Origin of the sequence: Endozoicomonas arenosclerae (genome assembly GCF_001562015.1) — a bacterium.
GTDB lineage: Bacteria > Pseudomonadota > Gammaproteobacteria > Pseudomonadales > Endozoicomonadaceae > Endozoicomonas_A > Endozoicomonas_A arenosclerae.
On record NZ_LASA01000059.1, the window covers coordinates 1 to 57671 of the forward strand.

Sequence of the window (57671 nt, forward strand, 5' to 3'; positions counted from 1 at the left end):
GAGGATAAGGAGGTCTTCCGTTGCCACGCTTAGGGTAATAGGGCTCGATTACGGCCTCTAAGCGTTTCCATGGAATCAGAACCTCCATTCTTTCAAGAAAAATTTCCCTACGAGTTCTGCGTCGCTTCTGGCTGAATTCACTGTCGGAAAAAGAGAGTTGTTGGTCCATGACTACCTCTGATCAAGCTGCTGAGATTATTATCTCATGATCAGGGACTTATTCGCAGGTTCCCTAGTGTTCTGTAACTTTTCTATAGAGTTGATCAATGGCTAATAGAGTTGGTTGCATGAGCACACATTTCTTTTCAAAAGGGTATGGTTGATGTGGTGGCAATAGTAGATGGCTTAGTTTGTTAATATAGAGCGCTGTACTATATATCCACCGCAAGCATTAGGAGACAGAGGAATTATAGTTCAAGAGGTAGTTGTTGCGACTATCATATTGATATTTGTAAGGCTGTACTGTTCTGAGGATTTTTGAACAACTTAGAGGGAAATGAATTATTGCAAAGCAAAATATGAGCTGAAAGGGTAATTGCTGGGACGATGCCTGTATTAAAAGCTTCTTTTAATCCCTGAAATTAGAAGCGGTCTTGTATGAGATTATGATGAAACGAGAGTAAATGCCCAGGCAGTATTTGAATACGTTGAAGTTGATTATAACCGAACTCGTCTGCACAGCTCTTTGTGTTATCAAAGTTCTGAGAAATATGAGTTAGTAGAATTAGTTTAATCTGGTGTCCATTTTTACTGCCTCAGATCAGCAAAAATTAGCTTGAAAAGCTTCGTAAGTGCCCATGAATATTAGTGATTTATAATCATACCTTGTGACTCATGTATAATAATCCTATACCTAATACCTTCGAAGGGATAGGTTATAATCTTAAAAAAATCTATCAGGCCATAATTATATTTCTTGCTTCTATTGGGATCTAATTATTTCAATAATTTCTGTTGTGGAAATTGAAGGTGTCCTTTCGAGATAAACTACATCACATATATCATTCAGGTGGTCAAATTTTCCTTTCCAATCATCACCCATAACTAATGTATGTGCATTGTGCTGGATAATATACTCTCTTTTCATTTCAAGAGACTCTTCATAAAATGCCATGTCCACGGATTTTAAACTATTAATTATATGCAGTCTTTCATTTTGCTTATAAAGTGGGCGTCTTGATTTCTTTTTTAAATTTAGATTGTCTGTAGATACACCTACTATAAGTCGGTCTCCATGCTCTTTTGCCCGCTCTAAAATTCGGGCATGGCCAAAATGGAAGACATCAAAAGTTCCAAAGGTAATTACATTTTTCATATTGACTTCGAGACACCTTAAAGCGAGCTTAGATATATTTCTTTATCGTACTTATGTGATTTAATCGTTCTCTACATGGTCTGCTGGCAATATCCCAGTTGGGGTCAGGTGTATTGTATTTTTTACCATACAGTTCTTCCAAGTGTTGCTCAATGTTGTCAGGTATTAAGGTTTCTAACCATCCATAGTTATGTTGAATTAGGTAGTATTTGGAATTATTGTTGACATTTGTCGGTGCTTTGTCTTCTCCATAAAGAGCTCGAAACTGCCTTCTCTCTTCACCATTTTCTGCTCCAGCATCAAATGTTCTGAATAAGTTACTTTCTTCGAATACCAAAAAAATGTCTATATTAACTTTGTTTTTTGAGAATGTTAATTCTGTCGTTTTTTTATTAGAAATTATTTCTCTAACTAATTTAAATCCATTGGATTCTAAGTTATCTCTTATTGCATCGTTATAATCACTGTCAAACATACAAAAATCTATATCGAGGTCATGCTTGATCAGTGAACCGTTTCTATAAAGCCCTAATAGAGTCCCGAAAGCAGGCCAGATTCTGATGCCTTCAGGTATTGCTTTCTGAAAATTAATTATGGTTTTTTTGGCAAGAATACGAAAAAGAAAAGGTGCTACTCTTTTTTCGATAGACTTTTTTAACCTCATTTGATCAGACTCTTTAGGATGACTTTTTAATTAACTAGAATGCTCATTATCTCATATGGTAGTCGTGCTTTTGTATGTTGGCTTCTACGTATGGAGAAGACCCAAAGTAAATGCCTGAGGTGGTAAACTGCTAAATGTTTTGGTCTCCACCCCAGAGGTTTTGTTTTTTGACCAGTTTGATGACATCCAATGCGAGTGCCTTTTGTTCTTTTTTATTGAAGCGGCTGTAAGCAAGGTTGTAATGCTTGAAAAACAAAGTTCTGTCTTTAGCAGAGAAATCCTTGAAAGATATCCTCTTGATCAACTGAACCAGGTTCTTTTTAACCAGTGATAATGGGACCAATGTGTGATGGCTGTTTCTTTCAATATCAATCATCACGAAGCGAGGAGGCAGAATGGGTTCCATCAGAATGTTTCCTGCACGTAAGTCCCCGTGGACTATACCGGCTTTATGCATTGCTCCAATGTATTGCCCAAATGCTTTGATCCATTCCTGTCGTTTTGCCTTATTATTTTCTGGCTTTCTGACTAAATAGTCTGAAGCTGCCCCATTGGGGCCAGATGCTGTAATTAAGTAGTGATGCTTATTTTTGAGTACCCCGGTCGCTAAGATTTCAGGGACTTCAAAGCCTGCTTCCATGCCAATTTTTGCCTGCTTTACCCAGATTTCGCATCTTGTTCCTCGAAATTTGGATTTCAATACTTCGAGGCGACTTTTGGGAATGAACTCTTTGAAGTAGCAAGCCGGATCACCGTTATAGCGCGCCATTCTCGCCTGCTTGGAACAACTGATCCATTCCCAGTTTTCCGGGAGAGTATTGTTTTCAAGTTGGGAGATATCGTGCTCAAAGTTATGTTGCATATAACGGTTTTTGCTTCTAAAGCTGAATCTTAAGGTTGCTGTAGGCTGTGAGTTTTGTTTAATCAAGCCCTCTGCCCGAGGGAGATTTATCCAGTGTTCAGATCAAAATGCAAGAGCTTTTTGTCTGCGGGTATAAGGTACAACCGTACCGTGTAGCAACATAGTACAGAGATGTTTGTTACAATGGCGGGTCAGTATGAGTATTTACGGATTCCTGCATGAGCCAGCTGTTACATCAATTGCTGTTTGATCAGGCTGAAAGAGCCCCTTTGTCTCAGGCTTTGGGGGTGAAGTCTCAGTGGTATGATTATGATTCAGTCGCCCTGCATGTGAAAAATGTAGCAGCAGGCTTGCAAAGTATTGGTTTATCTCGGCATGAGCGAGTAGCGGTCTATTTGCCAAAAACAGCTGAAGCTGTCTTCAGCTATTTCGGTGCTACGGCTGCAGGTGGAGTCATGGTGCCAGTTAACCCAGTACTTAAAGCACCTCAGGTGTTGCATATCCTCAATGACTGTAATGCCCGAATACTGATTACTAATAAAGCTCGCTACAAGCAAATTGAAAGCAATCTGAAAGATTGTCATGACTTGCGGCACGTTATCCTGGTCGATGAGCATCCAGAACAAGTGAGTTCCAACCAGGTGCTGGCTTGGGAAGATTTTCTCAATACTGAAGAAGATTGGATACCTTTGCCGTCGATCGATATGGATATGGCAGCCATTCTGTATACCTCTGGTAGTACTGGTAGACCAAAAGGAGTCGTTCTTTCGCATCGGAACATGGTTGCAGGGGCATACAGCGTTGCTGAGTATCTCGAAAACACACCGGATGATCGGATTCTTTGTGTTCTACCTTTTAGTTTTGATTATGGCTTCAGCCAGCTAACCACCGCTTTTGTTTCGGGAGCAAGCTGCTATCTGCTGGAATATTTATTACCTGGCGATATTCTTAAGCAGGTAGTGCAGCAGAAAATAACAGGCTTGGCTCTCGTTCCACCTCTTTGGGTGCAGCTTTCAGAAATGAACTGGCCTGAGGAGGCTGGTCAGTATCTCCGTTATTTCACCAATTCCGGTGGGGCTATGCCAACATCAACGCTCACTGCCCTCCGAAGTAGAATGCCTGAAGCATCACCTTATTTAATGTACGGCCTTACGGAAGCTTTTAGGTCCAGTTATCTACCTCCTGGGGAGGTGGAAAATCGTCCTGCCTCAATGGGAAAAGCTATTCCAAATGCTGAGTTGCTAGTTATCAATGAAAGTGGTTTGCCTTGTCAGCCCCATGAACCTGGAGAATTGGTTCATAGAGGAAGTCTGGTGGCTTTGGGTTATTGGAATGATACTGAGCGAACGGCAGAACGTTTCAAACCAGCACCGTCAGCTATTCAGGGGATTCCGACGTCTGAGCTGGCGGTATGGTCAGGAGATATTGTGACTCAGGATGAAGACGGGTATCTCTATTTTGTAGGGCGCAAGGATGACATGATCAAGACTTCTGGATATAGGGTGAGCCCTTCCGAGCTTGAAGAGCTGTTATACGCTTCTGGAATGGTGTCAGAAGTTGCGGCAATAGGAGTACCTCATCATCGGCTTGGACAGGCCATTGTTTTGGTGGTGGTTTCAGTAAATGATCGATCAGTGGAAGAAAAGTTGGTCATCAAATATTTCCAAAAACATATGCCTTCTTACATGGTGCCCTTCAGAGTGATTACGCAAGATTCTCTGGTCAGGAACCCTAATGGAAAAATTGATCGAAAAGTATTGGCTGCAGAGTATCAAAATCTGTTTGTATCCGGAGAAAGTCAATGAGCAAGCAGCATGATCGTCTGCAAAGAGTGACAATCAAAGAGAATGTTCTCCAGGTAGGGGGGCGATCAGCTGCACAGTTGGTTGAAATAGCAGGTGGAACGCCCTGTTATGTATATGACAGAAATGCACTTACTGGGCGTGTGCAATCCCTTCGTGCAGCTATGCCTTCAGAGTTAAAGTTGCATTATGCAATCAAGGCAAATCCTATGCCTGCTGTTGTGCATCATATGGCTGGGCTTCTGGATGGACTGGACGTGGCTTCTCAAAAGGAGATGATGGTAGCTATTGGGTCTGGCGTTAATCCTGAGATGATCAGTTTTGCCGGGCCAGCCAAAAGGCTTGAAGAACTGCGGGCTGCTGTTGCGGCCAATATAGTGATTAATGTTGAATCCCGTTTGGAGCTGGAAAGGCTCTATCAACTGTCTTCGGAAATGGGGATCAAGCCCAGGGTGGCCTTTCGGGTTAATCCTGACTTTGAGCTTAAATCATCCGGTATGAAAATGGCCGGGGGTCCAAAGCAGTTTGGTATTGATGCAGAACAAATGCCTGAGGTGTTGTTTGCATTGGATACGGGTAAAGTGGATTTTTGCGGTTTTCATATCTTCTCTGGTTCCCAGAATCTTAATCCTGAGGCTTTGATAGAGGCTCACGATAAAACCTTTGAATTGGCCGCAAGGCTTTCCGAGTTGGCTCCTGCTCCAGTTAAGCACGTTAATATCGGAGGGGGTTTAGGGATCCCCTATTTCCCCGGTGAGACGCAGCTGGACATTGAACCCATTGCCGAAAATTTAAGAAAACGGATGGATGCTCGTACAGGCAGTTTTAAGGATTCAGAGATAGTCATGGAGCTCGGGCGATATCTAGTCGGCGAGGCCGGTTATTATTTTTGTAGGGTTACTGATAAAAAACAGTCCAGAGGCCAGACTTTCCTGATGACTGACGGTGGTTTGCATCATCATTTGTCAAACTCCGGGAACTTTGGTCAGGTGATACGAAAAAACTACCCGGTATTGATTGCTAATCGGGTAGATGGAGAGGACAAAGAAAGGGTCGAAATTGTTGGGCCATTATGTACTCCTCTGGATATTGTTGGAGCGAAACTTGAACTGCCTGTTGCAGATGTAGGCGATCTGGTAGTGGTATTCCAGTCAGGAGCTTATGGAGCAACGGCCAGCCCGCAAGACTTCCTGAGTCATCCCCATGTCAGGGAGCTGCTGGTGTAATGGACACTCACTTGCCTAAAGCAAAAGTACGAGCTGCTGTCGCGGAAGACTTTGAGCAAGTTTATCCCTTGTTAAGAAAGCTGAACGATACCCGTTTTACCCAAGCTATCTGGAAGAGACTCTTTTCCAACTTGTGGGATCAGGAAAGCTGGTCACCAGGTTATGTGCTTGATACAGGTGAAAAGATAGTCGGTTTTCTGGGAGGGCTTTATTCAGAAAGCTCTGATACCGATCAGGATCAGAAATTTTGTAACCTGACTGCGTGGATTGTTGATGAGGAGTACCGCAGCTCCTCGATGATGTTGCTGATGCCTTTTCTGCGTCAAAAGGATCTGGTTTTAAACAGCCTGACTTCATCGCCAGAAGCTTATGCTGTTTATAAAAGACTCGGCTTTAAAGATCTGGATACAGCGGCAAGAGTTATCTATCCGCTGCCTTCTTTTATGGGGACTGTGGAGTTGATATCAGAACCTGCTGAAATCAGAAAACTCTTAAGCAAAAACGAGCGTGAGTGCTTTGATGCTCATTCTGGCCTGGATGTTTGGCAGTGTGCTATCAAGAAACAAGACAGAGTGTGTTATTTACTGGGTACTCGTCGCTTAGGTCGTGGGCATATACACAGAGTAGGGAATTTAGAGCTTTTCAGAGAGACAATTAGCCAGATTCGCTGGCGGCTGTGTATGTCTATCGATGTTAAAGGGCTTCAGGTTGATGAGCGCTTTCTGGCTGGAAAAAAAATGGTGTTGTCTCGCTTAAAGTACTTTGCTCAGCCTAAACAGTACAGGGGAAAGATACCTGTTGAGAAGGTGAATGCCAGCTATTCTGAGCTGATTGTACTGGCAACACCCTAAGCGAATCAGTCTGAAGGCGAAGTCTCTGCTTGTTCAGGAAGCCTGATTGATGTAACCCAGCAAGCTCCCCACCGTTTCAAAAATAGTCGCATCAATATCGTCATCGGCCACACTAATACCAAAAGATTCTTCCATCGCTGTGATCACACCTACCACAGCCATAGAGTCAAACTCAGGAAGAGCCCCCAGCAACGGAGTCTCTTCATCAAAGGCACTTGTGTCTACTTCCAGCACTTCAGCCAGTATTGTTTTGAGTTCGTTGATCTTTGCCATTTATGTTTCCTGGTACTGTCGTTCCTAAGGCGTATTTGGGAACAGTGCGTACAAATAAGTCAGTGGCGCAACTTTATAGAGTTTCAGGGTTTGCATCAAGATGTGGTCTTCATACAGCCATTCTGGAGTGTAATGGCTACAGTATGGAGGTTTTGAATGATTGCGGAATAAAATTGAATAGACATATAGGAGAATAGAGCTTTCAGCTTTGGATGTAACCAAAGCTGAAAGCTCTATTAAAAGGGAGGAGTTAGTCTAGTAGTGACAACAGGTATCGTCCGTAGCCGCTCTTTAAAAGGCCATTAGCAAGCACCTGAAACTGAGAGTCATTAATCCAGCCATTACGCCAGGCAATTTCCTCTATGGCAGCGATCTTTAACCCTTGCCGCTTTTCAATGGTTTGTACGAAGTGACTGGCCTCAAGAAGAGCATCGTGAGTACCTGTATCCAGCCAAGCCATGCCTCTGCCCATAACTTCAACTTTGAGACGTTGCTGCTCGAGATAAATTTGGTTAACTGAGGTTATCTCCAGTTCACCTCGCTCTGAAGGCCTAATTTCTCTTGCGATATCAATGACCTGATTGTCATAGAAGTAAAGTCCGGTTACCGCATGACGAGACTTGGGGGAGGAAGGCTTTTCCTCGATGGAAATAGCTGTACCATTCTCATCAAACTCAACTACACCATAACGCTCAGGATCCTGAACTGGATAAGCGAAAACGGTAGCGCAGTCATTACTGCGACTGACAGCCTGTTGCATCATACCGGCCAGGCGGTCACCAAAAAACAGGTTATCTCCCAAAACCAGAGCACAGGAATCATTACTCAGAAACTCTGAACCAATAAGAAAAGCTTGGGCCAGCCCGTCGGGGGAGGGTTGTACTGCGTACTGAATAGAGCAGCCCCACTGGCTTCCATCCCGCAGAAGGCGTTGGAACTGAGCCTGATCACCAGGCGTAGTAATAACGAGAATATCCCTGATACCCGCTAGCATAAGTGTGCTAAGCGGATAATAGATCATGGGCTTGTCATAAACAGGCGTGAGCTGTTTGGAAACAGCTTGGGTTACAGGGTAAAGACGGGTGCCTGAGCCACCTGCGAGAATAATCCCTTTCATATTATTATTTGCTCTCTATACCTAAGCGTTGTCTTTGGTAGTTACCTGATTGAACAGCTTGACACCATTGTAGGTTTTCAAGGTACCAGATGACTGTTTTACGGATCCCTGATTCAAACGTTTCTTCTGGAGTCCATCCTAGCTCCTTTGCTATCTTGCTGGCATCAATGGCATAGCGGACATCATGTCCTGGTCGATCTTCTACAAATGTGATCAGCTCAGAGTAACTTTGTATTCCAGAGATTTTTTCGGGGTAAAACTCATCCAGCAGGGAGCATATGGCTTCAACAACCTGAATATTCTGACGCTCGTTATGACCACCAATATTGTAGGTTTCACCGATTTTTCCTTTTTCAAGCACTATCAAAAGGGCCTTGGCATGGTCGTCGACATGAAGCCAATCTCTAACTTGTTTACCTTCTCCGTAAACGGGAAGTGGCTTTCCTTCCAAAGCATTGAGAATCATCAATGGAATGAGCTTTTCCGGAAACTGATAATGCCCGTAGTTATTGGAGCAGTTAGTGATAAGAATCGGGAGCCCATATGTTCTTTGCCATGCTCTTACCAGATGATCGGATGAAGCCTTTGAAGCTGAGTAGGGAGAGCTGGGTTCATAGGAAGATTGTTCTGTAAATAATCCGCTCTCTCCCAGGTCACCGTAGACCTCATCCGTTGAAATATGATGAAACCTGAATTGTTTTTGTTTCTTGTCTGCAAATCCAAGCCAGTGCTTTCTGGCAGCTTCCAATAAAGTGAAGGTTCCAACGATATTTGTCTGAATAAAATCGGCAGGCCCATCAATGGATCGATCAACGTGAGACTCAGCGGCAAGATGCATAATGGCATCAGGTTGGTATTGAGCCAGTAGCCCCTCAATTGCCTGAGAGTCGCAGATATCAACCTGATGAAAGTTATGGCGAGGGTGATCCACTGTCTCGGCCAGAGAGGCGAGATTACCAGCATAGGTGAGCTTATCGACATTGATTACATGATGCTCAGTATGACGGATTATATGTCTGATCAGTGCTGCACCAATAAATCCGGCTCCTCCGGTAATCATTATTTTCATTTGCTAGACGCCTTTTCTGAAGGAGTTGCTGCTTCAATTTTGTCGGCCACAGTATATTCGGTTGTTTTCACTGTTAGATATTGTGGGTGGCTGGATGATTTGTATTTTACTCCAAGGATTACTCCAATGGGTAACCAGAAAATCAGCCATGCTTCATCAGGAATGATAATCAGGCGAGATATCTCCGTTAGCATGCATGTCATTCCATAGATCAGGAGAAAGAAACTAACTTTTGCCAGTGTGTTTTGCCAGTACTTCTTCATCAAAAACAGGGTTGAGCCAATAATACCTGCAAACAAGGCAAAGCCCAAAATACCGTAATTCAACAAAGATTGTAGGTAGTAGTTGTGAGCATAAATGTAATAAGTTCCTTGCCAAAAATTGGACATCTTATAGTCCAGACCTTTTCCTATCCAGGGATTCTCTGAAATTTGATTAAGTGTGGAAAGCCAGATAGGGACCCTTCCGTTCAGGGTTGTATCATTGTTAATTTCGAAAAAAGTTTCCTGAAAAAAATACAGCCCCACTACTGCAGTGATGATGCCTAATGTCAGGAACAGTTTGGTTCTTTTGTTCTTAATGAGAAGGCAGGCAATGAGAAATGCTACCGCCGTAGCTAGCTGGGGGCCTCTAGAGCCGGTCATGAGAACATATAAGAGTAAGATGCATACACCGACAATAGAAAGGGTCAGCTGCCAGGGCTTAAGTAATCTTGTACATGACCAGCTAAATAACAATGTTGCGATAGCACCAAAGTAGATGCCTGCAGGAATGGGGTTCCCCAGATCACCTAGCCGGGCTACACCCATGCTGTAGATTCTGTATGATCGATAATTCAGGCTGTGATCCTGGATTAGATATTGGTTGATCAAAGCCGCAGCTGCCCCAAGGGTTGCAATCACCACTGAAGCAATCAGTGTTTTCTCAAGTAATTTTCCCCTTTGGGATAGTCTGACGATTGCATAAAGGTACATAGATATATATAGGCACTTCTTTATTACATCTATCCAGGGCTTTTCAGATGCACTCCACCACCAGGAGAACATGGCTAGCAAAAGGAAGCCTGCGATGCACATTTCTTGCAAATCAGGTCGCCAGGACGTCAGGTCTTTAATGTTCAAAAGGAAGCAAATCAGCGCTGGAAGCAATAACCACGTATAGGTTTGGCTGACATCAGCGCCACGGCCCAGCCAGTGGATACTTGATATCTGAAAAAAAAGTCCTAGCGGGAGTATGAATCGCACCAGGCTGTTATCAATTCGTGAAGCAATCATTTAGAGGGTATTAACTGTTAATCAAGCCAGAAAGTATAGTATTCAGGGGAAAGTAAAAGGTTGATATCTACGATATATTCAGGTTGTGAATAGGCTCATTCAGAAATGGTAATTAGTACTTAAGTACATTGCCTTTCTGTCAGAGATAAGACGGTATGATACAATGATGGGGCTTCGAAGTTCGAGTAAATCAGAAAAATGCCATCAGTATCAGTCATTATTGCTTCCTATAATCATGCCCAGTACATCGCTCAGTCGATTGAGAGCGTGATCAGGCAAACTTTTCAAGACTATGAGCTGATCGTGATTGACGACGGCTCAAGTGATGATAGTGTTGAAATTATCCGAGGACTACAAGAAAAATACGATTTTCAGTTTATTGTCCAGAGTAATATGGGACTTACCAGAACGCTGAATAAGGCCCTTGAGCTGGCTGATGGAGAGTTTATTGTACCTTTTGGCTCCGATGATGTCATGATGCTGGATCGTCTGGAAAAACAGGTCCCCTACATGAAAATGAACCCTGGTTTAGGCATTGGTGGGGGAAATATTCTGTGTATTGATGGCACGGGGCAGTTGCACAAACAACAACGTATGTACCCGGATCGGGTGTTAAACTTTGATGATATTTACCTGAACCGTGAAAAAGGTGTTCCTGCCCCGACTCTGATGTTTCGAAAAGACATCCTGCTTGAAGCAGGAGGGTTCAATCCCGATATTCGTCTGGAAGATCTATATATTGAATTCAAGATTGCCTCTATGGGCTATCAAATAGGTATGCTGAATGATGTGCTGTCCTATTATCGAATCCATGAAACAAATACCTTTAAGAATCTTGAGTTAATGCTGGACTCGGTACTGACAACCTACGGCTGTTTCCAGGATCATCCTCAATATGAGCAGATGAGGCTGAAAACTCTGCACAGTTACCTGCTTATGGCTGTTAAATCTGATAAGCGGCTTGCCAAAAAAATTCTTTCAATGATTCCTCTCAAGGCCTATAGAGGCAAGACTCTGAGAGGGGTCTTCAAAATTCTGTTTGCAAAGTAGTCCTTTCAGTCAGGTAGATTTCAGGGCTAAGCGTAAAAGGTTCTGGTAAGCTTTTTGATTGCCCAATCAATAGTGTCTGGAGGCCACCCGAGGTGAAAAACAGGAAGCAGATTTTACAGCTTCAAAATAGCTATAATGTCATGTCCTCAGACTTGGCAGAGCAGATAATCAGGGCTTTGCCTGATGACCAGTACGAAGTCACGACAGCCTTTCTTAAAGGGAAGCCAAGAGATGGTCAGTCTGTCAGTGCTGCCGGACGCTCCGTTTATTTCGACTTCAGCAGTAAACAACTGAAAGGGATTCGTCGCTGGTTTGCTATACGCAAATTATTGCATTTTTGTCGTGAGAACCACTTTGACGGCATTATCTGTCATCGATTCAAGCCTACCCACATTATGCTGAATCTGGCCAAAAAGCTTGATACAAAAGCTTTTGTCAGCATCGCCCATGGCTTTGGTGACTACGATCGTTCTTATCGACAAAAATTGGTCGACAAATTGATCGATGATCGCTGGCGCTTTGTAGGGGTATCTAAACCTGTCCAAAGATATCTCATGGACACAACCTCTAGTATGAATGAGAGTAATACCGTGGCGATCAATAATGCTATTGATATTGATCAGGCGGTGTCCATCCAGTTGAGTAGAGAAGAGGCGAGGTTAGCGCTGGGATTGCCTGAAGATCGATTTATCTTTGGCACAATTGGGCGGCTGGTAGAGATAAAAGGTCATGCCGTACTGATTGACGCACTGGCAGAGATTATTACTCAGTATCCGAAGGCTGCAGTGGCTATTATCGGATGGGGTGAGGAAGAGCAGAACCTTACTCAGCAGATCAAGCGCCTGGGTTTGGAAGACAATGTCTTTCTGTTGGGGAAAAGAGAAGAAGCGATCAAGTACGTTAAGGCATTTGATGTTTTCACCCTGCCATCCTTTACTGAAGGGTTACCTCTGGCTTTGCTAGAGGGGATGTCTGGTGCTTTACCCGTCATTGGCTCCGATATCGATACGATAAAACCTTATATTCAGGGCTTGGGACAGGTTTGTAAGGTGGGGGACTCAAAGAGTCTGGCTCAATCCATGGAATACTTTCTCTCAATGTCTCCAAGTGCTATTGAGGAAGAAGGGCATCACCTCTATCAGGCACTTTGTGAAAGGCATAATATTGATGATTTCAGAAAAGCGTATCGCGATTTGCTCGAAAAAATGCTCAGTTAACTGAACTTAATTACAAAACGATTACCTAAATACTGGATTAAGTAAAATATGAAACCATTATTCAGGGCTTTGAAACTGCTTGGCATTCTTGCTGTAGTAACGGCTTTGTTTGCGGGAATGTACTTGCATCCTAGTTGGCTCTGGATAGTGTTTTTTTTGGTGGCGTATATTCTGCATGGATTGTTGTTTGCAGATCATATCTATTATCGCCGCCAAAGTGACTATAAGTGGAAAATAGCAGGCAAGGATCGGCAGGAAGCCATATTTAATGGACCTGAGCTGTTGCTGCCTGAGTCCTTAAGGTCCGGAGATCATAGTGTATTTCTGAAAGTCAAAGTTAAAGCCAGACTTTCTGGAAGACTATTTGATCCGGCCCTCAGAGTTTTGTCTGAAGGTCAAAGGTATGCGCAATATTTTGAGCGGGGCTGCAAAGGCTTTCGGTATATCAATCTGACGCCTGCGATTGAAGGACTTAAAGAGGCAGAAGCCTTAAGTCTCAGAGGTAGGCATTGCCACTTTTCTAAAGAGGACGCTGAGCTTGTTGCCTTTAAAAAGCCAGATTTAGTCGGCAAGAAAGTTTTATATGTTTCGCCTCATGCTGATGACGCTGAAATAGCCGCCTTTGGTCTCTATAAGAATACAGACAGCCTTGTTGTCACGATTACTGCTGGTGAAGCAGAGCCTGAAACATTCGGACGTTATTTCAGTAATTCATCGAACCCGAATGAAAGAGAACAGGCTGCCATTCTCAAAGGCCGAGTGAGAGCCTGGGACAGTATTACCGTTCCGCAGTGGGCAGGTTTGAAGAGTGACCAGGTTGTCCAGCTTGGATACTTTTGTAAGCACCTAAAAAAAATGCACGAGAGCCCGGAAGTGCAGGTAACCTCTGAGTATGCAGGTGTTGCCGATACCCGGATTTTCAGAGAGTTCAATACTGTCAAGCTGGCATCAGACAGTCATGGTACAAGCAGTTGGCAGCAGTTAGTTGATGATCTGGCGGAACTGATTTCCGGTTTCCAGCCTGATTATGTGGTGACTCCTCATATTCATGTGGATGCCCATCAGGATCACCAGTACAGCACTATTGCTGTTCGTGAAGCTGTTGCCAAAAGTGACTGCGCAGACGTATTTGTTATGTTTTATGCTAATCATCTCGCGAATACAGACATGCATCCCTATGGTCCTTCCGGATCACTGGTCTCCTTGCCACCCGTCACTGGAGATGAAGTAAATTTGTCCGGCGCTTTCTCATTCTCGCTGAATGAAGTTGAACAGAAAGATAAAATCATGGCTCTTGAAATGAATCATGATCTCAGGCGACCAGTCCGATGGAAAAAATGGTTAAGAAAGCGCTTGCAAAAAACGTTGATAAAGCGCTATCAGCCTGACTATGGGGAAGATGAGTTTTTCAGAAAAGCGGTCAGAGCGAACGAACTGTTTTTTTACTGAGCATTCTACTTCCTCAAGCTGAAGAGCAAGGCTTTCATTGCTTTTCTGAGATAGCTGAGCTCAAAAGCGGCGGCAGGTGACTGCTTTGCTGCCCTCCAGTAATACTCCAGTGCATGCTTGTAATCACCGGCAACAAAGAGAGATCGGAAAATAGATAATAGACGCCGAGTCTCGTATGTCTCTCTCAGAGCCATAAACTCTGAAGACAGTCTTTTGGAGCAAAACACTTCGTTTACCAACTCCAGACCTACAGAAAGGTCCAGCGATACATCATTGCGCATACTGTCATCATGCTTATGAATCTTGGCAATAGGCTGGTTGAGAGATAGGCAGGAGTAGTTGGCCAAAACGTAGGCAAACATAGGGATATCTTCAACACAACGGAAATGTACTGGGTATTGATAATGCCTGAAGATTTCCCTGTGCATGGCTGTTGCGCCATTGGCTATCGGGAGCTCATCCTGCAACAAGTACATCTTGAACAGAGAGGCGCTATCTTCTGGAAGAACGGGCCTGGGTCTGAATCGTTCTTTTCCATCAGGCTCAATAGAAATATGGGCGCCCACCACCATTCGTACTTCAGGGTTTGACTGAATGGTCTGACACAAGCTCTTCAGGGCATTTTCAGCCAGCTCATCATCTGCATCCAGAAATATCAGATATTGCCCGGATGTTTCAGAGATACCTCTGTTTCTGGTAGCAGCAAGGCCCCTGTTGGATTGGGTAATAGCTTGAAATGCATTCGGATAACTGTTTTTCAGATCGCTGATCACAGCTTCAGTATTATCGCTGGACCCATCATTTATGATCAGTAACTCATAGTCTTCGAAGCTCTGATTTAAAACCGAGTCAACTGAGCGCTTGAGGGTGTGAGAGTAGTTATAGCATGGAATAACGACACTGAAGAGCCTTGTGGGACTAGAGCAATGATTCGTTTCCTCAGGGGATGAAGAACTGTCTCTATTGGATTGCGGCGTAGTCATAATGAGGAAGGATCTACAATATCTTTACTGAGGTCGTTGATTACAGGGGTGAAGTAGGCACTGGCCAGAGGTTCTTCTTTCCAGTTACGGGCAAAGCGGGCCAAGTCTTTAGGATATTGTTTGTTGAAGGCAGAAGGAGACTGATAGCTGCATAGTGAATCCAGATCTATGAGCAGTGGCTGATGTTGGTGGATGATAAAATTCTGTCCTTTCAGGTCGCCATGGATGATCAAGGAGCGTTTCAGGGTGAACAGGATATCATCAATGGCTTTTGCAACTGTAGACCACTCTGGTTCAGGCTCTGCCCCTTCTGCGAAGTATTTCATGGCATGAATACTTTCAAGATATTCATGAATGACGTAGCTGTCTTGTTTAAAAGGCCCCCAGCGTTTTTCAAGTAGGGCTACAGGGCGTGCAGTGGGAACACCAATACTTTCGAGTAGTTGAGCAGCATGCCATGTTACCGCAGCTCTTGAAGGAATAAGGCTGCGAGTCAAACCATAGAAGAAGCCTTTAGGATTATATCGCTTGATAAAATATTGCTTTTGACCCGAAGTTACTATGGCGACAGTTGTCGCTTTGCCTGACTTGATGATATGCCCCTGCTGAATGTAGGTATCAGGATCAGTCATGAGGTTTGAGAGTTCGGGGCACTCATCTCTCTGGTCTGTGATAGTTAATTGGTTCCAGCTTTTTTGATATGAGAATCCAGTTCTGGATTTCAGACACTCTTCAAGCTTGAGCTCACGCTTTTTTCTGATGCTTTGTACTTTAAGCAGTAAGTCTGCAGGAGCCTGATTTTCCACCAGCAGTCGGTCAAACTTTGGAGGTAGTCTGGAAAAGTTATCAGGGGCTTCATTTCTGGAAAGCGCTTGATAAATAAACTCAGACCTTTCCTGATCGTTCTTCAATAGTTGCCAGTTTTGAAGGAATAAATCGGTCACTTTATTCTCTTCCTTCAAAGAAACCCAGGATATTGCGGATGCGAACTTTATCAGCAGGTTTTAGCTTGCCACCGCAATAGAGCTGATAGAACTTTAGGCGTTGAGTACGTGACAGGTGTTGTTTGCCCATTTTGTCGAGACAAGCGAGGTCTTTAACAATACCTCGTTCAAGGAAAAAGGGAAGAACCTTTTGCCCTGCAGGGCAGTCAATAAAACAGATCCCTGGGTTATCTTCTTGGGATACGAGTATATTACGCCACTTCAGGTCTGTATGAATAAAGCTGTGGTGATGCATAGTTCTGACAGCTGGGGCCAGCTGTTCAATCACTTTGGCCATCCAGGCACGATCTTTTAGCCAGGGGATAGAGTCCCGGACCATTTGGCGAAGATCCAGTGTGTTGGGTGCTTCTTCAGTGACCAGAGCTCCGCGAGTCATGATACCCCATCGTATTTCCTGCCCATAAGCCACCACTTTTGCTGCAGGAATACCATGTTCGTGGAAAAACAACATACTTTCCCACTCTCCACGAATACGGCTTCTGCCAATGTAACGACGAAGATTCTTTCCGCCTCCGGTGTATCGCTTCAGATAATAACCTTTACCATCAATCTCGGTGCGGCTCATAGTACTGATGATATCACGGGTAATTTCAGCGCCTGTCATGAAGAATGTGCTGTCTAATGTAGAGACTGCATTACCAATAGGAGTATTTGTGTAGGGCTCCGTCAGAGTCCAGCTGGACGACATCAAAAAAGGTATGTGCATACATTCACGTTTTCTGGCTCAGGACTGATTATATGGTCCGTCATAAAGGACTTAATAATCACTTTGTCCGGATTTCCGTTCCATTCGTTTGTAGAGTTTTAATGCTTTTTTCTCAATTTGAGTCAGCATAGAGTGGTATTTTTTCAATGCTTCTTTGAGAGGTAGTCCGGTATAGGCTTTTAGAAAGCGAAAAATGTCGTTTCGAGTGATGCCAAAATCCATAGCTGAAAAGTACAAACCGGAAAGATCTTTCAGGCGCCAGCGATCAGGAATCTGATCCCTGACCTGGGCTCGATGAAGATCAATCAGATAGAACTTTAAATGCTGAGGATCAGGACTTTCAGAGCGGGGCATCATGAAGTGACAAAGATAATAATCTCGGTGATTTACGCCGTTGTCATGAAGTTTTTTACTGATTTGGGCCAGCTTGAGCACAATGGCTCGTTTAAGTTCAAACGAAGGAGGAGTCTTTTTCCAGTGCTCACAAAAGTCCTCCAGAGTCACCATGTTGGCGAGCTCTTCTGTAACCAGGAAAGAGCGCAGTGTTGCCGGGTTGTTGCCTGTTTCCCCGAATGCTACGGGTGTCATGGTATCAATGCCGATTTCATGAAGCTTGTTGAGAGCTTCCCATTCGTGCTTTGCACCAAGAACAGGCTTTCGCAAATGCAGAAAGTTCTCGAAAATCTCAAACCAGCCTACACCACCGTGAACTTTGGCAAAGTATCCCTTGCCATTTAGCTCAAATCGAAAGGTGCGGCGCGCCTCAAGTGCTCTGTAGACCTCTCCGTCCATAGTTTCCAGTAGCAACTGAGGGTCTTTGCCTTGCCAGGCTTTTTTAAAATCATCTCTAAGGTAAAGCATAGAGCTTCGAATTCATTATCCGGGAGTAGTCATGAGCGGGTTCTGAGGGTATTTAACAGCCACTCGGAAAGCTTTCTCTTCTTCTTGAAAAACTTTTCTGTGAGTGTCATCGATCTTGAAGCTGGAACCCAGGACCCTGCTTCATGATGAACCGTGTAACAGTGGGCAATTTCATCAGGCTTGGTTGGATCTGGGTACATAAAGGCTCTATTGAGTAGTTTTATGTCACCAAGCTTTTGGGTAACGGCCTGAGTAAGGCCTTTTTCTTGTAGCAAGCGAGTTAATAACTTGGGGCCTGTCAGGTGGTCTTTTCTGAGAACCCGTTTGGCCAGCTTGATATCGTATTGCTCCATAAAGAACTTTATAAATGGAGCTTGCTTCTTTGCGGCGATGACAGCCGTTCCAACATAACACCTGTTATGTGATTCATCGGACTCAAAACCGAACAGGCAGCTTACATCATTATTTAGCTCGTGTTGAAAGCTTTGCTTCACTTCAATGTCTGTATCGAAATAGATCCCGCCATAATAATAGAGGGCATGCAGACGAACATAGTCTGCCAGAAATGCCCAGTTTCTGGCTTTCAACATACTTTCAAGATAGGGATGACCTCTGGGAATGTTATTTTCATTCCAGTGGCTAATCTCGTAATCCGGAAAGATTTTCTTCCACTCCTTGATGTATGACTGCTCCTGTTTGGGAAGAGGTCCACCAAACCAACAGTAATGAATCGTCTTGGTGTGCATGTTCACACATCGGCAGCACTGATCTCATTAGGTTACAGATTTTATGGAGAAGAAATATGGTCAGATTTTAGGGTGGCCTGCTCGATAATAATATCTGCAGCACGTTCCGGCATGCTATAGAGGTCTTCAGATTGGCTGAAAGTGATGGCATTGTTTTGCCAGTCCTTCCATTGCTCCGACAAAAGCATATCGCAGGTGTATTGGTTTAGGGTCTCTTGGCTGAACGGGCTTGGGACGACTGCTCCTGCTTTGGCATCACTGATGTAGTGCGCATAGCCACAGACATCGGTCGTCAGAACAGGCAATCCGGCTACCAAAGCTTCAAGAAGAACAGTTCCTGTATTCTCGTTATAGGCTGGGTGAATCAGCAGGTCTGCCCCTAACAGGAATCTAGGTACATCATCCCGGCCAGCAAAGAAGTGCAGGTTATCCTGGATACCCAGCTGTTTGGCAAGTGTTTCAAAAGGCCTTTGTTTATCCTGCCCAATAACAAAGAAGCGGGTGTTTTCCTTAAGGGACTCCGGGAGTGATGCGACAGCCTTAATGGCTCTGTCTAACCCTTTGGTTCTGAATCCTGAGCCGACCATCAGAATCAGTTTATCTGCATCGTTTATCCCAAATTCTCTTCGAAAGTCAGTTCTGATGGCTTCAGCATTATCAGGGCGACAACGATCTTTCGAGATGCCGGGTGGAAGTAGATGAATACGCTCTTCAGGCGTTTGGTAATACTGCTGAAAAACGGGCTTCTGCAAAGCTGAAATTAAAAGAGAGACAGTATGGCTCTGTGTTGAGAATACGGCTTCTTCGAATGCCTTGTAATACCGGAAACGGGAAGTCAGTCGATACCACCAACCTTTTGATTGAGCTTTATCAAGGTAACAGGTGTCAGCTGCATAATAGACATCTAATCCAGGCAGCTTATTGAAGCCGACGAGAGTGATATCAGGCTGACTTTTCAATGCCTGGCTGATTTGCTCCTGAAAGCTGAGCATTCGGGCATGGTTTGAACTCCCTGTAACTTCCACAAACTGAATATCAAAGCCATCAGGCTTGTCTCCCTGCCAACTGGTGGTAAATACCAAGATCTTATGACCGCGTTTTTGGCATTCCAGTGCAATCCTCAGAAAGTCTCTTTGCAGTCCACCGAAAGGGAAGTATTTATAGAGTGCAAAAGCCAGGGTCATGGTGCCCCTCCCTGAATAATCTTCTCCAGATATGGCCAGACATAGTCCGGTGTCATTGGGGTAAATATTTCAGGGTCTGCTTTGGGAAGTTGGCTTTTGGGGCATTGGTCAATGGTCAAATGAATCTGTGAAGTTCCATAGGCTCCTACCAGATCAGGGCTTGTTGGGCCGTATAGCGAAACCGCAGGTGTTTCCAAAGCAGCGGTTAAATGGCCTAATCCGGTATCAACGGCAACAGCTGCTTTAGCATTGGCTATAACACCTGCAATGCCCGCCAGACTGAGTCTGGGAAGCACTTCAATATTGTCAGAGCTTTTGGCTATGCAGTGGGCTCGCTCTTTTTCTTTCTCGTTGCCCCATGGAATAACGATATGAAGACCCGCAGCCTGAACTTTTTGAGCCAGTTGACACCAGTATGCTTCAGGCCAGTGTTTTGTTGGCCAGGTCGTTCCATGAATAAATACGACATAAGGTTTGTGTTTGATCAGGTCATCTTCAAACCTTGACTGGTCGAGCAGGAATTGACCTGCCTGATTGGGTAAAGCGTAACCCAGTGCTTTGGCAAACAGTTGTCTGACACGCTCTACAGCATGCTGACCCCAGTTCACGGGCTGAGGATGGTCATAAAATTTTGAGGCAACGGGCTCACGGGCTGAGTTTTTATCCAATCCGAACTTTGGCCCTTTAGCCATTCGGGTGATCAGGGCGCTTTTCAGAAGTCCCTGGGCATCAATAACCGCATCATACTCTCTGGTTTTTAAGTCCTTTCTGAAGCGGCGCCATTCACCGGAGCGAACAGTATTCAGAATGGATTTTCGCCATCTGCGAACAGCCACCGGGATCACTTTATCCACAGCCGGATGCCACCGTGGAATTTCGGCAAAACCTTCTTCCACAACCCAGTCAAAGCGGATATCCGGTATAGCGGAGAGAGCATCGGTCAGAGCCGGGAGGGTGTGAATAACATCACCCATTGAGGTGGTTTTTACTATTAGAACTCTCAACCCTGAATCTCCAGAGTCTGTTCACCAGACAATCGTTCCAGGGCGTCCAGAACCATCTCAGGTCCTAACTTTTTCATGCAATCAAGGTGTCCCAGGGGACACTCTCTTTTGAAGCACGGGCTGCATTCCAGCCCCAGCCAAAGCGTTTCACTGTTGTCATTCATAGGAGGCGTATGCGCCGCAGTCGTTGAGCCATAGACTGCAACCAGAGGTCTGGATAGAGCCGCTGCAATGTGCATAAGTCCGGAGTCGTTTGAAACCACGGCGCTGGCTAGTGACATAAGGTCTACGGCATCGGCCAAAGTCGTTTGCCCTGCCAGATTAAAGCACCGTTCCTGCAGGTTTCTGGGAAGGTAGCCCATGATCTCGTTGGTCACTTCCCGATCTTTTTCAGAACCGAACAGCCAGATTTGCCAGCCTTTCTGCACCATTGTCAAAGCCACTTCACCATAATAACCCGCAGGCCATTGTTTGGATGGGCCAAACTCGGCGCCTGGGCATAGCGCTAAAACGGGAAGGTCTTTGGAAAGCTGATAACGGTGTAGGGCGCTGACGGCATTGTCATGTTCAACAGCCAGTGCCGGTTTGGGAAGAGGCTCCGGGAGAGCTGATTTATCCGGATAAGCCAGGGCTACAAAGCGCTCAACCATAAGAGGGTATTGTTCTTTGTCGAGGACCCTTAAGTCATTGAGTAGTCCATACCTCATTTCTCCCCGCCAGCCTGTTCGGGTTGGAATGCCCGCAAGAAAAGGGATCAGGGCTGACTTTAATGAGTTAGGCAGAAGAATGGCCTGATCATAACCTTCAGCTTTCAGGTTTTTAGCAATTTTACTGCGTACACCAAAATTCAGGCTGCCGTGGCCTACGGGCATATCTATCCCATTACGAACTTCGGGCATTCGCTCAATAATCGGGCGGCTCCAGCCGGGCGCCAGGACATCAATGACAGCTTCTGGATGTTGTCGTTTCAGGGCAATGAACAGGGTTTGAGCCATCACCATATCCCCCACCCAGGAGGGACCGACAATCAAGTACTTCACGTTGCAGCAGTTCCTGTTTCCAGGGACCGGTCTTCAGCCGATCACTTGTATTTGGGCACGCTACCGCCCTCAGTGAGAGTAAACAATCACCGATGGCAGAATAAATGGACTGCAATGAGTCCTGTATCCATTCAGGCAAAAAGCCCCTGAGACCTTGAGGTTACAGGAGTATTCCTTGCCTCAAAGACCCCAGTAATTGCTCCTCGGCTCGGGCATCTTGCTTCGCTCTGACTCCTACGTCCTGTAGTCGTGCAATACTGGGATACATTACGTCCATGTAAATAAAAAGTGGCGCAGATTATACGCCACTTTTTTTATCAATAACTCAGTAATTGTTACACTTGAGTGAATAAACTCCGCGATTTACCTCACGTGAGCCAACCACTCTGGGTATTCTTCCCGCTTGCCGGTCACCTGGTCAAAGTACATGGTTTGTAACTTCTCGGTGATAGGTCCGCGCTGACCGCTGCCAATGATCCGGCCATCGTGCTCACGAATAGGCAGAACTTCGGCTGCCGTTCCGGTGAAGAAGGCTTCTTTGGCTATATAGACTTCGTCACGGGTGATGCGCTTTTCTCTCACTTCCAGACCCAGGTCTTGAGCGAAGCGGATAATGGTGTCACGGGTGATACCTTCCAGACAGGAAGTCAGCTCAGGTGTGTAGAGAATGCCATCTTCTTTAACAATAAAGACGTTCTCACCACTGCCTTCTGCAACGTAACCTTCGTTGTCCAGCAGCAGGGCTTCTTCACAACCGCTGTCCAGAGCTTCCCGCAGAGCCAGCATGGAATTCATATAGTTGCCATTGGCCTTGGCCTTGCACATGGTAATGTTGACATGATGGCGAGTGTAGGAAGAGGTGCGAATCTTGATGCCTTTTTCTTTGGCGTCAGGGTCCATGTAGGAAGGCCAGTCCCATGCAGCAATGATGCAGTGTACCTTCAGGCCTTCTGCACGCAACCCCATACCTTCGGAACCCAAAAAGCACATTGGGCGAAGGTAAGCGCTGTCCAGACCGTTTTCACGAACCACCATCTTCTGGGCTTCGATCAGTTCTTCCCGGGAATAGGGAATGGTCATTCCCAGAATGTGGGCGCTGCGAAACAGGCGATCTGTATGCTCTTCAAGACGGAAGATAGCAGGACCTGCATCCGTATTATAAGCACGGACCCCTTCAAAGACGCCCATGCCGTAATGCAGGGTGTGGGTCAGAACATGGGTTTGGGCTTCTCGCCATGGAACCAGCTTGCCATCAAACCAAATAACGCCATCTCTATCGGCGAAGGACATGCGAAAACTCCTGGTGCAATCCAGTTATTTTTACCATGAGCACTGCTGCGCTTTTCATTGTCGAAGGGATGCAGCCCTGTTTGCTCATGGCGGTATTGAGATCTAATTGAAGACCTGTTTTATTGTGAAAATACAGCTCGGTCAGACCCGGTAATCATTTTCATGTTCCGGAGTGAGCTGCGTGTCCGGTACATGGATGTTTATTGTGAAAATCATCTCATCCCCATCAGTGAACAATGATTTTCTTTGTTCATGTAGGCCTGGGCGCTAGTTCTAATAATGCCCATAAACAAGCCTGACTGATTTTCAGAAGTCAGTCATAGAGCATAGCCAATAGGGTGCTCCCGGACTTCAGGGATTTGATTGCGCAGCCGGGAGGGCCTCTGGCCCGACTGGCAGGCCGCAGTGGATAAGGCGGCCTTGATTCTGTCTGTGTTTCGGTTATTTGCAGGCAGATGGGTATTGGATCATACTTTTCTAATGATTCCAAACGGCTCCATGGGTATCTGTCTTAGGGGGGTTAAGGGGATTACTCCATCCATTGTTGCCACAGTACTTCTACATGCTGGATAAAAGGTTCAACCAGAGGTCTTTCCACAAAAGACTGCTCATTTTGCAGTGCTTTTGAATGAGCGGCCTTCCTCAATAACTTATAGGCCTCCCTCAAGTTATTCCCTTGCTCGTCCGTCAGATAACCCATCTTTTCCAGAGACTCAGATATCCGGATATTATCGGGGTATCTGGCCACTTCTATATGGTCATGGGCGTGCGCCAGCACTGCGTATTGCATAAGGAATTCAATATCGACAATACCACCCCGGTCGTGTTTCAGATGAAAGAGCGGGTTGCCCTGATCGTCCTGCTTGGTTTGTGTCAGGTGCGCTTGCATCTTCAGGCGCATATTGACCACGTCTTCTTTCAGTTTGACCGGGTCTCTTTTGATCGCGAGGATATTTTTTCGCAGTTCTTCAAATTGAGCGGTTAGCTGTTTGTCGCCTGCAACGGCTCTGGCACGAACCAGGGCCTGGTGTTCCCAGGTCCAGGCTTCATTGAGTTGATACTTCTCGAATGAGGCAAGAGAGCTCACCAGCATACCGGATGCACCAGAAGGCCTTAGTCGCATATCAACTTCATAGAGCCTGCCTGAAGGAGTATGGGTGGTGAGAATATGTATTATTCTCTGGCCAAGACGGGTATAGAAAGTTGAGCTTTCTATAGGGCGAGGGCCATCAGTTTCTTTGTTGCTGGCACCGTTGTGGACAAACACCAGGTCAAGGTCTGAGCCCGGGCTTAATTCAATGCCGCCCAGTTTGCCGTAGCCAATAACGGTAAAGCCCGGGTCGCAGAGTGATCCGTCTTCGCTCACAGGGTGACCATGACGCTCAATCATAGTCTTCCATGCCAATCCTACTACTTGATCCAGTAGCACCTCTGCTATCCATGTCAGGTAGTCACTCTCTTTCATGAGAGGTAATGTACCTGCAACTTGGGCTGCAGCGACTTTCAACAAGTGAGACATCTTGAAGTAACGAAGCGCCTCCATTTGGGCTTCCAGGTCGTCTTCAGGAATATGGGTTAGCTGTTGCCTGAGGTCATGTTCCAGCTCGGTTTTTTCAGGCGGGTTATATAGATCTCCGATATCGAGGAATTCATCAAGCAGAGCTGGGTGTCGGGCAATCTGATCGGCAATCCATGGGCTGGCAGTACAAAGTTTGGTCAAATGCTCCAGCGCCCCTGGATTTTCCATCAGTAGTACTAAATAGGCGGTTCGACGTAACACACCTTCTACTAAAGGAAGAATACGGGTCAGAGCCAGGTCTGGCTTTTCACTGTGGCCAATATGCTCTAACAGCAATGGAATAAAATTATCCAGCCTCTCCCTGCTTTGGCGGCGAATACGGGTAATGGCTTTGCCGTCTCTCAATGTGAGCAAGCGTCGCCGTGATTCTTCAGCTTTCTGGAAACCATTTTCCTGAAACTGCTTCAGCTCTTCCTCTTCAGTAAGGCTGCCCTGCCAGAAGAGTTTCCAGTGTTCCTGAATTTTGTGCTCTTGATCTTTGGGTTCTTCAGGGGCTGAAATCACTTGTTCAAAGTGATACATAACCCGCTGTCGATAGTGATCAAGGTCTGTCATCATTAAAGACCAGTCGTCATAGCCCATGCTGTAAGCGACTCGGTTCTGTTGTAACTCATCCACAGGAAGGTCCTGAGTCTGTCGATCTTGCAGTGCCTGAATAGCGTGCTCCACATTGCGTAAATAAACATACGCTTCATGCAGCTCATCGGTAACATCTTTTGGTAAGTAGTGAGGAGTGAGGCGGCCAAGAACTGTGAGCAGTGCTTTTTCCTGAAGGCTGCGGTCCCGACCACCATGGATCAGTTGGAAGGATTGAACAATAAACTCGATCTCCCGAATACCACCAGGGCCGAGTTTGATGTTGCTTTGCATGCCTTTGCGTTTTACTTCCCTTTGAATAAGAGTCTTCATATCTCTCAAGGCCGAAATGGCGCTGAAATCAATATACCTTCTATAGGTAAAGGGCCTCAGGATCTTAAGGAGGTTCTGACCTTCTGTGACGTCCCCGGCAATGGCCCTGGCCTTGATCATGGCGTAGCGCTCCCAGTCCCGTCCCTGATCCTGGTAGTACTGCTCCATAGCTGAAAAGCTCATGGCCAGCGCACCACTGGTTCCATACGGCCTCAGTCGCATATCTACTCTGAAAACGAAACCGTCTACCGTTTGGCTGTCCAGAACCTTTATCAGTCGTTGCCCAAGTCGGATGAAAAATTCCTGATTATCCAGGGTACGAGAGCCGCCTGTCGTTTCACCCTTGCAGGGATAGGTGAACATCAGATCAATGTCTGAGGATAGGTTGAGTTCATGGGCGCCCAGCTTACCCATTCCCAGTACGATCATTTTCTGGGGTTGAGGCGTTTCGCCGTACACCGATCCCATTGGTGTACCAAATGTTTTGCAGGCTTCGTCGTAGAGCCAGCTCAATGATTGATCGACACAAGCGTCTGCCATGGCTGAAAGATCAAGGGTGGTTTCCTGCATGGTGCACAGGCGGTTGAGATCCCGCCAGATGATTCTGACCATCTCCCGGTTTCTGTAGACCCGGAGCCGATGCATCAGGTCATTTTCGTTGAGAGCTACCTGTATCAGCTGGTGGAGGGCATTTTGATGACGGTTGGGTTTGGGAGTCAGTAATGAGTTTTGATTCTCGCTGAACTGGAAAACAAGATCCGGGTGTTTCAGGCATTGTTCAAATGCAAAGTCACTGCCTGCCCAGGTTTTGAAGAGTTGTGAGAGGAACTCTGGTGCCAATGTGTCAGGACTGTCTGTCAGATTGTTTGTCTGGCAGGTTTCCAGAAACTCATCCCACTGGCTGCTGGACAATTCTTTTAAAGGCTCAGGGCTTTTTTTTACCGATGCCGGGCATTGATCTGGCAACTCCATGAGTGGAAGCTCTCCATAGACGGGAACGTATATAGAGGATTAGTTTACCGTGAAAATGACCGCTTCCCTATAGCATGGATAGAGGTTCATGAAGGGGTGAGAGATATAGCCCTGTCTTGGGATTAACCGCAGAGCATCTAAGGTCATGATCAGCCAGATTTGGTGGGCGGGTTTTTCGTAGGGCTGAGATTTCTCAGGGCACAAACAGCATCATGCTTATATTTCTCAGAGTTATGTAAGGAAAGCGAAAATATTTCACCCGGTTCATGAGCGTTTCTTCTGATGAAAGAAGCAAATTGGGTGAAATTTTCCTGAAGGAGAGGCTATTTGGTCACTTGAAGGACAGTATTGGCTTTTTAAATAGGGGTTTTTAACTTTTGCTTTGGTAAAGTTATTAATCGAGGTAGGGTGAAAATTGCTGATGGGGTATGGGCTCGCAGTGATTTTTCTTGTTATTTGGTGGCTTCTCTATTCAGATTTCATTGGCATATGTGATTTTGTAGCATGTTTTGATATATTTTTGTAACTTTACTACACCTAAGTACTGGTACTCATTGCGGAATTTGCTTATCTTGTAGTTCAATTACAAAATTGATCGATATCAATTTTTTGAAGGTTTAAACTCTGTCTTCTTCTCGCCAGGTTTAAATTCCATCCGGGGTCGATCACCCGGCTGGAGGCCTGAAGGCGATGGTGGTCGAACATAAAGCTCAAACGGGCAAGGCAGATTTTTCATTGGATTTGTCTCAGGCTCCCAAGCCTGCCCCATTCAAATTCAGTGCAAAGAATGCCTGGCATTGATTCAGACTCCGGTCTGAAAAACGAGCTTCGAAAAGACCCCTCGATATAGAAAGGTTTTTGGTGAGCAATTTCACTCATCACCCTCCTGGGTGTGGAGTTTGGTTGAAGGCTCAGACAGTTAACATTGGATAACAGTTTGGCGCTAGAGGCTCTCGTCGTTTGATCATTGGTTTTCACTGGTGATAAGGACTGAAAAAAGCAGTCCATCAGAGGTAAGCCTCGACTATCCTGACAAACAGAATTTCACTGGCTGTTAATAGCCGCAGTGTGCTTTTGTCTGGGGAATCGAAATGGAAGGTTTCATTAGTCGGCAGGTGCCTGGCCAGGTTCCTGAACCCATTCAGCTAATGCTTCTTTTCGAACCGATCACAGCGCTCAATTCTCGGAGCAAACTATATGCACGACATCGATCCCATCGAAACCCAGGAGTGGCTGGAAGCCCTGGATTCCGTTCTGGAACAGGAAGGGGAAGACAGGGCACACTACCTGATGACCCGCCTTTCCCAGCATGCCAGGGCGAAAGGTACCCAGCTGCCCTATGCGATTACCACCCCTTATCGCAACACCATTCCGCCTGAAAAAGAAGCGAGAATGCCGGGTGACCTGTTCATGGAACGCAGAATCCGTTCCCTGGTTCGTTGGAACGCGCTGGCAATGGTAATGCGTGCCAACCAGAAAGACAGTTCTCTGGGTGGTCACATTTCATCTTTTGCCTCCAGTGCAACTCTGTATGACATTGGCTACAACTACTTCTTCCATGGTTATGATAATAACCGTGAAGGTGATCTGGTTTACTATCAGGGTCACACTGCTCCGGGTATCTACTCCCGTGCTTTCCTGGAAGGACGTCTGAGCGAAGATCAGCTGGATGGCTTCCGTCAGGAAGTGGATGGTCAGGGCCTTTCCTCATACCCTCACCCGCACCTGATGCCCGACTTCTGGCAGTTCCCGACTGTCTCCATGGGTCTGGGGCCTCTGCAGGCTATCTATCAGGCACGCTTCATGAAGTACCTGATCAACCGTGGTATGGCTCCAGAGCAGAACCGTAAGGTCTGGGCATTCCTGGGTGATGGTGAGATGGACGAGCCGGAATCCACAGGTGCTATTTCCCTGGCAGGTCGTGAAAATCTGGATAACCTTGTTTTTGTTGTTAACTGCAACCTTCAGCGTCTGGACGGACCGGTTCGTGGTAATGGCAAGATCATGCAGGAACTGGAAGGCGTTTTCCGTGGTGCCGGCTGGAACGTGATCAAGGTGACTTGGGGTCGCCATTGGGATCAGCTGTTTGCCCAGGATAAAGATGGCATGTTGCAGAAACTGATGGATGAAGCTGTTGATGGCGACTATCAGAACTGTAAAGCCAAGGGCGGAGCCTGGACTCGTGAGAACTTCTTCGGCCGTTATCCAGAAACCAAGAAAATGGTTGAGCACCTGTCCGATGACGACATCTGGCGCCTGAACCGTGGTGGTCACGACCCATACAAGGTCTACGCTGCTTATCATGCTGCAGTGAACCACACTGGTCAGCCAACTATTATTCTGGCCAAGACTGTTAAGGGTTACGGTACAGGTACTACCGGTGAAGCTTCCAACGTCAGCCATAACGTTAAGAAGCTGCCTATCGATGACCTGAAACAGTTCCGTGACCGTTTCGATCTGCCGATCAAAGATGAAGATCTTTCAACTCTGCCTTACTTCAAGCCAGCGGAAGACAGCCCGGAAATGGTTTACATGCGCAAGCATCGTGAAAAACTGGGTGGTTTCATTCCTCAGCGTCGTCAGCAGTCTGAAGTTCAGCTGGATATTCCTGATCTGAAGGTATTCGAGCCGGTTCTGAAAGGCAGCGGCGAGCGTGAAATCTCTACCACCATGGCGTATGTTCGTGTTCTGGCAGCCCTGGCTAAAGACAAGGCTATCGGTAAGCACATTGTGCCTATCATTCCTGATGAAGCCCGTACTTTTGGTATGGAAGGTATGTTCCGTCAGCTGGGTATTTACTCTGCTGAAGGTCAGATGTACGAGCCAGTAGACTCTGATCAGGTCATGTTCTACAAGGAATCCAAGCAAGGCCAGATTCTGGAAGAAGGTATTAACGAAGCCGGTGCTCATGCTGCCTGGATTGCTGCTGCAACTTCCTACAGTAACAACAACGTACCGATGATTCCGTTCTATGCCTTCTACTCTATGTTTGGTTTCCAGCGTACGGGTGATCTGGCTTGGGCTGCTGGTGATATCCAGGCTCGTGGCTTCCTGATTGGTGCTACTTCTGGTCGTACTTCCCTGAACGGTGAAGGTTTGCAGCATCAGGACGGTCACAGCCACATTCTGGCTTCCACTGTACCTAACTGCATCAGTTACGATCCAACCTATGGCTACGAACTGGCCGTGATTGTTCAGGACGGTCTGCGTCGTATGTACGGCGAGAATGAGAGTGTCTGGTACTACATCACTACCATGAACGATAGCTACAAGATGCCAGCCATGCCAGAAGGCGACGATGTCGTTGAAGGCATTGTGAAGGGTCTGTACTGCTTCGAAGAAAACTCCAAGAATGAAGGCCTGAAAGTCCAGCTGATGGGCTGTGGCACCATCATGGAAGAAGTTCGTGCAGCGGCCGACATCCTGCGTAGTGACTTCAATATTGAGTCGGATATCTGGAGTGCAACCAGCTTCAACGAACTGCGTCGTGACGGCATGTCTGCTGCGCGTCATAACATGTTGAATCCTGAAGCTGAGAAGCAGGTATGCTGGGTTGAAGAGAAGCTGGCAGGCCGCAAGGGGCCAGTCGTTGCTGCTTCTGACTACATGAAAATTTACGCTGATCAGATTCGTGACTTTGTACCGGCTACCTTTGTAACTCTGGGTACTGATGGTTTCGGTCGTTCCGATACCCGCGCGAAGCTGCGTGAGTTCTTCGAAGTAGATCGTTACTTTGTAGTAGTGGCTGCTCTTTATTGCCTGGTTAAGGATGGTGAGCTGGAAGTGTCTGTACTGAAAGACGCTCTGAAGAAGTTCAACATCGATGGCGAAAAAGCAAACCCACTGTACTGCTGATTTTATGCAGTCCGGCATCATGATGGGCTCAATGGAGCATCTGATGCCGGATTTCATGCTGAAAGGTATCCCGAATGAGCGATGAAATTATTAAGATCCCGGACATCGGCAGTGGCAGTGCAGAAGTTATTGAAATCTGCGTTGCTCCCGGTGATTCCGTTTCTGCCGACGACTCCCTGATTGTTCTGGAGTCCGACAAGGCATCCATGGAAGTGCCAGCGCCTCGTGACGGCAAGATCACTGAGATCCTGCTGAATGTAGGCGACAGTGTGTCGGAAGGTGATGACATGCTGAAAATGGCTGCAGCTGGAGCTGCTGCAGAAGCCGCTCCATCCCCTGCTGCACAGCCAGAGCCGACTCCTGCACCTGCAGCACCAGCTCCTGCCCCTGCAGCGGCGGCAGCCAGCAGTGTTCAGGACGTTCTGATTCCAGACATCGGTGCTGAAAATGTACCTGTGATCGAAATCTGTGTAGCCGTGGGTGACGAGATTTCTGAAGAAGACTCTCTGGTGGTTCTGGAATCCGACAAAGCCACCATGGAAGTTCCTTCACCTTTCTCTGGCGTAGTCAAAGAGATCTGCGTGAAAGAAGGTGACGAAATGAGTCAGGGCGATCTGGTGGTGAAAGTTGAGACCACTGGTGGTGCTGCAGCACCTGCTCCTCAGGCTCCAGCGCCTCAAGCTGCAGCTCCGGCTCCAGCGGCTGCACCTGCTCCGGCAGCAGCACCTGTTGCGGGTGGTGTTCAGGAAGTAACGGTTCCTGATATTGGTGCAGAAGACGTACCTGTCATTGAAATCTGTGTAGCGGTGGGTGACGAAGTTGCTGAAGAAGATTCCCTGATTGTTCTGGAATCTGACAAGGCGACCATGGAAGTGCCTTCACCATTTGCAGGTGTTGTGAAAGAGATCTGCGTAAAAGAAGGTGACAAGCTGAGTCAGGGCAACCTGATCGTCAAGGTTGAGACCAAAGGCGGAGCAGTAGCTCCTGCACCGGCTGCACCCGCACCTCAGGCTTCTGCTCCGGCAGCTCCAGCACCTGCAGCTGCCAAGGCACCTGCGCCAGCAGCACCGGCTTCTTCCCAGAAGCTGGTTGAGCTGGAAAAAGCCAATCGCAATTTCCACGCGGGTCCAGCGGTTCGCAGACTGGCTCGTGAGTTTGGCGTTAATCTGGAACTGGTGAAAGGCACAGGTCCTCGCAGCCGTATCCTGAAAGAAGACGTTCAGGCGTTTGTGAAAGCCAAACTGGCTGAAGCCAGCAAGCCTCAAGCAGCTACTGGCGGTGCTGGTATTCCTCCGGTACCTGGTCAGGATTACGCCAAATGGGGTGAGATTGAAGAAGTAGCCCTGAACCGTCTGCGTAAAGTAGCGGCTCAGAACTTCCAGCGTTCCTGGTTGAATGTTCCTCACGTAACCCAGTTTGATGAAGCGGATATCACCGAACTGGAAGCATTCCGTAAGGCTAACAAGGCGCTGGCGGAAGCCCAGGGCACCAAGCTGACACCATTGCCATTCTTCCTGAAGGCTGTGGCTTATGTACTGAAAGAGATGCCAGTATTCTGTTCTTCCCTGAGCGAAGACGGCGAATCTGTTATCTACAAGAAGTACATCAACATTGGTGTTGCAGTAGATACTCCAGACGGTCTGCTGGTACCTGTCATCAAGAATGTTGACCAGAAAGGCATCTGGGATCTGTCCAGAGAGTGCATTGAACTGGCTGGCAAGGCCCGCGACAAGAAGCTGAAGCCTGCAGAAATGCAGGGTGGCTGCTTCACCATCTCCAGCCTTGGTTCTGTAGGTGGTACTGCCTTCACCCCAATCGTGAATGCGCCTGAAGTGGCTATTCTGGGTATCTCCAAGGCCGCCATGAAACCTGTATGGAACGGTAAGGACTTTGATGCACGTCTGATGTGCCCACTGTCTCTGTCCTACGACCACCGTGTGGTCAATGGTGCTGACGCAGCTCGCTTCACCACCATGCTGGGTAATCTGTTGGCAGACATTCGTCGTCTGCTGCTGTAATGCCAACACTCCGGTGAATAAAAAAGCCCGCTACTGCTTTGCAGTGACGGGCTTTTTTTATGACCATGGATGGTCTGTATCCTGAAAATGCATAGAGCCTTTCAGAGTTATATGCCTTTATTACCTGTTTTCTGCCTGACATGCGCTAGAAGTTGGGAAGGAAAATGGCAGCCGCTAAAGGTGTTGCCAGAAAACGACGAACTGTAGCCTAACCTGGATGTTTCCATCCCTTTGTTATTGGAGAATGTGCAGCCTTCAATCATTGAGCGCTCGCCGACTTTCAGGCTAAGATGCTGACAGTCTTTGAAGGTGCAGTCCTTCGCAATGTAGTGATAACCATGCAGTTTTACGTCACAGTTTTCGAAACGGCAGTGGTACATTTTACCCACAGGGTCCTGCATGCTGACATCACCTCGACTTACACCCAAGTGAAGCTTCATGTTTCTAAGAGTCAGGGTGTTTACTCCACCGATATCTGTAGGCAATACAACCGAGTCATACTTGACGCTATCCAGAGTTGCTCCCGCTAAGGTGTGCCCTAAAGCTAATTGATTGATTCTGGTTTTGGTCATTTGAGCATGTGAGAAGTTTGCTGTACCGACATCTATACCTCGAATATCACTGTCTTTAACAACTGCAGCTTTTAGATCTGTATGGCTGTCTACTTTACACCCATAGGCAACACAATCAGACATTCTGGCATCACTCATCTTTGTATGAGTCAGCCTGCAGTCACCCAGTGTCAGATTATCAGCTATGAGACCTCGCATATCGGCACTGTCGAAGTTACAGCGGGTGAATGCGGCATCTCCCATTCTTGTTTGGTTGAGTGCTGCATGACTGAAATTACACTCTTCGAAGATGACATCTGTCAGATCCAGGCCACTTAGGTCAGCGCCTGAAAAATCAACATGCTTAAGTACGATGGGTAAATTCACTTTTCCAGAGTCGTCAGCGAAAAAGCTGCTTAATTTCGTGTTTTCAGGGAAGTCTGTAGATAACCTTAAGCCACTCATATCCAGTACATTCTGACTGCCAGTCAGCATCTGCTGCACTTTAGGGTTGTTTTGCCATTGTTTTAGAGAGGTCCCAAGCTGTTCGGCTGATAGAGCTTTGGCTTCAAATTTTGGGGTATAAAGGTGATGTCTGGCAGCCCACTTTTTCAGACTGATCAGTAACTTTTGGAGTCTGGGAAAGCGGGAAACTTTAGCTTCTACAACGTCTCGTTCTGCTAAAGGTTTTGAAGGCGTTTGAGTATCCTCAGATCTCTGATCTGGAATCTTTTTTTCTACATCTGCAGTCTTGACCTGCATACCGCTCATTTGACCCACTTTGTCGCTGGGTGCCTGTACAGTAGAGCCGGATTTGGGAGAAAAGGTGACATGATCATTCTGTGGGCGCTGGTCTGGTGGTCTTGGCCCTGTTGAGTTTGTCATGAAGAATCCTCCCTGAATTTTTCTTTATTTTCGCAATTCAATTTATTCGTCACTTATTTCCTGGCCGGACAACCCGGATGATCTGAGGTTTCTCCTGGCTCTGAGCTTTTCCCCTGTTAAATCATTTTGTAATTCTTCAGGCTCTTTGTCTGAAAGGTATCCCGGGTCGTCTTCTTCACTGATGCTGTCTAGAGAAGGACGATGCTTTGCGCTCCGCAGGGGAAGGGTGGAGAAAGTGAAGTCTTCATCTTCGCTCTCTAAACTGATGGCCGAATCGGAACTTCGAAGATCGTCGTCACTGTCAACGTCGATTGCAGAGTCAGAGCTGCCAAGGTCATCTTCGCTGTCAAAACTGGATGCAGAGAGCTTACGCATAGCCAGTTCAATCTCTGTCTGTTGTGTGGCAGAAGCTTGCAGGAGGAAGTCCATAACTTCCTCTTCCAGCTCACTCCCTGCATCTAAAGAGTCTGTATCCCAGTACTTCTCGATATCCGATACCAGTCTTTGGTCTTTTAGCTGTTGAGAGGATTTTGCCGCTTCAAGCTGATGGAGAGCCTGACTGAATGAAGGCCGTCGAGCTTTTGTTTTTCCCCATAGAAGATTTTTTTCTGGCTCGTAACCCACTTCCATAAGTTGGAACATGACGTCCAGAAGTTGCTGTTCGGTAAAAATCATGCAGATACCATCATGCATGCCCATGCTCTCAGGAAAGAACGCTGTTACGGGATAATTGGCTGACTCATCCGTAGCCAGGCTGTGGGCATCCACATTATGGTGTACGACATCTTCCTCGGTATTCAGTTCTTTTTTGTAGTGAGAAACCATTTCCCGGGTTCTCAGGGTGACATTACCCATCTGAGGATCTTCTTTCTCGTAACTTTTACCGTCTTCAGTTGTTCCGATGAAGAAGTCTTTGAGCAGTTCTTTTTCCAGATCGTGGTAATAACTAAGTTTCGCTACAAATTGTTCGGCATTGAGGGTGCCATCCAGAAACTGGGATTTAAGACGGTCTTTGTAGGCTTCTACCTGTTTTCGTACGACAGCATCAGAGATAAGAGGCAGTGGAAGCTTGTCGTGCCCTCCCAGATCGAGCTCTGATAGCGGAAAAGCCTCCAGTAATGGGTCAACATCAGCGGTGTAAGGTAGCGCTTTTGCTCCTTCTTTTTCCGCGGGTTTAGCTAATACCTCGATTGCATTCTTCTTGTCAGGCCCTTCATAAATAGCCCACTCTCCATCTTCTTCCAACCAGGCTTCCTGAACCTGGATTTTGCCTTTAGGGTTGATGCATTCGAACGTTTTGAAGCGAAGAGCCAGCAGTTTTCCCTGATCATCCCTCATTTCCTCGCGATCAAAAACGTACCCCAGTGTTTCAAGTTCTTCGATGCGTTCAAGGTCCAGCTTGAGGGGAATACTCATGGCGACTTTCCGACCGTCTTTCCAGGTACTCTCCAGGCATTTCTTGCTTGACTCATTCAGGCTGGCCACCTTCTTTGGGTTGGAAGCCTTTTTGCTGTATTTCTGGTCGGTAGGAATAGTGCCGGCCTGCAGTCCACTGTTGGCACTTTTGGTTTTGATCATATAGTTTTTGGTAGGCCAGTTTCTGGCAATAAGAGACTTGCTGACAGGCTCTACGAAACGGCTGAAAGTTTGGAGCACGAATCCATAAACTTCATTAGAAAGCTTCGGGGAAGACCCTGTTTTGGATGGGCATTGACCATTTCCAAACCCACAACCATGGTGGGTTCTGGTTCAGTAAAGCCTTCAAGGTCAAGGAGTTTGCCTGTAGCAACTTCGGGTTTAATTGCGTACTGATCCAGCCCTTTAACGTCCAGATCTCCTGAATAGCCAGGAATACTCTTGTGGCCGATACCTGTCTGGACCGGTTTGAATTGATAGGAGCCAGATAGTTTCTCTGGTGGAGCCCCTTCAGGGGATCGACTGCTATCAGGCGTAATACCGTTTTTGCCTGAACCTATTTTCATGATGTCAGACTCCTTTGTGGTGACCTTCCCTTGTTATCGCAAACATCTCATCACTGCAGATGACGACTCATTCTTCTTCAGCTTATGGCTGGTTATTGTTTTTCATGGTTTTTGACTTTTTATCGGCGTATTCAAGAATCTGATGTCTGATTTTGAGTAAGTCCTGATCCGAAAGCGTTTTCTCCGCCACTTTCCACTGCTCAGGGATTCTCTTGGCAATTTGATTCAGTAGTGCTTTTGCTTTTTCATCCTGGCTGGCTTCTGCTTCCAGCCACTGTACCCAGCGTAAGTCGATGACGGCTTCCTGGAGGTCTATCAAGCGTTTGTGAATGGTCATGGTGGATGGGCAGCTGCCAGCCCAGGGATACATATAGATGACATCGCCCTCACGGCCATCAGTAGGATCAAAGGGGTCTGCAGTGGGCATACGACCATGCCATTGCAGGTAGCCGTCGGCACCGGACTTCCATAAATAAAGCCCTGCAGCCAGTCGGGGGTTGGGCATGTTATAGAGCCAGACATTCCGGTTGTCTTGCATGGCACTAATGGCGTCTTTACCAACACCAAAGCCGTGGTTAATGATGGCCAGATCTGTGGATTCAACCAGATCGAACTGTCTTGGGTTATTCAGGTGTCCAGCGGTTCTCATGTCCAGGGTCTGGCTGTGAATGTGTTTGGCGACATTGAGGATTTCAGGTTTTTTCTCGGGTACCGGTTCGTCATAAATGGACCAGTAAGGTTCTGGTAGCTGACTTTGAGCCAGCAGCATTTTGATTTGTACCAGAGATTTGATGGCTTCTTCCTGAGATTGAGCAACCAGTAAACGCTTGAGTGGAGCGTAAGCCAGCACAGATTGATTGAAACCAAAGCGTCTGAGTTGGGCCAGTTGTCGGACGAAACTTTTTCTGGAAGCTCGGGTATTGGGTGTATCCAGGGCCGGAGCCACATTGGTAAAGCCCATAGTGGCCAGTAATGACAGATCGCATGCGGTGGAAAAGGGCTTCCAGCGCTGCAGTGATTCAAACCAATGATAAAAAGGAGCAGGTTCAAGGTACAAGCCTACAGGCTTATTGAGTCTGGGTAGGGTGTATGGAAGTACTTTGATGGTGTAATCCAGAACTCTCAGTGCTGACTTGCTCAATAGCTGGATACTGCCCGAGTAAAGTCCGGGTTCCGCATCGGAAGGAATACTGATCTGAAGATGGATATTTCGAGGGAGTTTTGATGACAGAGAAAGGTTTGTCATATCTCCTCTAAGTAAACTGTCACTGGCAATAAGTGCGCTGGCATTAGGCTTTGGGCGCTCGAMCCGCCAATGGCCATAACGCTTTATGACATTAAGTTTTTTACCATTGTCTTTTCTGGGTTGGGCAACGGCAATGATGGGTGAAGCATCATCAGCCGGGCTTTGAATCTGAAAAGTCAGGTTAATCTGGGCGCCTCTCATGCCAAGATAGCTGTTGGCTGATTCATTGGGCTGGTAGGGGGCTTCTGAAATATCTTTGAATTCCAGAGCTTTCGGAGCTTGGTATTCAGGCACTGTAACAGGCCATTGGGAGAGCATTCTGGCCTTTCTGTTCTCTTCCACTGCTTCTGCAAACTTGCCATCTACAGGCTCCAGCACCAGACCTGATAGATACTGAGCCGTCTTGTCGCCCTCAAGGAACAGGTTGAGTTGTTCATCAGAGATCTTGATAGTGGTCTGTAGAAAACCGCTTCTTCTTTCTCCAACCAAAGTCCAGAGATCACCATCAATAACCGCTTCTTTTTTCATCCCCGCAAGATAGCGATCACTGACCCACTGTTCGGGTGAGAAGTTCTGGTCGATCAGTGTGCTGTTTTCAGCCATGACCTTCTTTTTCAAAGGATGGGGCAGATATTCCCACTCTCCCTGTTCCTGAGTCCAAAGGCTGAGTTTCCAGGTGCCGTTGGGCCAGGGCAGAGTCACACTCTGGATGCCTTCGAAGCCGTCTTGAATGAGAGGATCTCCCGAAGGACGGTTGCGTGGGCGTAAATCCCCTTTTATGCGTCGATCCTTGGGGAGGATTAATTCAAATCCGGGAAAGATTGGGCTGTCGATCAAGCCGAAATCCAAAGCCAGAACATTTTCAACCTGTGCCGGGGGTTGTTTGAAAAGTGCTTTATGCAGGACAACACCGTCTGAATTGCCGGCAATAAACACAATCATTTTGGTATAAGGCTGTGGGAGAGGCTTCTTGTCAGAGGCCTTGAGAGCAGTAACAGGGATTGAGAGGGAGAATGGTCCGGGCTGAATGCTGAACTCACGGTTGAAACGGGTTCTGTAACTGCTGGAGTCGTCATTATCGATTCGAATAATGAGTATCAGCGCAGAGTCAGACTGATTGGTGCCTTCTATATGAAGCTCTTGACCGGCTTCCAGAATCAGTTCATCAAATTCATATTTAAAAGACAACTCCGTGTCTTCATCAATCAGCGACTGATCTGAAAAAACAGAAGGATTAAATACGAGAAAAAGAAAAGCCAGAAAACAGCGTGACAGGCTACTGCAGAATCGAGCATCCGGTGCCATGGAGATTCCCTGAAAAACATTAGAGGTTATACAGGAAAACTATAGCACCGGAGTTGAGCAATCAGAGAGCGGCAATAAAGTTCTTAAGGGTGATGATCACCAGAACCAGCACCATCAGGGAAAAATCAAGACCTCCCAGAGGGGGGATTACTTTTCTGATACGGCTGCTTAAAGGCTCGGTCAGCTGGTGCAGAAGCATCAAGCCGGGGTTGTAACTGCCCGGTGCAACCCAGCTGGCAATAGCAATAATGATAAGGCTGAACATATAGATGTTCAGAACTTCATTCACCAGCTCCTTGAGGCTGACAATCAATACCTGGGGGAAAGGAATAGCCCCGGCAGAAAAACCTTGAACCATGAAAAGGACATAGACCAGGGCTATTTGCAAGATCAGCGCCAATACCAGGGACGCTATGTCCAGACCACCCACGCCGGGAATCACCTTTCTGAGCGGATTCAATAATGGCGAGGTCACTTTTACTATGGCCTGGGAAATAGGGTTATAAAAGTCTGCCTTAACCAGCTGAAGCAGGAAACGCAGCAGTACCGCCATGATGTACAAACCACCCAGGGTTTGAATCAGAAAGACGAGGCTGGAGGAGAGAGCTGACATAGAAATCCTTCGTGTTTAAACAGCCATTAGCGTTAAATATAAGTTGTCCCGACCAGTTTACTATGAAACCTCCTGATGCGGGAAATACAGCCATCAGGCGTGCAGTCAGTCAGCCAGCTGCTCTGCCAGCTCAGCGCCCCGGTTTTTTGCTGCCTCCACTGCTTTATAAACGACTTCTTCAAAACCTTCCTGTCTGAAGGTTTTTAGCGCCTGCTCTGTAGTACCTCCGGGTGAGGTGACTCGTCTACGCAATTCGGCAGCATCAACATCACTCTGTACAGCCATATTTGCAGCTCCCAGAGCGGTTTGCAACGAAAAGCGCTCTGCGGTTTCAGGGTCCAGGCCCAGTTTTACACCGGCTTCTGCCATGGCTTCCATAAACAGGAAAAAGTAAGCGGGTCCAGAGCCTGAAATGGCGGTGATGGTATCGATCTGCTCTTCCCTCTCCAGCCACTGGAGAATGCCAATAGGTTCAAAGATTCCGTTAGCAATGGCTTTCAGTTCATCATTGACCCGATCGTTGGCATAGAGACCTGTTGCTCCGCAATGCAACAGTGATGGCGTGTTGGGCATGCTGCGGACAATAGGCAAGCCTCCACCACTCCAGGCATCCAGGCTTTCCAGGCGGATACCTGCAGCCACGGAAATAATGAAGGGCTGTTGCTTCTGAAGAACAGGAGCCAGCTCTGTCAAAACGGCTCTCATCATCTGAGGCTTTACCGCCAGTACCACAATATCAGCATTTTCTGCAGCTTCGAGATTGCTGGTGGAAGCGTGAATGCCCAGTTCATCCGTACGCGTTTTGGCGCTCTCTTGCGTTCGGCAGGAAGCAAAAATCCTGTCTGTTGGCCAGCCATGCTCAATCAGTCCTCCAATAATACTGGAGGCCATATTACCGGCACCAATGAAGGCAATATTTTTATCAGTCATTCCTATTTCCTTGATGAGTAATCACGAGCTCCAAACAAAGCCGTGCCAATACGAACCATAGTGGCGCCTTCGGCAACAGCTGCTTCCAGGTCTCCGGTCATACCCATGGACAATGTATCCATATCTAGATGGTGTTCACGGTTAAGGGATTCAAGGGTATCTGCCAGCTTTTTGAAGGGGGCGCGTTGTTTTTCAGGATCCGATTCTGGAGCAGGTATGGCCATCAGCCCACGAAGCTTCAGCTTTGGCAGTTGAGAGATGGCCACAACCAGTTCAGGTAGCTCTTTCAGGTTGGCTCCGGATTTGCTTTCTTCATTACTGATGTTCGCTTGAATACAGATATTCAGTGGCGGCAAATCGTCAGGCCGTTGGTCATTCAGACGTTTGGCAATTTTGAACCTTTCGACACTGTGCACCCATTGAAAGTGGCTGGCAATGTCACGGGTTTTGTTGGACTGGATGGGACCAATAAAATGCCAGACCAGTCCATCCAGCTTTTTCAGCTCGGTAATTTTATCCGCAGCTTCCTGAAGATAATTCTCACCAAAGTCTCTCTGCCCCAGCTGCCATAGCTCGGAAATCATCGAGGCGGGTTTGGTTTTGCTGACCGCCAGAAGTTTAACCTGGCCTTCCCGGCCACTGGCTTGCTCAGCTTCATGAATTCTTTCAAAAACCTGATCAAATTGACTTTTTAATAAGGTCATCAGCCTGTACAGTAGTGCGTTAATAAGTAGAAACCGATATTTCGGTCGAAAATAAGAAGATGTCCCGGTCTATTTTACCTGCGTCCGGGTTTCAGGGGGAAATTCATGGACATAACCGAACTGCTGGCCTTCAGTTACAAGCAAGGCGCTTCGGATCTTCACATCTCTGCCGGTCTGCCACCCATGATACGTATCGACGGGGACATTCGCCGGATCAACCTGCCTCCCATGGATCACAAGCAAGTACACGGCTTGATCTATGACATCATGAACGACAAACAGCGCAAGGACTACGAAGAAAAGCTGGAAACTGACTTTTCTTTTGAAGTGCCCGGGGTGGCTCGTTTTCGTGTTAACGCCTTCAATCAGAGCCGGGGGTCCGGTGCTGTCTTTCGTACCATTCCCAGCAAAGTGCTCTCTATGGAAGACCTTGGGATGGGGCAGGTGTTTAAGGACATTGCCATGAAGCCTCGTGGGCTGGTCCTGGTCACTGGGCCAACCGGTTCCGGTAAAAGTACCAGTTTGGCTGCCATGATGGATTTCATCAATGACACCAAGTATGAACATATCCTGACCATCGAGGATCCTATTGAATTTGTTCACACTTCGAAAAAGTGTCTGGTTAACCAGCGAGAAGTGCACAGGGATACCCATAGCTTCAGTGATGCGCTGCGTTCTGCGCTTCGTGAAGACCCCGACATTATCCTCGTAGGTGAGATGCGAGACCTTGAAACCATTCGTCTGGCTCTTACAGCTGCAGAAACGGGTCACCTTGTTTTCGGTACGCTGCACACTACCTCAGCGGCAAAGACCATTGACCGTGTGGTGGATGTGTTCCCCGGAGCGGAGAAGGCCATGGTTCGTTCCATGCTTTCAGAGTCGCTGCAGGCAGTAATTTCACAGACTCTGCTTAAGAAAAATGGTGGGGGACGTGTGGCGGCTCATGAAATCATGATAGGCACATCCGCCATTCGTAACCTGATCCGCGAAGACAAGATCGCCCAGATGTATTCTGCGATCCAGACGGGTGGTTCTTTGGGCATGCAGACGCTTGATCAATGCCTTCACGACCTGGTGAGAAAAGGTGTGGTTGCCAAGGAAGTAGCCCAGGAAAAAGCCAGGGATCCGGATAATTTCTAAGGTCATGACAGAGCAGAGATAGAACTATGGATATCAACCGCTTACTGAAAGTCATGGTCGACAAGAAGGCTTCTGACCTCTTTATTACCGCAGGCTTTCCTCCCAGCTTCAAGATCAATGGCAGAGTAGTTCCTGTCAGCAAAGAGCCTCTGACACCTGCTATGACCCGGGACATCGTTTACGGGGTCATGGATGAAGATCAGAAGGCTGAGTTTGATCGTGAGCACGAATGCAACTTTGCGATTTCAGCTTCCCGAGTCGGTCGTTTCCGTGTCAGTGCTTTTTACCAGCGTAATCTGGCGGGCATGGTATTGCGACGGATCGAGACTGAGATTCCGACTCTGGATCAGCTTAAGCTGCCAAGGGTCATCAAAGACTTGTCCATGACTAAACGTGGGCTGGTTATTTTTGTGGGTGCCACCGGTGCAGGTAAGTCGACTTCTCTGGCTGCAATGATAGGTCATCGAAACGAGCATGCTTCTGGTCATATCATCAGTATTGAAGACCCCATTGAATTTATTCACCAGCATCGGAACTCAATCGTCACCCAGCGAGAAGTGGGTATCGATACTGAGTCGTATGGTGTTGCCCTTAAGAATACTCTACGACAGGCTCCCGACGTTATTATGATCGGTGAGATTCGAACCCGGGAAACCATGGAATATGCCATGGCATTTGCTGAGACAGGTCACCTCTGTCTGGCAACACTGCATGCCAATAATGCCAACCAGGCTCTGGAGCGAATTATTCATTTCTTCCCGGCCGATCGTCATGCCCAGATCTGGATGGATCTTTCCCTGAACCTGAAAGGCATTGTGGCCCAGCAGCTGGTCAGAACCCGTGAAGGGAAAGGTCGACGTGCTGCTGTTGAGATTTTGCTCACTACGCCTTTTATTCAGGATGTTATCCGCAATGGCGATGTTCACGAATTGAAGGAAATCATGAGAAAGTCCCGCGAACTGGGTATGCAAACCTTCGATCAGGCATTGTTTGATTTATACAACAGTGGCGAAATAACTTATGAAGAAGCGCTGACCCATGCAGATTCTCCAAACGACCTTCGCTTGCTGATCAAGCTGGGATCAGAAGCTGACGGTGAGCACCTGACCGAGATGGCAGACAAGCTGAGCCTTCAGCATGAGGAAGTTTACTAAATTGGTGTTATCGCAAAATTATGAACAAATTGATGGTTTTCATCATGCTTTTATCGACAATGCTGGTTGGTTGCGGAACTAGCGATAATGTTGTCATAACAGTATTGCCGGAAGGTAACTTTATTGAAGATAAAGAGATGGCCAGTATTGCTGGCTATCTCAGAGGCACTCCTGAGCTAACCGAAAAAAAGGTGGTGATTCTGGCAGACCTTGATGCACCAGCAACACAGATCATTGAGGTGATTAAGGAAATTAATGAACTGGGCATTAAGGATGTATCTATATCCACTCTTCATGAGTGAAAATATCGAAGGCAGTCTTGCTCCATTTGAGTGAGACCGCCTTGCCTCAAACCGTACTTTCACACCTTTTTCTATCTCAGGGCTCTGATGATTCCTGCACTGAAGGGATAATATCCCCGAGGCACTGGTCAATATAATCCTGCTGAAGGGTTTTCAGGTTTTCTTTTGTGATGATATCAGTGTGGGTGTCCGCTTTGGTGAGGCGGTTCAGGCAGCGCTCCTGCTCTGTATCCGTTTCGCGCTTTTCCCTGGGGTACAGAAGGATGCTTACCAACTCTTTATTGCCTTTCGTGTCTACCTGCTCCACATAACTGCCTATACAGCAAAGAGCGCAATCAGAAAGACCTTTGGTCACCTTTTCGGCATAGCTGGCATCCATCCCGTAACCGATAAGAGCACTGGCTGTTATTTTGCGTCTGACTTCGAACTTTTGTGGAGAGATAATCGACAATTGCTCGATACTGCCAAAGCAGCGATCGCCGCCTTCCACAAACAGAGTCTGGGTTAGCTTGTTGTTATTGGGAACCTGCTTCTGAAGAGAGATGCCGTCTACCAGAAAGGCATGGCTGAATGTGCCACTGCCACCGTAACTGGCGACATAACTCATGAGAACCTGCTGATTTTCCATTTGCCCAATGAGTTTATAGCCTGCGTAGGTGGGTAAGCCTGTTTCACTGTTGTCTTTGGGTTGGTCGTTTTTCTTGAAAACGGCCTGCCAGGGGGCTGGTTCTTTAAAAGGGTACTTGATGTATTTATTCAGGCAGTCATCCAGATTGATGGTTTTCTGGTTGGATGACTGGGCCGATTTTCCCAGACTGGCGAAAGGTTCAAAGCAGAGAGGGTGAATGATATCCCTCTCTTTTGCCTGCACTTCCGGGGAAAGAATGCCCAGAGCAGTAATGAGCAGCCATGAGCGGCAGAAACAATCTTGCATTACTTTAAGTGATGAAAGATTTTTCATAGAAAGCAGAGTAGAAAAAGCGTAGCTAGAGTACCGGGTTGTTCTCATCGTTCATCCAGCCTTCCAGTATGATTTGTGCTGCCATACCATCGACCGGATTGGAGCCATAGTGTCCACTATGTCCCAGTTTATTGGCCCAGTCTTTGGCTTCAAAAGAGCTTAGACGCTCATCAGCTTCATAGAAAGGCAAGTTGTAACGGCCATGGAGGCGTTTACCAAATTTGCGAGCCCTCATGGACATCTGGGATTCAGTACCGTCCATATTCAGTGGAATGCCTACCACCACAGCATCGGGTTTCCATTCTTCTATAAGAGCCGAGACGTCATCCCAATTAGGAATACCATCCTTAGCCTTGAAAGAAGGCAAAGCGGTTGCAGTGCGGGTAATTGCCTGACCTACTGCCACACCAATATTACGAGTGCCAAAGTCAAAGCCCATTACCGTGTTCAGTTTTTTCTCAGTCATACTTTCTTTCTGTCACCCGAAGTCCTGCAGGCAATATTCCTGGTCAGTCTTCAGATAGATATCTTTGCAGAGTTATGCGTGCCCAACCTGATCCGAGAGCATACGAAGATCTACACCCAATGATTCAGCGGCTGCATCCAGCCGACCTTGGAAAGGAGTCTCGAAGATGATTTGCTGGTTTGCCTGACAGGTCAGCCAGGCATTGTCGGACAGCTCTTTTTCAAGCTGACCGCTGCCCCAGCCAGCATAGCCCAGCGCCACCAGAGAGTCATCCGGGCCTTCATCTCTGGCCATGGCCAGCAGTATATCTTTTGACGTGGTCAGTTGCAGACCCCGACCGATATTCAGGCTGGATTCCCATAAAGTGCTGCCAGAGTGCAATACGAAACCTCTTTCAACCGCCACAGGCCCTCCAGCGTAAACCGCATCCGGGCTTAGAAAACATTCGTCAGCTTCTTCAATCCCGACCTGGCTGAAGATCTCTCCCAGCGTCAGATCGGTAGGGCGATTGACCACTATGCCCAGAGCGCCTCCTGGGCTGTGTTCGCACACCAGGGTCAGTGTTCCAGCAAAAGAGGGATCGGCCATGCGGGGCATAGCAATCAGGAAATGATTCTTGAGGCTCTGGAAGGTTTCACTGCTCATAGAGGGAGTATCGGGGCAAACTGCCCCGATAGCAAACGAATAACCGTATTTCGATGAGAGCTCTACTGGCTGAAGAGTCTGTCGCCTTTCTCAAAGCGCCAGGTACGAATGATTTCCACCATATCGTAATCTCTCAGATCATCTGTAAAGGGGGCATAGGGAGCTGCGAGTCTCACAATTCGGATGGCGGCATCATCCAGAACGTTATAACCAGAGGACTTCAAAATCTCTACATTAGAAAGGGTGCCGTCACGATTGATGGCCACCATCAGACGCAGCTCTCCATAAAGCTTTTGCTGGCGAGCCTGGGCAGGGTAGTTCAGGTTACCGATACGCTCGACTTTTTGTCGCCAGGCATTTTTATAAGCCGCACCGGGCTCAAGCATAGTGGACGCAGCGGTCAGTCTTTTGACGCGAGGACGCTTGGCATATTCCTGACGCTGATCGCTGAGCTGAGCCTCAAGGCTGGCTATCTCCTGGCGCAGGTCAATGTGTTGGCGAGGTTCTGCTTTATTGGGTTGATCAGGAGTGGGCTGGTCAATCACTTCACTGTCCTGAACTTTCTTGTCACTTTCTGCCCGGGTGACTACCTGAGGTGTCTTCTTCGCCTGGGTTTTAGGTGCAGCGGCTTCCTGGGGCTGAAGTTCAACCTCATTAATCTTGTTGTCCTGAATGTCGGCCTTACGATCAGTGGTAGGGGTGGCTTTCTTTTCCAGAGTACCACTGCCCTGCTGGTTGAGCTGGGCAAGAAAGTCAGCATCTTCAGGCTTTTTCTGACTTTTGTAGGTAGCCAGAGTCACTTCAAGTGTTTTGGGTGGTGGGGCCTTGTCTTCAAGTCCAAAAGACAGACCGAGCACAATCACGGCATGAACTGCAGCGGCCATGAACAGGGTAAAGCCTAAACGGTCGGCGGATGAAACGGTCGTCATTGACGGAGCGGGCCTCTTGAATACTGCATCCTGGATCTTATTGTTGATCTCCCTGGAGGCTGGAAGGTCGATCTCGATACCATACCAGCTATCTGAGCATTGTCATCAATGAACATAGGGCACGCAAGTACTGCTTGCATGATTTGGGAACTTATTTCCAGTGTTAAACAGTCATGAGTTCAAAAATCATTCTGTTCTTCAGGAGGAAGTGATTTTCAACGTAACGGGACCATTTATTTTTACAACAACCCCTCCCGTATTAACCGCTGGAAGGAGTTGTTGTGATTGATCATCAGATTGACAGTTTTTCTTCAATCTTGTCCATCAACATCTCCCCAATGCTGATACCGAACTGGTCATCCAGCTGTCGTATACAGGTGGGAGAGGTGACATTGATCTCGGTAAGGTATTCACCAATCACGTCGAGCCCTACAAACAGCAAACCTTTTTCTTTCAGGACAGGTGCTACCTGTTCGGCAATCCAGTAATCCTTTTCAGTCAGTTCCTGACCTACACCGCTTCCACCTGCGGCCAGGTTACCACGTAGCTCACCTTCAGCAGGGATTCGTGCCAGAGCGTAAGGCACAGGTTCACCATCAATCAGCAGAATGCGTTTGTCACCGGCTTTGATCTCGGGAATGTACTTCTGGATCATGGCTTGTTGCTGACCGTGCTGGGTCAGGGTTTCAACAATAACACTAAAGTTCTGGTCGCCCGGGTGGGTTCTGAAGATAGAAGAGCCGCCCATGCCATCAAGGGGCTTGAGTACAACATCGCCGTGCTTTTCAGCAAACGCTTTCAAATGTCTGGCGCTGCGAGCCACCATAACGGGAGGAGTACACTGCGGGAACAGCGTTGCAAACATTTTCTCGTTACAGTCACGAATACTCTTAGGCTTGTTCACCACCAGTGTTCCGGCTGCTTCTGCCTGCTCAAGAAGATAAGTGCTGTAAATGAATTCCATGTCAAAGGGCGGGTCTTTGCGCATCAGAATGACGTTCAGAGAGCTAAGAGGTTGCTCTTCCCGCTCGCCGAGGGAGTAAAAATCTTCCGGATTGTAGCGAGCCTGCAAAGGACGCATGCTGCCATAGGCGACACCTTCAGACTGATACAGGTCTTCCTGCAGCATGTAGAACAGCTCCCAGCCTTTTTTCTGGGCGGCTACCAGCATCGCCAGTGTACTGTCCTTTTTGTATTCAATGGACTCAATAGGGTCCATCACGACGCCAAGTTTAATAGTCATTGCAAGTCCGGGTCGATCAAATGTCGCAGTGTATCCTTAATTGAGCCCTTCATCGACCCAGTATTTGGTTCCCTGCAACGTAGCCTGAGCCACAAGACCGCTTTCTGTCAGCTGATAGACAGTGATACCCAGATTGGCATTTGCCACACCGCCAATTAATTCACCACCCTTGTCGCCTGATTTGGCGGCAGCGTCTGCCTGACCGGTGAAGTCCCAGCCTTCCTTAATGAATTTTTTCAGCGAGTTATGGTTTTCAAAAATAATAACGGCTCTGAAATCCTTGATTCCCAAGCCGGGTCCAATACCTGCACTGGCCATTCTCATGTAGGTGTCGGAGTCATCTTCGTTGTCTCTAACCACGCCATAGCCACTGCCAGCGCTGAGGAAAATAATGTTGCTGTTGATGTTGCTGAAGACTGCGTAACCGGCAGCATTTGCCAGTTGGGCTTCGGTGCTGGGTTTTGCCCTGAACAGCATGGCCAGCGTCTCTGTGCGCATGGAATTGATGTAAGCTTGCTTGTCGCTTTTGGATTTACCCTGAATGCTTGAGCAGCCAGAGAGAATAAGAACAAGTATCAGGGGAAGAATACGGAGAGACTGCATGAATGGCTCCTTGGAAAGAAACTGCAGGCAGTGGGTTACCACCTGCAGAAGGAGCCGGTAGGAGCCCGACAGGCTCCTCGTACTTACTGTGCAGGTGAGGCCAATGCCTGACCCATCTTGATTTTAGACCCGGCTTCGTATTGCTCAAGCCAGTCAATCTGGTCTTTACCAAACAGGACAATGGCTGTTGAGCCCATCTTGAAGCGGCCCATTTCATCGCCCCGCTTCAGGGAAACATGCTCCGCCGAATCGTCGCCGTACTCAAAGGTACGCACTTTCTTTCTTTGAGGCGTTACCAGTCCGGCCCAGACGGTTTCAATACTGGCAACGATCATGGCACCCACCATGATAACTGCCATGGGGCCACGTTCGGTGTCAAAGATAGCCACGACCCGTTCGTTACGGGCAAACAGGTTGGGAATGTTTTCAACGGTTCCCTGGTTGACCGAAAACAGACGGCCAGGGACGTGAATCATTTTGCGCAGGGTGCCACCAAAAGGTGTGTGAACACGATGATAGTCACGAGGAGAAAGATAGATGGTCGCAAACTTGCCACCCATGAATTCCTGTCCGAGATCGCTGTCCCCGCCCAGTAGCTCAATCAGGCTATAGTCGTGTCCTTTGGCCTGGAACACTCTGCCATCCCGAATATCTCCCAGCTGGCTGACTTCGCCATCCGCAGGGCTAACAATCAGGCTCTCGTCTTCAGGCAGGGGGCGCATGCCTTCCTTCAGAGAGCGGGTAAAGAAATCATTAAAGTGAAGATACTCTTCAGGGTTCTCACGCTCAGCTTCGCTCATATCAACGTCATATTGTTTGATGATGCGACGGATCAGAGCATTCTTGAACTTGGGGCATGTGCTTTCAACAAAGCAGTAAACTGCTCTGGAAATAAGATGATGCGGCAAGAAGTATTGAATAAAAGCGAATAATCTTTCTTTCACAGTCAGGACTCATCCTGTTTTTGAGTGATGTTGGATTGTAATGATGCGGACAGGATCTCACAAGTAAGCACTGAATTAGACGGCAGGTACATTCGTCTATGATTAAACGGTGCAGTTCCGTTCAGGGTCGACAGGGAGAGTCTCATGAAATCCGCAGCTGCCTGGATTATTTCTATATTATTTTTATCGATGGGGTCTGCCACAGCTTCCGGTGTGGACTATCGAATCATCGAACCTCAATCTGCAGTGCATGTCCTGAAAAGGGCGGAGGCCAGCCGGGAGAGAGTGTGGAACAAAAAGCGAAAGCTCTGGGTGGTTCAGAGCCTGGTGGACTGGTTTGAGCAGTTCCCGGCATACCCTGTGCCTGACCTGATCCAGTCCTATCTGGATAATGGCTATACGCTGGTGGCTGCAAGTGTTGATTTCACGACCACTTCTGGTGGTGCTTATGTCAGTGTCAAAGAAATCATTGATGAGGGTGACAGGTTGGTTGTCGTGCTGATTCGCCCAAGGTCGACGTGCCGGTTAGTCAACAAACAGTTTAAAAATGTTCCTTTTGCCATGTTGCTTCAGGCAGTAAACAAGCCTGTCAGCGTAGCCATAGAGTCGATCCCCATTACCTGTCAGGTGCAGCCGCAGTCCTGACAGGCCTTCAAATGTTATTAAACTTCGATAGGGGTGTCCGGCAGGTTGCCCCATTCAGACCATGAACCGTCGTAGGCCTTGATGGTGTAACCCAGGGATTTGCCTACCAGGTAGGTAAAGCCTGAACGGTGATGGCTCTGGCAGTGAGTGATAATCTTCTTCTCCTGAGTAATACCCAGCTGCTCAAGAATACTGGCAATATCACCGCGAATTCTCAGGTTGCGGTCGTGATCCATAGCCAGTGTCCATTCCAGATTCACTGCTCCCGGAATGTGCCCGCCTCTTTGGGCAAAGACTTTTTCACCCCGATATTCGGCAGCTGAGCGGGCATCCCAGATAACGGTGTCTGAATCTTCCAGCGAAGCGATAATGGCATCCTTGCTGATCAGCATGGCGTCATCAATCTGAGCATTGACCTGGGTAGGTTCTGGCCGGTTGATAGTGCTCTCGGTTGGATGACCTTCCTTCAACCAGACGTGTGCTCCACCGTTCAGGTAACTGTATTTTTTGTGGCCGATGACATCGAGTGTCCAGATAAAGCGACCGGCCCAGCCACCGCCTTCGTCGTCATAAACAACAATGTGTTTGTCTTCGCTGTAGCCAATATTGGAGAGCATCTGGTTGATCTGCTCAATGGCTGGCAGTTTGCCCGCAGCGGGCTGGACTCCTGAAACCATGCTTTGTGGAGCCACGTTAACAGCACCCGGAACATGAGACTGGCTGTAAAGTCTGGGATTACACAGGTCTACTATCAGCAGGTCTTCCTGGCCCAGCAGGGGGACCAGTTGTTCAGCTTCAAGGATCAGTGGAAGGTCTTCTGTCGGATTCATTTATTCTGTTCGTTCATGGCTCATTGGATGGGTTGAAGGATATGCCATCACAAAGGGGATGGATAGGGGAGGGCCGGGGTATCCTGCCATGGAAACTTGTTCAGGTCCGGTTGGGTGTAGGGGATTTCGGTAAAGTTCATATTCAGAGCGCCCGGAGGACTCATCAAAAGAATGGACTCGGCGACCGGAGCAAAGCCTGCATGGAAATGGAATATGGATTTCACCACCACAATGTTCAACGCTGCCAGTGAAAGACCAAACTTTGTGAAGACTTCAGGATGAAAAACCTGTGTTCTGGTACTGTTCACAATGATGTAAACGCCCTGACATTTCAGACAGACACTGTCGCCACAGGGAACAGGGATAGCCTCATCGCCGGATTGAGGAAAGCGTTGAATCATGCCGGGAATGCACTCAATGACTTCTACATCCAGATCCAGTGGCTGGCCTGAGTCATGGCAGGTTTTGCCGCCCAGCCTTACTTTCAGATGACTACCAATACCCGCTTTCATAGCAATTGCTGCAACCTGGGGATCGAAGATCATCCCTACCGCCGCATTGGAAACCTGTTTGTTGAGCATGTACTCCAGAACATAGGTTGAGTCGCTGGGAGCCCCGCCACCGGCATTATCTGACATATCGGCAATGACAATGGGCTTGCCTGTTGCAGGCTGTTGTTGTGCCTCGGCAAAGGCAGATTCCATGCTTAAAGGTTTGATCAACAGTTCATGACGTTGTTCGAAAACTATTTCTGCCAGCTGTTTTGCTGTTTCAGAAGCCAGAGCCGGATCATTGTCTGCTATCACCAGAATGCGAGTTCCGCAGTCGGCAACATCGCCATAAGGAAAACCATGGGCCATTTCTGCTGTGATGATTCCGGGTTGTTCACTGACTGTTTTGAAATGTTCAACCAGACTTCGCATGGGTTCGTTAGCTGTTGGGTAGAGATTGATGATGCGGCAGTCATAAAGCGCCATGACCGGTTTGGTTTTGGCCAATACTGCATCAGCGCATAACATCAGCAGATCTCCTGCCCGTTCCAGAATGTCGGTATGAGGGTACTCTCGATAGATGGTGATCACAGAGGATTGATCAACAAGGTTTCGGCTCAGGTGGCAATGAAGATCGAGCTCAACTCCGATGACAATGTCGGGGCCGACAATTTCTCTTACCCGGGTGACAATGTCCCCTTCACAGTCATCGTAACCTTCGGCAACCATGGCGCCATGGAGTGGCAGTAAAACCATATCCACTGGCAGAGCCTGCTTCAGGCTCTGCAGCAGTTCTTCTCGCAATTGTTCGTAAGCTTGTCGAGTTGTGGTGCCGTCGGGCTCAGCAACTGCGATAAAGGAAGGGATGAGGTGCCATTGATGTTGTTCTGCAATCTTTTGCAGATAACTCTCAATCAGACACTCATTGGGCAAATCATCCTGCTTAGAAGCGGACCGGGACGAAATAAAGTCATCGTAACCGGTCGGCACAGGAGAAAAGGTATTGGTTTCTGTAATGATGCCACCGGTAAAAATTCTCATCGTTCGCTTCCTGAAGATCCATTGGCGAAGATGAGAATAGACCAGTCAAGCCTCCAGTGAGTCCAGAATCTGTTTGTAACTAAACATTCGTTCTTCGAGAATTTCTCCGTCTTCCAGAGCCTGCTTCAGAGCACAACCGGGTTCTTTCTCATGCTTACAGTCACGGAAGCGGCAGTGGCCCAGGTAAGGTCTGAACTCTCTGAACCCTTCAAGTACCGATTGGGCATCTATATGCCAGAGACCGAATTCCCGAATTCCGGGGGAGTCGATCAACATACCTCCGGCCGGGAAGTGGAACAGTTTGGCAGCGGTTGTGGTGTGCATACCCTTGCCGGTAGCTTCTGAAAGATCCCCAACACGAGTGTCTACACCGGGTAACAGCACATTAACCAGGGAGGATTTACCAACACCGCTTTGTCCAACAAACACACTGACATGCTCATCAAGCAATGTTTGCAGGGGCGCGAGCCCGTCTTCAGAGCGGGTGGAAGCCCTCAGTACCTGATAACCAATGTCCTCATAAATGGACAGCATATCATCCAGCAATTCCATGCCTTCTTCATCGAGCAGGTCGATCTTGTTCAGCAGCAGAACAGGCTCAATACCCACTGTTTCAGCGGCAACCAGATAGCGGTCAATCAGGTTGGCATGGGGAATCGGAACCGGGGCAATTACCAGTACGATATAGTCAATATTGGCTGCAACAGGCTTGATTCGGCCATGATTGTCCGGACGGGTCAGCAGACTGGTGCGCTCTTCAAGAGCAACCACCACGCCGGTTTCGTCCTTCAAAGAAGGCTTCCATATGACTCTGTCACCCGTTACCAGGGGAGGGAGGTTGGTCCGGAGGTGGCAACGACGGGCTTCACCCGGCTGGCCCAGAGGCTCAACATCCAGAGTGGCCCCGTAGTGGGCAATGATCAGGCCCTGTTGCTCAGCACCCAGATTGTCATCCTTTATTTCCTGCTCAATGAGCTGTTCCCGCTTCTGGGCCCGGGCAATACGTTCCTGCTGAACTTTTTCTATGCGCCACTTCTGTTTGCGCGTTAGTTTGCGCTTACTCATTGTCTACTCAAGGTTTTACCTGGTGTTCTGGAAGAGGGGGAAGCTTTTTTATGGCAAACGGCCATTGAAAGCCTGGTACACACTCGTCTATCAGATTGTAATCGCAACTGGCTGAAATAATTAAAAAATTTCATGATTTATGCCCTGAATGGCAGAAAGTGCCAATCAGTACTGGGCTGCGAAGGAATCTGTTGGAAGCGAGTGTGGATTTCACGGAGAGATTATGATCGGTTAAACTTAATAAGTCAGCCATGGCTTTCTTCATTTGCAAATATTTTTTCTATGAAAATGTCAAAGGATTGGGTTCAGGGTTATTTCTAGGGCAAATCACCGTAGAAATTCAGAGCTCCGGGACATATTCACTGCAGCCGGGCTGGCGCATCTCTCTATTGGAAATCGGGTGCTTGATGGCTAAAGCGGATAATCTTGTCTGGATCGACCTGGAAATGACCGGCCTTGATCCTGAACATGACCAAATTCTGGAAATTGCGACCATTGTAACCGATGGTCAGCTGAACTTTATTGCTGAAGGTCCTGTGATTGCAGTGCATCAGAGTGACACAGTACTAGAGAATATGAATGAGTGGTGTATCAAAACTCATGGCGAAACCGGGCTGACCCAGAGAGTGCGTGAAAGCAAAATCGGTCAGGCTGAAGCCGAGCAGATGACGCTGGAGTTTCTGAAACAGTATTCTGACGTTGGTGCGTCTCCCATGTGTGGCAACAGTATTGGTCAGGATCGCCGTTTTCTGAACCGTTACATGCCAGAGCTACACAATTTTTTCCATTACCGTAATGTTGATGTCAGTACGTTAAAAGAACTGGCAAGAAGATGGAAACCGGAACTTCTTGATCAATTTACCAAGAAGGGAACTCATCTGGCGCTGGAAGATATTCGTGAATCCATTGAAGAGCTGAAATTCTATCGCCAGCACTTTATTCAATCCTGAGCCGTTAATGCCTCAAATCATGAGAACAGCTGCTTTACAGGAGTGGCTGTTTTTCTAATTAATGATCACCTCACGCAAATAGACTTTATTCAAATCTCCCTATAAGGTTTCTTTCAGTATTAAGCTGTTATCCACAGCAAGAACAATAAAAACTCCTGAAGGTCATACCATGACAGTATCCCGTGACACATCAGAGCCTATTCTGGTTTATCCCAAGACCCGAAAAGACGACACTATTGATCAGTATTTTGGTGTTGAAGTCAGTGATTCGTACCGCTGGCTGGAAGATGACCTCAGTGATGAAACAGCAGAATGGGTCAGAACTCAGAATACCGCTACCCAGGCTTACCTGAAGCAGATTCCCTATCGCGACAAGATTCAGTCCACCCTGAAAGAGCTGATGGACTTTGAGAAAGTGCTGACACCTTTTGTAGAAGGCGGTGTGACTTACTTCTTCAGAAATGAAGGACTGCAGAATCAATTTGTACTTTATCGCCAGAAAGACGGAACTGAGCCGGAAGTCTTTCTTGACCCCAATACGTTCAGTGAAGACGGTACCACTTCTCTGGCGGGCATCAGCTTTTCAAAGTCCGGGAAGCTGACGGCTTTTCAGCAATCTGAAGCAGGCAGTGACTGGACCACGATTCACATTATGGATTGTGAATCCGGAGAGATGCTGGAGCCTCCTTTAAAGGACATCAAGTTCAGTGACGCCAGCTGGCTCGGGGATGAAGGCTTTTTCTACTCTTCCTACGACAAGCCGGATGGCAGTGAACTCTCTGCCAAGACAGATCAGCACAAGCTTTATTTCCACAAACTGGGTACTCCTCAGTCTGAAGACCGTGTTATTTACGGTGCCAGCGAGTCTGAAAAACATCGCTATGTAGGAGGGGATGTCACTGAAGATGATCGTTATCTCATGGTCAGTGCTCAGGAGTCCACTTCCGGAAACCGTCTTTATTTAAAAGATCTCTCGGACAAAGACTCAACCCTGGTCGCCATCGTTGATCATCTGGACTCTGATACCCATCTGCTTGATAGCGATGAACAGTTTCTCTATCTCCAGTCAAACAGCAACAGCCCAAATCAGCGGGTGGTTAAAGTGGCTGTGGATAACCCCGGGGAAGAAAACTGGGTAGACCTGATACCCGAAACAGAGCACACGCTGGATGCATTCTCCGGGGCTGGGTTTATCTTTGCTCATTACATGGTAGATGCTGTTTCAAAAGTCTTTCAGTATGACTTTGAAGGTAAGCAGATTCGTGAAATTACACTTCCGGATCTGGGTTCTGCTGATGGCTTCTCCGGTAAAAGCAAGCAGAAGACACTCTACTTCAGCTTCACCAATTTCAAGACTCCAGGCCGAGTCTATTCTCTCGATCCAGTCAGTGGTGAATCTTCGGTTTACAAGATACCTGATTGTGCTTTTGACAGTGATCAATACGTCAGCAGACAGGTGTTTTATACCTCTAAAGACGGCACAAAAGTGCCTATGACAATTAATCACCACAAAGACCTTAAGCTTGATGGCAATACTCCTACCCTTTTATACGGCTATGGTGGTTTTGATGTCAGCCTGACGCCTTACTACAGCTCAGCCATTGCGGCCTGGCTATCGTTAGGTGGTGTTTATGTTGTGGCAAACCTGCGAGGGGGTGGTGAATACGGTAAGAAGTGGCACCTGGCAGGCACCAAGCTCCAGAAACAGAATGTTTTTGACGACTTTATAGCGGCTGCTGAATACCTGATCGACGAGAAGTATACCTCCAGCAATCATCTGGCTATTTTCGGGGGCTCTAACGGTGGGCTGCTTGTGGGAGCCTGTATGACCCAGAGACCTGATTTGTTCAAGGTGGCATTACCTGCTGTGGGTGTCCTGGACATGCTGCGCTATCACAAGTTTACTTCTGGAGCGGGTTGGGCATACGACTACGGTACCTCAGAAGATAACGCTGAAATGTTTGAGTACCTTCATGGCTATTCGCCCCTGCATAATATCAGGGAGGGAGTAGAGTATCCGGCTACGATGGTTACCACCGGTGATCACGACGATCGGGTGGTACCGGCTCATTCCTTCAAGTTTGCAGCTGAGCTTCAATCAAAACAGTCTGGTAGTAATCCGGCTCTGATTCGTATTGAAACCAATGCTGGTCACGGTGCAGGTAAACCGACCAGTAAAATGATTGAAGAGTATGCAGATATATACGGCTTTGCGCTGTTTAATATGGGTGTCGAAACTCTGAACTGAGTTAAAGGAGGGCTTGGCCTTTGCGCCTGGCCCTCAATCCAAATCTGCCAGAAATTGTTTTATTTCTTGAGAGCTTCGCAGGTGAACAAAGCGGATATGAGAATAACGCTCATCTTTCATTAAGTTCTGGTATTTCACCCGGTTTTTTTATGAGTTGTCCAGGTCCACTTAAGGATCGATTCTTTACTGAAAAGCTTTCCCAGAGTTTCAACATTACCCGTGTCTTTCCAGAGTTCTTTGCCTGAAACAATTCTGCAAATAGCCCGTTTTAAAGCCTGGGCCATTGTTCTGGCCAGAGATAAATCTATCCAGGCCACCATTTCAGCTTTTTGAAACTTTAGCTCCTGAGTCTTCGTATAGTTGCCATCCAGAATCCAGGCAGGTTGATCTAAAACTGCTTTCAGTCGGTTCTGAAATACTTCAGGCTCTACCGGCGTCCAGTTTGCTCCCCAAAACAGTTCATCCATCTCGATATGTGGAATGGAGAGTTTATTCGCTATTTTTTTAGCCAAGGTCGATTTGCCCGAGCCACTAGTGCCAACAATGTTTATTTTCATTGATCAGGTTCTTAAATCAGTCAGAATGGCAGTTGGTTTTTCAGGTGCTTCAGTGCTGATGAATAAACAGAGTGCCATTGGCCATCCGGTTTATTTTCCAGAGAATGCCAGAAGAATCGGAAGTTATGCCCTCCATCATCTTCGCAATAGTGATGCCATGAATCTTTCAGGTTATTGGCGTTGCAGAGTATAAAGTGCCATTGCTGACTCTGAAATCCAGCTTTCCAGGCTCCGAGGTACTGCACTATTCTCGCATTCGCTATGCCTGATTCTTCTTGGAGTTCCCTCAGGGCTGCTTGCGGCAGTGTTTCCCCTTTTTCCAGAGTCCCCTTGGCCAGTTGAATACCAGCCAGAGGGTGTTTGAAAACGAGAATCTCTGATGTTCCTTCATTCTCTCTAATCACCACAGGACAGACTTTGATCTTACGGAGTAAAAGCAAGTCATGATCAATGGGAGCTTGAGCTGATGTTTCGTCCATGAATGTTTTGCACTTATCAGGTTATATTAATTTCAAGCAGAGTATCGCCGTCGTCCAGTTCGCCAATCTCGGTAAAGCCGAAGTTTTTATACACTTTTGAGGCTTCCAGATTGGAGGGTTTGTGCATGGTGCGTAACTGTTTACCACCTAAAGCTTTCACTTCTTCAAGCAGTTGTTTAAGAGCATTTGAACCAATGCCCTGACCCTGGCAGGATTTATCCACCATGAACCGGAACAGCCAATAAAGTTCCAGATCTTCCGGCTCATCTTCATGACAATAGGAAAGCAAGCCAACCACTTTGTTATTGTTATAGATGGCTCTGACCCGGTGGTGTGATTCAAATTTGGATTGGGCGATGGTATCGCCGTTCGGAGCTAAAAAACCTTCCTGTTCAGGAAGCAGCCTGAGACGCAGGCAGTCGAGATAATTGTCTTTTGTAAC

52 protein-coding genes and 1 pseudogene (1 of these 53 running past the window's edge) are annotated in these 57671 nt (G+C 47.3%); 15 read left to right on the forward strand and 38 right to left on the reverse strand.

The genetic code is table 11. The features are described from left to right. The coding region (locus WG89_RS33220) for a transposase (RefSeq protein ID WP_062260605.1) at positions 1-169 on the reverse strand (169 nt) is incomplete at its 3' end. Positions 170-527: 358 nt separating this feature from the next. Between WG89_RS33220 and WG89_RS32000 the strand changes: the two are divergent. Continuing rightward, a pseudogene (locus WG89_RS32000) lies at positions 528-733 on the forward strand (IS3 family transposase); the annotation flags it as partial. Between the two features lie 189 nt (positions 734-922). Here the strand turns inward: WG89_RS32000 and WG89_RS06685 are convergent. The 3 genes from WG89_RS06685 to WG89_RS06695 all read right to left on the reverse strand — a co-directional run bounded on the left by WG89_RS06685 (position 923) and on the right by WG89_RS06695 (position 2619). After that, entirely contained in the window at positions 923-1315 is a 393-nt protein-coding gene (locus WG89_RS06685) for an FAD synthase family protein (protein ID WP_062263169.1), read from the reverse strand. Positions 1316-1343: 28 nt separating this feature from the next. Further along, the gene (locus WG89_RS06690; RefSeq protein WP_062263172.1) at positions 1344-1979 is read right to left on the reverse strand and encodes a LicD family protein; all 636 of its coding nucleotides are present in this window, start codon (positions 1977-1979) and stop codon (positions 1344-1346) included. A gap of 130 nt (positions 1980-2109) precedes the next feature. After that, on the reverse strand, positions 2110-2619 hold the full coding sequence (locus tag WG89_RS06695; RefSeq protein ID WP_172806730.1) for a lipopolysaccharide kinase InaA family protein: 510 nt from the start codon (positions 2617-2619) through the stop codon (positions 2110-2112). A gap of 440 nt (positions 2620-3059) precedes the next feature. Here WG89_RS06695 and WG89_RS06700 point away from each other — a divergent pair, with 440 nt between their 5' ends. Genes WG89_RS06700 through WG89_RS06710 form a run of 3 tightly spaced genes read left to right on the forward strand, consistent with a single transcriptional unit; the run spans position 3060 to position 6720 of the window. Further along, a complete protein-coding gene (locus WG89_RS06700; protein WP_062263179.1) occupies positions 3060-4646 on the forward strand; it encodes an acyl-CoA ligase (AMP-forming), exosortase A system-associated in 1587 nt (528 codons plus the stop codon). Then, entirely contained in the window at positions 4643-5869 is a 1227-nt protein-coding gene (locus WG89_RS06705) for a pyridoxal-dependent decarboxylase, exosortase A system-associated (RefSeq protein ID WP_062263181.1), read from the forward strand. The genes WG89_RS06700 and WG89_RS06705 overlap by 4 nt, the downstream gene beginning before the upstream one ends. Then, the gene (locus WG89_RS06710) at positions 5869-6720 is read left to right on the forward strand and encodes a GNAT family protein (protein ID WP_062263184.1); all 852 of its coding nucleotides are present in this window, start codon (positions 5869-5871) and stop codon (positions 6718-6720) included. The genes WG89_RS06705 and WG89_RS06710 overlap by 1 nt, the downstream gene beginning before the upstream one ends. A 33-nt stretch (positions 6721-6753) precedes the next feature. On the opposite strand, the gene WG89_RS06715 is transcribed toward WG89_RS06710, so the two are convergent. The 4 genes from WG89_RS06715 to WG89_RS06730 all read right to left on the reverse strand — a co-directional run bounded on the left by WG89_RS06715 (position 6754) and on the right by WG89_RS06730 (position 10453). Further along, a complete protein-coding gene (locus tag WG89_RS06715) occupies positions 6754-6993 on the reverse strand; it encodes an acyl carrier protein (RefSeq protein WP_062263188.1) in 240 nt (79 codons plus the stop codon). Between the two features lie 250 nt (positions 6994-7243). Then, positions 7244-8110, reverse strand: coding sequence for a glucose-1-phosphate thymidylyltransferase RfbA (gene rfbA, locus WG89_RS06720; protein WP_062263191.1), 867 nt, complete (start codon positions 8108-8110; stop codon positions 7244-7246). 4 nt (positions 8111-8114) lie between these two features. Then, the gene (rfbB, locus tag WG89_RS06725) at positions 8115-9179 is read right to left on the reverse strand and encodes a dTDP-glucose 4,6-dehydratase (protein WP_062263194.1); all 1065 of its coding nucleotides are present in this window, start codon (positions 9177-9179) and stop codon (positions 8115-8117) included. Continuing rightward, a complete protein-coding gene (locus WG89_RS06730) occupies positions 9176-10453 on the reverse strand; it encodes an O-antigen ligase family protein (protein ID WP_079253700.1) in 1278 nt (425 codons plus the stop codon). The genes rfbB and WG89_RS06730 overlap by 4 nt, the downstream gene beginning before the upstream one ends. Before the next feature lie 198 nt (positions 10454-10651). On the opposite strand from WG89_RS06730, the gene WG89_RS06735 reads away from it, so the two are divergent. The 3 genes from WG89_RS06735 to WG89_RS06745 all read left to right on the forward strand — a co-directional run bounded on the left by WG89_RS06735 (position 10652) and on the right by WG89_RS06745 (position 14169). Continuing rightward, entirely contained in the window at positions 10652-11503 is an 852-nt protein-coding gene (locus WG89_RS06735; RefSeq protein ID WP_062263200.1) for a glycosyltransferase family 2 protein, read from the forward strand. A gap of 92 nt (positions 11504-11595) precedes the next feature. After that, positions 11596-12720 carry a glycosyltransferase gene (locus WG89_RS06740; RefSeq protein ID WP_216638446.1) on the forward strand — a complete coding sequence of 375 codons (1125 nt, stop codon included), beginning with the start codon at positions 11596-11598 and terminating at the stop codon, positions 12718-12720. A 48-nt stretch (positions 12721-12768) separates the two neighbouring features. Further along, positions 12769-14169, forward strand: coding sequence for a PIG-L deacetylase family protein (locus tag WG89_RS06745; protein ID WP_062263206.1), 1401 nt, complete (start codon positions 12769-12771; stop codon positions 14167-14169). A gap of 5 nt (positions 14170-14174) precedes the next feature. On the opposite strand, the gene WG89_RS06750 is transcribed toward WG89_RS06745, so the two are convergent. The 10 genes from WG89_RS06750 to glnE form a co-directional block, all read right to left on the reverse strand. Then, positions 14175-15152, reverse strand: coding sequence for a glycosyltransferase family 2 protein (locus WG89_RS06750; protein WP_062263209.1), 978 nt, complete (start codon positions 15150-15152; stop codon positions 14175-14177). After that, a complete protein-coding gene (locus WG89_RS06755; RefSeq protein ID WP_062263213.1) occupies positions 15149-16096 on the reverse strand; it encodes a lipopolysaccharide kinase InaA family protein in 948 nt (315 codons plus the stop codon). Before WG89_RS06755 ends, WG89_RS06750 begins: the two co-directional genes overlap by 4 nt. A gap of 1 nt (position 16097) precedes the next feature. Beyond that, on the reverse strand, positions 16098-16862 hold the full coding sequence (locus tag WG89_RS06760) for a lipopolysaccharide kinase InaA family protein (protein ID WP_216638447.1): 765 nt from the start codon (positions 16860-16862) through the stop codon (positions 16098-16100). 51 nt (positions 16863-16913) lie between these two features. Beyond that, positions 16914-17723 (reverse strand): lipopolysaccharide core heptose(I) kinase RfaP, encoded by an 810-nt coding sequence (rfaP, locus tag WG89_RS06765; protein WP_062263216.1) that lies wholly within the window; start codon positions 17721-17723, stop codon positions 16914-16916. A 29-nt stretch (positions 17724-17752) separates the two neighbouring features. After that, positions 17753-18469, reverse strand: coding sequence for a glycosyltransferase family 32 protein (locus WG89_RS06770; protein ID WP_062263219.1), 717 nt, complete (start codon positions 18467-18469; stop codon positions 17753-17755). A gap of 41 nt (positions 18470-18510) precedes the next feature. Then, positions 18511-19653, reverse strand: a complete 1143-nt coding sequence (locus WG89_RS06775; RefSeq protein ID WP_062263222.1) for a glycosyltransferase family 4 protein — start codon at positions 19651-19653, stop codon at positions 18511-18513. After that, positions 19650-20657, reverse strand: a complete 1008-nt coding sequence (gene rfaC / locus WG89_RS06780; RefSeq protein ID WP_079253701.1) for a lipopolysaccharide heptosyltransferase RfaC — start codon at positions 20655-20657, stop codon at positions 19650-19652. Before rfaC ends, WG89_RS06775 begins: the two co-directional genes overlap by 4 nt. After that, complete coding sequence (gene waaF / locus WG89_RS06785) at positions 20654-21697, reverse strand: lipopolysaccharide heptosyltransferase II (RefSeq protein WP_062263228.1); 1044 nt, start codon at positions 21695-21697, stop codon at positions 20654-20656. Before waaF ends, rfaC begins: the two co-directional genes overlap by 4 nt. A gap of 363 nt (positions 21698-22060) precedes the next feature. After that, on the reverse strand, positions 22061-22987 hold the full coding sequence (locus tag WG89_RS06790; protein WP_062263232.1) for a branched-chain amino acid transaminase: 927 nt from the start codon (positions 22985-22987) through the stop codon (positions 22061-22063). Positions 22988-23516: 529 nt separating this feature from the next. Continuing rightward, positions 23517-26447 (reverse strand): bifunctional [glutamate--ammonia ligase]-adenylyl-L-tyrosine phosphorylase/[glutamate--ammonia-ligase] adenylyltransferase, encoded by a 2931-nt coding sequence (gene glnE / locus WG89_RS06795; protein WP_062263237.1) that lies wholly within the window; start codon positions 26445-26447, stop codon positions 23517-23519. Between the two features lie 1197 nt (positions 26448-27644). On the opposite strand from glnE, the gene aceE reads away from it, so the two are divergent. Further along, entirely contained in the window at positions 27645-30302 is a 2658-nt protein-coding gene (gene aceE / locus WG89_RS06800; RefSeq protein ID WP_062263239.1) for a pyruvate dehydrogenase (acetyl-transferring), homodimeric type, read from the forward strand. A 74-nt stretch (positions 30303-30376) separates the two neighbouring features. Beyond that, the gene (gene aceF / locus WG89_RS06805; RefSeq protein WP_062263242.1) at positions 30377-32320 is read left to right on the forward strand and encodes a dihydrolipoyllysine-residue acetyltransferase; all 1944 of its coding nucleotides are present in this window, start codon (positions 30377-30379) and stop codon (positions 32318-32320) included. A gap of 107 nt (positions 32321-32427) precedes the next feature. Here the strand turns inward: aceF and WG89_RS06810 are convergent, their stop codons facing one another. The 7 genes from WG89_RS06810 to WG89_RS06840 all read right to left on the reverse strand — a co-directional run bounded on the left by WG89_RS06810 (position 32428) and on the right by WG89_RS06840 (position 40536). Beyond that, the gene (locus WG89_RS06810) at positions 32428-33756 is read right to left on the reverse strand and encodes a pentapeptide repeat-containing protein (RefSeq protein WP_062263245.1); all 1329 of its coding nucleotides are present in this window, start codon (positions 33754-33756) and stop codon (positions 32428-32430) included. A 42-nt stretch (positions 33757-33798) separates the two neighbouring features. Beyond that, positions 33799-35412: an anthrax toxin-like adenylyl cyclase domain-containing protein gene (locus WG89_RS06815; RefSeq protein ID WP_062263248.1), complete on the reverse strand. Its 1614-nt coding sequence runs from the start codon at positions 35410-35412 to the stop codon at positions 33799-33801. Continuing rightward, positions 35385-35738 carry a hypothetical protein gene (locus tag WG89_RS06820; RefSeq protein WP_062263251.1) on the reverse strand — a complete coding sequence of 118 codons (354 nt, stop codon included), beginning with the start codon at positions 35736-35738 and terminating at the stop codon, positions 35385-35387. Before WG89_RS06820 ends, WG89_RS06815 begins: the two co-directional genes overlap by 28 nt. Positions 35739-35820: 82 nt before the next feature. After that, on the reverse strand, positions 35821-38289 hold the full coding sequence (locus tag WG89_RS06825; RefSeq protein ID WP_062263254.1) for a hypothetical protein: 2469 nt from the start codon (positions 38287-38289) through the stop codon (positions 35821-35823). Between the two features lie 61 nt (positions 38290-38350). After that, entirely contained in the window at positions 38351-38902 is a 552-nt protein-coding gene (locus WG89_RS06830; RefSeq protein WP_062263257.1) for a YggT family protein, read from the reverse strand. Between the two features lie 105 nt (positions 38903-39007). Beyond that, positions 39008-39832 carry a pyrroline-5-carboxylate reductase gene (gene proC, locus WG89_RS06835; RefSeq protein WP_062263262.1) on the reverse strand — a complete coding sequence of 275 codons (825 nt, stop codon included), beginning with the start codon at positions 39830-39832 and terminating at the stop codon, positions 39008-39010. 2 nt (positions 39833-39834) lie between these two features. Beyond that, positions 39835-40536 carry a YggS family pyridoxal phosphate-dependent enzyme gene (locus tag WG89_RS06840; protein ID WP_062263265.1) on the reverse strand — a complete coding sequence of 234 codons (702 nt, stop codon included), beginning with the start codon at positions 40534-40536 and terminating at the stop codon, positions 39835-39837. A gap of 105 nt (positions 40537-40641) precedes the next feature. On the opposite strand from WG89_RS06840, the gene WG89_RS06845 reads away from it, so the two are divergent. Genes WG89_RS06845 through WG89_RS06855 form a run of 3 tightly spaced genes read left to right on the forward strand, consistent with a single transcriptional unit; the run spans position 40642 to position 43132 of the window. Beyond that, positions 40642-41676 (forward strand): type IV pilus twitching motility protein PilT, encoded by a 1035-nt coding sequence (locus WG89_RS06845; RefSeq protein ID WP_062263268.1) that lies wholly within the window; start codon positions 40642-40644, stop codon positions 41674-41676. A gap of 26 nt (positions 41677-41702) precedes the next feature. Further along, positions 41703-42830: a PilT/PilU family type 4a pilus ATPase gene (locus tag WG89_RS06850; RefSeq protein ID WP_062263271.1), complete on the forward strand. Its 1128-nt coding sequence runs from the start codon at positions 41703-41705 to the stop codon at positions 42828-42830. Positions 42831-42874: 44 nt separating this feature from the next. Further along, entirely contained in the window at positions 42875-43132 is a 258-nt protein-coding gene (locus WG89_RS06855) for an ExbD/TolR family protein (protein WP_153301464.1), read from the forward strand. Between the two features lie 76 nt (positions 43133-43208). On the opposite strand, the gene WG89_RS06860 is transcribed toward WG89_RS06855, so the two are convergent. The 7 genes from WG89_RS06860 to asd form a co-directional block, all read right to left on the reverse strand. Then, complete coding sequence (locus WG89_RS06860; RefSeq protein WP_172806731.1) at positions 43209-44141, reverse strand: hypothetical protein; 933 nt, start codon at positions 44139-44141, stop codon at positions 43209-43211. Then, a complete protein-coding gene (gene ruvX, locus WG89_RS06865) occupies positions 44119-44559 on the reverse strand; it encodes a Holliday junction resolvase RuvX (protein ID WP_062263280.1) in 441 nt (146 codons plus the stop codon). Before ruvX ends, WG89_RS06860 begins: the two co-directional genes overlap by 23 nt. Positions 44560-44631: 72 nt before the next feature. Then, positions 44632-45204: a YqgE/AlgH family protein gene (locus WG89_RS06870; protein ID WP_062263283.1), complete on the reverse strand. Its 573-nt coding sequence runs from the start codon at positions 45202-45204 to the stop codon at positions 44632-44634. Positions 45205-45266: 62 nt separating this feature from the next. Continuing rightward, the gene (locus WG89_RS06875; protein WP_062263286.1) at positions 45267-46133 is read right to left on the reverse strand and encodes an energy transducer TonB; all 867 of its coding nucleotides are present in this window, start codon (positions 46131-46133) and stop codon (positions 45267-45269) included. Positions 46134-46425: 292 nt separating this feature from the next. Next, entirely contained in the window at positions 46426-47376 is a 951-nt protein-coding gene (gene gshB, locus WG89_RS06880; RefSeq protein ID WP_062263289.1) for a glutathione synthase, read from the reverse strand. 36 nt (positions 47377-47412) lie between these two features. Then, positions 47413-47979, reverse strand: a complete 567-nt coding sequence (locus WG89_RS06885) for a lipid-binding SYLF domain-containing protein (RefSeq protein ID WP_062263292.1) — start codon at positions 47977-47979, stop codon at positions 47413-47415. Between the two features lie 83 nt (positions 47980-48062). Continuing rightward, positions 48063-48923 (reverse strand): archaetidylserine decarboxylase, encoded by an 861-nt coding sequence (asd, locus tag WG89_RS06890; protein ID WP_062263295.1) that lies wholly within the window; start codon positions 48921-48923, stop codon positions 48063-48065. Positions 48924-49067: 144 nt separating this feature from the next. Between asd and WG89_RS06895 the strand changes: the two genes are divergently transcribed. Further along, the gene (locus WG89_RS06895) at positions 49068-49568 is read left to right on the forward strand and encodes a hypothetical protein (RefSeq protein ID WP_062263298.1); all 501 of its coding nucleotides are present in this window, start codon (positions 49068-49070) and stop codon (positions 49566-49568) included. 17 nt (positions 49569-49585) lie between these two features. Here WG89_RS06895 and WG89_RS06900 read toward each other — a convergent pair whose 3' ends face one another. The 3 genes from WG89_RS06900 to rsgA are packed head-to-tail and all read right to left on the reverse strand — an operon-like array spanning position 49586 to position 52995. After that, positions 49586-50398: a sulfurtransferase gene (locus WG89_RS06900; RefSeq protein WP_062263302.1), complete on the reverse strand. Its 813-nt coding sequence runs from the start codon at positions 50396-50398 to the stop codon at positions 49586-49588. 47 nt (positions 50399-50445) lie between these two features. After that, the gene (locus WG89_RS06905; RefSeq protein WP_062263305.1) at positions 50446-51930 is read right to left on the reverse strand and encodes a M81 family metallopeptidase; all 1485 of its coding nucleotides are present in this window, start codon (positions 51928-51930) and stop codon (positions 50446-50448) included. Positions 51931-51975: 45 nt separating this feature from the next. Beyond that, positions 51976-52995 carry a small ribosomal subunit biogenesis GTPase RsgA gene (gene rsgA, locus WG89_RS06910; protein WP_062263308.1) on the reverse strand — a complete coding sequence of 340 codons (1020 nt, stop codon included), beginning with the start codon at positions 52993-52995 and terminating at the stop codon, positions 51976-51978. Between the two features lie 407 nt (positions 52996-53402). Between rsgA and orn the strand changes: the two genes are divergently transcribed. Continuing rightward, complete coding sequence (gene orn / locus WG89_RS06915) at positions 53403-53945, forward strand: oligoribonuclease (RefSeq protein WP_062263729.1); 543 nt, start codon at positions 53403-53405, stop codon at positions 53943-53945. 169 nt (positions 53946-54114) lie between these two features. After that, positions 54115-56193: a prolyl oligopeptidase family serine peptidase gene (locus WG89_RS06920; protein WP_079253702.1), complete on the forward strand. Its 2079-nt coding sequence runs from the start codon at positions 54115-54117 to the stop codon at positions 56191-56193. Positions 56194-56327: 134 nt separating this feature from the next. Here the strand turns inward: WG89_RS06920 and WG89_RS06925 are convergent, their stop codons facing one another. The 3 genes in view from WG89_RS06925 to WG89_RS06935 are tightly spaced (at most 20 nt apart) and all read right to left on the reverse strand, a layout consistent with a single transcriptional unit that may run on beyond the window. After that, a complete protein-coding gene (locus tag WG89_RS06925) occupies positions 56328-56750 on the reverse strand; it encodes a P-loop NTPase family protein (RefSeq protein WP_062263311.1) in 423 nt (140 codons plus the stop codon). 20 nt (positions 56751-56770) lie between these two features. Next, entirely contained in the window at positions 56771-57229 is a 459-nt protein-coding gene (locus tag WG89_RS06930) for an NUDIX hydrolase (protein WP_062263314.1), read from the reverse strand. A 16-nt stretch (positions 57230-57245) separates the two neighbouring features. After that, positions 57246-57671: the 3' portion of a GNAT family N-acetyltransferase gene (locus WG89_RS06935; protein ID WP_062263317.1), read on the reverse strand. 18 nt of this gene lie beyond the right edge of the window; only the last 426 of its 444 coding nucleotides appear in the window; its start codon lies off the right edge, out of view; its stop codon occupies positions 57246-57248.

Coding starts and splice junctions, on each gene's coding strand:
- WG89_RS06695 (WP_172806730.1), bottom strand. CDS start 2,619: ATGGAAGCAGGCTTTGAAGTCCCTGAAATCTTAGCGACCGGGGTACTC.
- WG89_RS06925 (WP_062263311.1), bottom strand. CDS start 56,750: ATGAAAATAAACATTGTTGGCACTAGTGGCTCGGGCAAATCGACCTTG.
- rfaP (WP_062263216.1), bottom strand. CDS start 17,723: ATGCTTTACCTTAGAGATGATTTTAAAAAAGCCTGGCAAGGCAAAGAC.
- WG89_RS06750 (WP_062263209.1), bottom strand. CDS start 15,152: ATGACTACGCCGCAATCCAATAGAGACAGTTCTTCATCCCCTGAGGAA.
- aceF (WP_062263242.1), top strand. CDS start 30,377: ATGAGCGATGAAATTATTAAGATCCCGGACATCGGCAGTGGCAGTGCA.
- WG89_RS06685 (WP_062263169.1), bottom strand. CDS start 1,315: ATGAAAAATGTAATTACCTTTGGAACTTTTGATGTCTTCCATTTTGGC.
- WG89_RS06920 (WP_079253702.1), top strand. CDS start 54,115: ATGACAGTATCCCGTGACACATCAGAGCCTATTCTGGTTTATCCCAAG.
- WG89_RS06760 (WP_216638447.1), bottom strand. CDS start 16,862: ATGCACATACCTTTTTTGATGTCGTCCAGCTGGACTCTGACGGAGCCC.
- gshB (WP_062263289.1), bottom strand. CDS start 47,376: ATGACTATTAAACTTGGCGTCGTGATGGACCCTATTGAGTCCATTGAA.
- WG89_RS06700 (WP_062263179.1), top strand. CDS start 3,060: ATGAGCCAGCTGTTACATCAATTGCTGTTTGATCAGGCTGAAAGAGCC.
- rfbA (WP_062263191.1), bottom strand. CDS start 8,110: ATGAAAGGGATTATTCTCGCAGGTGGCTCAGGCACCCGTCTTTACCCT.
- WG89_RS06730 (WP_079253700.1), bottom strand. CDS start 10,453: ATGATTGCTTCACGAATTGATAACAGCCTGGTGCGATTCATACTCCCG.
- WG89_RS06840 (WP_062263265.1), bottom strand. CDS start 40,536: ATGACCTTATTAAAAAGTCAATTTGATCAGGTTTTTGAAAGAATTCAT.
- rfbB (WP_062263194.1), bottom strand. CDS start 9,179: ATGAAAATAATGATTACCGGAGGAGCCGGATTTATTGGTGCAGCACTG.
- glnE (WP_062263237.1), bottom strand. CDS start 26,447: ATGGAGTTGCCAGATCAATGCCCGGCATCGGTAAAAAAAAGCCCTGAG.
- WG89_RS06710 (WP_062263184.1), top strand. CDS start 5,869: ATGGACACTCACTTGCCTAAAGCAAAAGTACGAGCTGCTGTCGCGGAA.
- WG89_RS06850 (WP_062263271.1), top strand. CDS start 41,703: ATGGATATCAACCGCTTACTGAAAGTCATGGTCGACAAGAAGGCTTCT.
- WG89_RS06900 (WP_062263302.1), bottom strand. CDS start 50,398: ATGAATCCGACAGAAGACCTTCCACTGATCCTTGAAGCTGAACAACTG.
- WG89_RS06860 (WP_172806731.1), bottom strand. CDS start 44,141: ATGAGAACAACCCGGTACTCTAGCTACGCTTTTTCTACTCTGCTTTCT.
- WG89_RS06930 (WP_062263314.1), bottom strand. CDS start 57,229: ATGGACGAAACATCAGCTCAAGCTCCCATTGATCATGACTTGCTTTTA.
- WG89_RS06885 (WP_062263292.1), bottom strand. CDS start 47,979: ATGCAGTCTCTCCGTATTCTTCCCCTGATACTTGTTCTTATTCTCTCT.
- WG89_RS06845 (WP_062263268.1), top strand. CDS start 40,642: ATGGACATAACCGAACTGCTGGCCTTCAGTTACAAGCAAGGCGCTTCG.
- WG89_RS06745 (WP_062263206.1), top strand. CDS start 12,769: ATGAAACCATTATTCAGGGCTTTGAAACTGCTTGGCATTCTTGCTGTA.
- WG89_RS06790 (WP_062263232.1), bottom strand. CDS start 22,987: ATGTCCTTCGCCGATAGAGATGGCGTTATTTGGTTTGATGGCAAGCTG.
- WG89_RS06820 (WP_062263251.1), bottom strand. CDS start 35,738: ATGAAAATAGGTTCAGGCAAAAACGGTATTACGCCTGATAGCAGTCGA.
- WG89_RS06855 (WP_153301464.1), top strand. CDS start 42,875: ATGCTTTTATCGACAATGCTGGTTGGTTGCGGAACTAGCGATAATGTT.
- WG89_RS06870 (WP_062263283.1), bottom strand. CDS start 45,204: ATGAGCAGTGAAACCTTCCAGAGCCTCAAGAATCATTTCCTGATTGCT.
- WG89_RS06705 (WP_062263181.1), top strand. CDS start 4,643: ATGAGCAAGCAGCATGATCGTCTGCAAAGAGTGACAATCAAAGAGAAT.
- WG89_RS06735 (WP_062263200.1), top strand. CDS start 10,652: ATGCCATCAGTATCAGTCATTATTGCTTCCTATAATCATGCCCAGTAC.
- WG89_RS06690 (WP_062263172.1), bottom strand. CDS start 1,979: ATGAGGTTAAAAAAGTCTATCGAAAAAAGAGTAGCACCTTTTCTTTTT.
- rsgA (WP_062263308.1), bottom strand. CDS start 52,995: ATGAGTAAGCGCAAACTAACGCGCAAACAGAAGTGGCGCATAGAAAAA.
- ruvX (WP_062263280.1), bottom strand. CDS start 44,559: ATGACTGAGAAAAAACTGAACACGGTAATGGGCTTTGACTTTGGCACT.
- WG89_RS06715 (WP_062263188.1), bottom strand. CDS start 6,993: ATGGCAAAGATCAACGAACTCAAAACAATACTGGCTGAAGTGCTGGAA.
- WG89_RS06775 (WP_062263222.1), bottom strand. CDS start 19,653: ATGACCCTGGCTTTTGCACTCTATAAATACTTCCCTTTCGGTGGACTG.
- orn (WP_062263729.1), top strand. CDS start 53,403: ATGGCTAAAGCGGATAATCTTGTCTGGATCGACCTGGAAATGACCGGC.
- WG89_RS06830 (WP_062263257.1), bottom strand. CDS start 38,902: ATGTCAGCTCTCTCCTCCAGCCTCGTCTTTCTGATTCAAACCCTGGGT.
- WG89_RS06905 (WP_062263305.1), bottom strand. CDS start 51,930: ATGAGAATTTTTACCGGTGGCATCATTACAGAAACCAATACCTTTTCT.
- WG89_RS06770 (WP_062263219.1), bottom strand. CDS start 18,469: ATGCACACCAAGACGATTCATTACTGTTGGTTTGGTGGACCTCTTCCC.
- WG89_RS06875 (WP_062263286.1), bottom strand. CDS start 46,133: ATGACGACCGTTTCATCCGCCGACCGTTTAGGCTTTACCCTGTTCATG.
- aceE (WP_062263239.1), top strand. CDS start 27,645: ATGCACGACATCGATCCCATCGAAACCCAGGAGTGGCTGGAAGCCCTG.
- WG89_RS06810 (WP_062263245.1), bottom strand. CDS start 33,756: ATGACAAACTCAACAGGGCCAAGACCACCAGACCAGCGCCCACAGAAT.
- WG89_RS06895 (WP_062263298.1), top strand. CDS start 49,068: ATGAAATCCGCAGCTGCCTGGATTATTTCTATATTATTTTTATCGATG.
- proC (WP_062263262.1), bottom strand. CDS start 39,832: ATGACTGATAAAAATATTGCCTTCATTGGTGCCGGTAATATGGCCTCC.